57 protein-coding genes and 2 pseudogenes (2 of these 59 only partly in view) are annotated in these 56,265 nt (G+C 72.0%); 28 read left to right on the top strand and 31 right to left on the bottom strand.

All coding sequences use genetic code 11. The features are described from left to right. From FB453_RS09935 to FB453_RS09900, 8 genes are all read right to left on the bottom strand, one after another. A protein-coding gene (locus FB453_RS09935) for a BON domain-containing protein (protein ID WP_167457766.1) crosses the window boundary here: on the bottom strand, positions 1-511 show its 5' portion. It extends 161 nt beyond the left edge of the window; only the first 511 of its 672 coding nucleotides appear in the window; the start codon lies at positions 509-511; the stop codon falls past the left edge of the window. A 177-nt stretch (positions 512-688) separates the two neighbouring features. Next, the gene (locus FB453_RS09930) at positions 689-2,305 is read right to left on the bottom strand and encodes a trypsin-like peptidase domain-containing protein (RefSeq protein WP_145789332.1); all 1,617 of its coding nucleotides are present in this window, start codon (positions 2,303-2,305) and stop codon (positions 689-691) included. Positions 2,306-2,367: 62 nt separating this feature from the next. Then, positions 2,368-3,927, bottom strand: coding sequence for a sensor histidine kinase (locus FB453_RS09925; protein ID WP_145789329.1), 1,560 nt, complete (start codon positions 3,925-3,927; stop codon positions 2,368-2,370). Next, entirely contained in the window at positions 3,924-4,625 is a 702-nt protein-coding gene (locus tag FB453_RS09920; RefSeq protein WP_030336721.1) for a response regulator transcription factor, read from the bottom strand. Before FB453_RS09920 ends, FB453_RS09925 begins: the two co-directional genes overlap by 4 nt. Before the next feature lie 86 nt (positions 4,626-4,711). Then, positions 4,712-5,323 (bottom strand): PadR family transcriptional regulator, encoded by a 612-nt coding sequence (locus FB453_RS09915; RefSeq protein ID WP_145789327.1) that lies wholly within the window; start codon positions 5,321-5,323, stop codon positions 4,712-4,714. Continuing rightward, positions 5,320-6,144, bottom strand: a complete 825-nt coding sequence (locus FB453_RS09910) for a DUF4097 family beta strand repeat-containing protein (RefSeq protein ID WP_145789325.1) — start codon at positions 6,142-6,144, stop codon at positions 5,320-5,322. Before FB453_RS09910 ends, FB453_RS09915 begins: the two co-directional genes overlap by 4 nt. A gap of 122 nt (positions 6,145-6,266) precedes the next feature. Continuing rightward, positions 6,267-7,205, bottom strand: a complete 939-nt coding sequence (locus FB453_RS09905) for a lysophospholipid acyltransferase family protein (protein WP_145789323.1) — start codon at positions 7,203-7,205, stop codon at positions 6,267-6,269. Beyond that, entirely contained in the window at positions 7,202-7,975 is a 774-nt protein-coding gene (locus FB453_RS09900; protein ID WP_145789321.1) for a GNAT family N-acyltransferase, read from the bottom strand. The genes FB453_RS09905 and FB453_RS09900 overlap by 4 nt, the downstream gene beginning before the upstream one ends. Before the next feature lie 159 nt (positions 7,976-8,134). On the opposite strand from FB453_RS09900, the gene FB453_RS09895 reads away from it, so the two are divergent. From FB453_RS09895 to FB453_RS09865, 7 genes are all read left to right on the top strand, one after another. Beyond that, the gene (locus tag FB453_RS09895) at positions 8,135-8,782 is read left to right on the top strand and encodes a hypothetical protein (protein WP_145789319.1); all 648 of its coding nucleotides are present in this window, start codon (positions 8,135-8,137) and stop codon (positions 8,780-8,782) included. Positions 8,783-8,924: 142 nt separating this feature from the next. Beyond that, positions 8,925-9,860: an ABC transporter ATP-binding protein gene (locus FB453_RS09890; RefSeq protein WP_112737578.1), complete on the top strand. Its 936-nt coding sequence runs from the start codon at positions 8,925-8,927 to the stop codon at positions 9,858-9,860. Beyond that, positions 9,857-10,669, top strand: a complete 813-nt coding sequence (locus FB453_RS09885) for an ABC transporter permease (protein WP_145789317.1) — start codon at positions 9,857-9,859, stop codon at positions 10,667-10,669. Before FB453_RS09890 ends, FB453_RS09885 begins: the two co-directional genes overlap by 4 nt. Positions 10,670-10,953: 284 nt before the next feature. Continuing rightward, complete coding sequence (locus tag FB453_RS09880; protein WP_145789315.1) at positions 10,954-14,706, top strand: multifunctional oxoglutarate decarboxylase/oxoglutarate dehydrogenase thiamine pyrophosphate-binding subunit/dihydrolipoyllysine-residue succinyltransferase subunit; 3,753 nt, start codon at positions 10,954-10,956, stop codon at positions 14,704-14,706. A gap of 148 nt (positions 14,707-14,854) precedes the next feature. Beyond that, positions 14,855-15,040 carry a DUF6104 family protein gene (locus FB453_RS09875; protein WP_030490374.1) on the top strand — a complete coding sequence of 62 codons (186 nt, stop codon included), beginning with the start codon at positions 14,855-14,857 and terminating at the stop codon, positions 15,038-15,040. Between the two features lie 218 nt (positions 15,041-15,258). After that, entirely contained in the window at positions 15,259-17,328 is a 2,070-nt protein-coding gene (gene pta, locus FB453_RS09870) for a phosphate acetyltransferase (protein WP_145789312.1), read from the top strand. Further along, the gene (locus tag FB453_RS09865; protein ID WP_145789309.1) at positions 17,325-18,449 is read left to right on the top strand and encodes an acetate kinase; all 1,125 of its coding nucleotides are present in this window, start codon (positions 17,325-17,327) and stop codon (positions 18,447-18,449) included. Before pta ends, FB453_RS09865 begins: the two co-directional genes overlap by 4 nt. Before the next feature lie 107 nt (positions 18,450-18,556). On the opposite strand, the gene FB453_RS34135 is transcribed toward FB453_RS09865, so the two are convergent. Then, entirely contained in the window at positions 18,557-18,730 is a 174-nt protein-coding gene (locus FB453_RS34135; RefSeq protein WP_167362491.1) for a hypothetical protein, read from the bottom strand. Positions 18,731-18,887: 157 nt separating this feature from the next. On the opposite strand from FB453_RS34135, the gene FB453_RS09860 reads away from it, so the two are divergent. Both FB453_RS09860 and FB453_RS09855 read left to right on the top strand, forming a co-directional pair. After that, positions 18,888-19,784, top strand: a complete 897-nt coding sequence (locus tag FB453_RS09860; protein WP_145789307.1) for an alpha/beta hydrolase — start codon at positions 18,888-18,890, stop codon at positions 19,782-19,784. A 27-nt stretch (positions 19,785-19,811) separates the two neighbouring features. Continuing rightward, a complete protein-coding gene (locus FB453_RS09855; RefSeq protein ID WP_145789305.1) occupies positions 19,812-20,357 on the top strand; it encodes a nucleotidyltransferase domain-containing protein in 546 nt (181 codons plus the stop codon). On the opposite strand, the gene FB453_RS09850 is transcribed toward FB453_RS09855, so the two are convergent. Beyond that, positions 20,239-20,700 (bottom strand): MerR family transcriptional regulator, encoded by a 462-nt coding sequence (locus FB453_RS09850; RefSeq protein WP_112583656.1) that lies wholly within the window; start codon positions 20,698-20,700, stop codon positions 20,239-20,241. The two genes, FB453_RS09855 and FB453_RS09850, sit on opposite strands and share 119 nt — an antisense overlap. Positions 20,701-20,796: 96 nt before the next feature. Between FB453_RS09850 and FB453_RS09845 the strand changes: the two genes are divergently transcribed. Then, positions 20,797-21,846: an aldo/keto reductase gene (locus tag FB453_RS09845; protein ID WP_145789302.1), complete on the top strand. Its 1,050-nt coding sequence runs from the start codon at positions 20,797-20,799 to the stop codon at positions 21,844-21,846. A gap of 91 nt (positions 21,847-21,937) precedes the next feature. Then, on the top strand, positions 21,938-22,903 hold the full coding sequence (locus tag FB453_RS09840; RefSeq protein ID WP_112583658.1) for an alpha/beta hydrolase family protein: 966 nt from the start codon (positions 21,938-21,940) through the stop codon (positions 22,901-22,903). Between the two features lie 187 nt (positions 22,904-23,090). Here FB453_RS09840 and FB453_RS09835 read toward each other — a convergent pair whose 3' ends face one another. The 3 genes from FB453_RS09835 to FB453_RS09825 form a co-directional block, all read right to left on the bottom strand. Then, the gene (locus FB453_RS09835; protein WP_112583659.1) at positions 23,091-24,053 is read right to left on the bottom strand and encodes a zinc-binding dehydrogenase; all 963 of its coding nucleotides are present in this window, start codon (positions 24,051-24,053) and stop codon (positions 23,091-23,093) included. A 124-nt stretch (positions 24,054-24,177) separates the two neighbouring features. Then, positions 24,178-25,356: an NAD(P)-dependent malic enzyme gene (locus FB453_RS09830; protein WP_112583660.1), complete on the bottom strand. Its 1,179-nt coding sequence runs from the start codon at positions 25,354-25,356 to the stop codon at positions 24,178-24,180. Positions 25,357-25,501: 145 nt separating this feature from the next. Next, positions 25,502-25,852, bottom strand: coding sequence for a S24/S26 family peptidase (locus FB453_RS09825; protein WP_222431341.1), 351 nt, complete (start codon positions 25,850-25,852; stop codon positions 25,502-25,504). Positions 25,853-25,936: 84 nt separating this feature from the next. Here FB453_RS09825 and sodN point away from each other — a divergent pair, with 84 nt between their 5' ends. Genes sodN through FB453_RS09810 form a run of 3 tightly spaced genes read left to right on the top strand, consistent with a single transcriptional unit; the run spans position 25,937 to position 27,299 of the window. Beyond that, the gene (gene sodN, locus FB453_RS09820) at positions 25,937-26,341 is read left to right on the top strand and encodes a superoxide dismutase, Ni (RefSeq protein ID WP_145789301.1); all 405 of its coding nucleotides are present in this window, start codon (positions 25,937-25,939) and stop codon (positions 26,339-26,341) included. Beyond that, positions 26,338-26,859 carry a GNAT family N-acetyltransferase gene (locus FB453_RS09815; protein ID WP_145789299.1) on the top strand — a complete coding sequence of 174 codons (522 nt, stop codon included), beginning with the start codon at positions 26,338-26,340 and terminating at the stop codon, positions 26,857-26,859. Before sodN ends, FB453_RS09815 begins: the two co-directional genes overlap by 4 nt. A gap of 32 nt (positions 26,860-26,891) precedes the next feature. Next, complete coding sequence (locus FB453_RS09810) at positions 26,892-27,299, top strand: ATP-binding protein (RefSeq protein WP_145789297.1); 408 nt, start codon at positions 26,892-26,894, stop codon at positions 27,297-27,299. A 22-nt stretch (positions 27,300-27,321) separates the two neighbouring features. Here FB453_RS09810 and FB453_RS09805 read toward each other — a convergent pair whose 3' ends face one another. Beyond that, positions 27,322-27,711, bottom strand: coding sequence for a hypothetical protein (locus tag FB453_RS09805; protein ID WP_112583663.1), 390 nt, complete (start codon positions 27,709-27,711; stop codon positions 27,322-27,324). Between the two features lie 43 nt (positions 27,712-27,754). On the opposite strand from FB453_RS09805, the gene FB453_RS09800 reads away from it, so the two are divergent. Both FB453_RS09800 and FB453_RS09795 read left to right on the top strand, forming a co-directional pair. Then, entirely contained in the window at positions 27,755-28,705 is a 951-nt protein-coding gene (locus FB453_RS09800; protein ID WP_145789295.1) for a diacylglycerol kinase family protein, read from the top strand. A 450-nt stretch (positions 28,706-29,155) separates the two neighbouring features. Next, entirely contained in the window at positions 29,156-29,413 is a 258-nt protein-coding gene (locus FB453_RS09795) for a WhiB family transcriptional regulator (protein ID WP_088950012.1), read from the top strand. 90 nt (positions 29,414-29,503) lie between these two features. Here FB453_RS09795 and FB453_RS09790 read toward each other — a convergent pair whose 3' ends face one another. The 5 genes from FB453_RS09790 to FB453_RS09775 all read right to left on the bottom strand — a co-directional run bounded on the left by FB453_RS09790 (position 29,504) and on the right by FB453_RS09775 (position 34,121). Then, a complete protein-coding gene (locus FB453_RS09790; protein ID WP_486480222.1) occupies positions 29,504-30,307 on the bottom strand; it encodes a sirohydrochlorin chelatase in 804 nt (267 codons plus the stop codon). Beyond that, entirely contained in the window at positions 30,289-31,050 is a 762-nt protein-coding gene (locus FB453_RS09785) for a phosphoadenylyl-sulfate reductase (RefSeq protein ID WP_145789292.1), read from the bottom strand. Before FB453_RS09785 ends, FB453_RS09790 begins: the two co-directional genes overlap by 19 nt. Beyond that, a complete protein-coding gene (locus FB453_RS34130) occupies positions 31,047-31,208 on the bottom strand; it encodes a hypothetical protein (RefSeq protein WP_165435836.1) in 162 nt (53 codons plus the stop codon). The genes FB453_RS09785 and FB453_RS34130 overlap by 4 nt, the downstream gene beginning before the upstream one ends. After that, a complete protein-coding gene (locus FB453_RS09780) occupies positions 31,205-32,917 on the bottom strand; it encodes a nitrite/sulfite reductase (RefSeq protein WP_112583665.1) in 1,713 nt (570 codons plus the stop codon). The genes FB453_RS34130 and FB453_RS09780 overlap by 4 nt, the downstream gene beginning before the upstream one ends. A gap of 292 nt (positions 32,918-33,209) precedes the next feature. Then, the gene (locus FB453_RS09775; RefSeq protein ID WP_145789290.1) at positions 33,210-34,121 is read right to left on the bottom strand and encodes a helix-turn-helix domain-containing protein; all 912 of its coding nucleotides are present in this window, start codon (positions 34,119-34,121) and stop codon (positions 33,210-33,212) included. A gap of 63 nt (positions 34,122-34,184) precedes the next feature. On the opposite strand from FB453_RS09775, the gene FB453_RS09770 reads away from it, so the two are divergent. Both FB453_RS09770 and FB453_RS09765 read left to right on the top strand, forming a co-directional pair. Next, positions 34,185-35,210 carry an aldo/keto reductase family protein gene (locus FB453_RS09770; protein ID WP_145789288.1) on the top strand — a complete coding sequence of 342 codons (1,026 nt, stop codon included), beginning with the start codon at positions 34,185-34,187 and terminating at the stop codon, positions 35,208-35,210. 36 nt (positions 35,211-35,246) lie between these two features. Then, positions 35,247-36,755 (top strand): glycosyltransferase family 39 protein, encoded by a 1,509-nt coding sequence (locus FB453_RS09765; protein ID WP_145789286.1) that lies wholly within the window; start codon positions 35,247-35,249, stop codon positions 36,753-36,755. A 211-nt stretch (positions 36,756-36,966) separates the two neighbouring features. On the opposite strand, the gene FB453_RS09760 is transcribed toward FB453_RS09765, so the two are convergent. Then, positions 36,967-38,559, bottom strand: a complete 1,593-nt coding sequence (locus FB453_RS09760) for a PAS domain-containing sensor histidine kinase (RefSeq protein ID WP_145789284.1) — start codon at positions 38,557-38,559, stop codon at positions 36,967-36,969. A gap of 25 nt (positions 38,560-38,584) precedes the next feature. Further along, positions 38,585-39,616, bottom strand: a complete 1,032-nt coding sequence (locus FB453_RS09755) for an SIS domain-containing protein (RefSeq protein WP_112583670.1) — start codon at positions 39,614-39,616, stop codon at positions 38,585-38,587. A gap of 189 nt (positions 39,617-39,805) precedes the next feature. On the opposite strand from FB453_RS09755, the gene FB453_RS09750 reads away from it, so the two are divergent. Beyond that, positions 39,806-41,647 (top strand): tetratricopeptide repeat protein, encoded by a 1,842-nt coding sequence (locus FB453_RS09750; RefSeq protein WP_145789282.1) that lies wholly within the window; start codon positions 39,806-39,808, stop codon positions 41,645-41,647. Positions 41,648-41,678: 31 nt separating this feature from the next. Here FB453_RS09750 and FB453_RS09745 read toward each other — a convergent pair whose 3' ends face one another. After that, positions 41,679-43,265, bottom strand: coding sequence for an MDR family MFS transporter (locus tag FB453_RS09745; RefSeq protein ID WP_091406083.1), 1,587 nt, complete (start codon positions 43,263-43,265; stop codon positions 41,679-41,681). A 110-nt stretch (positions 43,266-43,375) separates the two neighbouring features. Here FB453_RS09745 and FB453_RS09740 point away from each other — a divergent pair. Next, positions 43,376-44,095: pseudogene (locus tag FB453_RS09740) on the top strand (TetR/AcrR family transcriptional regulator). Here FB453_RS09740 and FB453_RS09735 read toward each other — a convergent pair. After that, the gene (locus tag FB453_RS09735; RefSeq protein WP_145789278.1) at positions 43,996-44,505 is read right to left on the bottom strand and encodes a GNAT family N-acetyltransferase; all 510 of its coding nucleotides are present in this window, start codon (positions 44,503-44,505) and stop codon (positions 43,996-43,998) included. The pseudogene FB453_RS09740 and the gene FB453_RS09735 sit on opposite strands and share 100 nt — an antisense overlap. Then, positions 44,502-44,723 carry a biotin/lipoyl-binding carrier protein gene (locus FB453_RS09730; RefSeq protein ID WP_181518367.1) on the bottom strand — a complete coding sequence of 74 codons (222 nt, stop codon included), beginning with the start codon at positions 44,721-44,723 and terminating at the stop codon, positions 44,502-44,504. The genes FB453_RS09735 and FB453_RS09730 overlap by 4 nt, the downstream gene beginning before the upstream one ends. An 80-nt stretch (positions 44,724-44,803) precedes the next feature. Here FB453_RS09730 and FB453_RS34820 point away from each other — a divergent pair, with 80 nt between their 5' ends. Next, positions 44,804-45,019: a 50S ribosomal protein bL37 gene (locus FB453_RS34820; protein ID WP_444948798.1), complete on the top strand. Its 216-nt coding sequence runs from the start codon at positions 44,804-44,806 to the stop codon at positions 45,017-45,019. On the opposite strand, the gene FB453_RS34125 is transcribed toward FB453_RS34820, so the two are convergent. The 6 genes from FB453_RS34125 to FB453_RS09700 all read right to left on the bottom strand — a co-directional run bounded on the left by FB453_RS34125 (position 44,929) and on the right by FB453_RS09700 (position 48,478). Beyond that, complete coding sequence (locus tag FB453_RS34125; RefSeq protein ID WP_186718177.1) at positions 44,929-45,177, bottom strand: hypothetical protein; 249 nt, start codon at positions 45,175-45,177, stop codon at positions 44,929-44,931. The two genes, FB453_RS34820 and FB453_RS34125, sit on opposite strands and share 91 nt — an antisense overlap. Further along, a complete protein-coding gene (gene rsrA, locus FB453_RS09720; RefSeq protein WP_030490399.1) occupies positions 45,161-45,448 on the bottom strand; it encodes a mycothiol system anti-sigma-R factor in 288 nt (95 codons plus the stop codon). The genes FB453_RS34125 and rsrA overlap by 17 nt, the downstream gene beginning before the upstream one ends. A 1-nt stretch (position 45,449) precedes the next feature. After that, positions 45,450-46,274: a sigma-70 family RNA polymerase sigma factor gene (locus FB453_RS09715; RefSeq protein ID WP_112583674.1), complete on the bottom strand. Its 825-nt coding sequence runs from the start codon at positions 46,272-46,274 to the stop codon at positions 45,450-45,452. A gap of 235 nt (positions 46,275-46,509) precedes the next feature. Next, on the bottom strand, positions 46,510-47,127 hold the full coding sequence (locus FB453_RS09710; RefSeq protein WP_112583675.1) for an alpha/beta hydrolase family protein: 618 nt from the start codon (positions 47,125-47,127) through the stop codon (positions 46,510-46,512). 51 nt (positions 47,128-47,178) lie between these two features. Next, on the bottom strand, positions 47,179-47,571 hold the full coding sequence (locus FB453_RS09705; RefSeq protein WP_091406097.1) for a WhiB family transcriptional regulator: 393 nt from the start codon (positions 47,569-47,571) through the stop codon (positions 47,179-47,181). A gap of 196 nt (positions 47,572-47,767) precedes the next feature. Beyond that, entirely contained in the window at positions 47,768-48,478 is a 711-nt protein-coding gene (locus FB453_RS09700) for an SOS response-associated peptidase (protein WP_145789275.1), read from the bottom strand. Between the two features lie 103 nt (positions 48,479-48,581). Between FB453_RS09700 and aroA the strand changes: the two genes are divergently transcribed. The 4 genes and pseudogenes from aroA (at position 48,582) to FB453_RS09680 (ending at position 52,864) form a co-directional block, all read left to right on the top strand. Beyond that, positions 48,582-49,883, top strand: coding sequence for a 3-phosphoshikimate 1-carboxyvinyltransferase (gene aroA, locus FB453_RS09695; RefSeq protein WP_145789273.1), 1,302 nt, complete (start codon positions 48,582-48,584; stop codon positions 49,881-49,883). A 55-nt stretch (positions 49,884-49,938) separates the two neighbouring features. Continuing rightward, positions 49,939-51,015 carry a ribosome small subunit-dependent GTPase A gene (gene rsgA, locus FB453_RS09690; protein WP_145789271.1) on the top strand — a complete coding sequence of 359 codons (1,077 nt, stop codon included), beginning with the start codon at positions 49,939-49,941 and terminating at the stop codon, positions 51,013-51,015. 28 nt (positions 51,016-51,043) lie between these two features. Beyond that, a complete protein-coding gene (hisN, locus tag FB453_RS09685) occupies positions 51,044-51,862 on the top strand; it encodes a histidinol-phosphatase (protein ID WP_145789268.1) in 819 nt (272 codons plus the stop codon). Between the two features lie 59 nt (positions 51,863-51,921). After that, positions 51,922-52,864, top strand: a pseudogene (locus tag FB453_RS09680) (hypothetical protein). Here the strand turns inward: FB453_RS09680 and FB453_RS09675 are convergent. Beyond that, positions 52,822-54,021, bottom strand: coding sequence for a glycosyltransferase (locus tag FB453_RS09675; RefSeq protein WP_112583680.1), 1,200 nt, complete (start codon positions 54,019-54,021; stop codon positions 52,822-52,824). The pseudogene FB453_RS09680 and the gene FB453_RS09675 sit on opposite strands and share 43 nt — an antisense overlap. A 224-nt stretch (positions 54,022-54,245) precedes the next feature. Here FB453_RS09675 and FB453_RS09670 point away from each other — a divergent pair, with 224 nt between their 5' ends. From FB453_RS09670 to FB453_RS09660, 3 genes are all read left to right on the top strand, one after another. Then, positions 54,246-55,244, top strand: coding sequence for an SDR family oxidoreductase (locus FB453_RS09670; RefSeq protein WP_112583791.1), 999 nt, complete (start codon positions 54,246-54,248; stop codon positions 55,242-55,244). Then, positions 55,244-56,035 (top strand): ATP-binding protein, encoded by a 792-nt coding sequence (locus FB453_RS09665; protein WP_145789266.1) that lies wholly within the window; start codon positions 55,244-55,246, stop codon positions 56,033-56,035. Before FB453_RS09670 ends, FB453_RS09665 begins: the two co-directional genes overlap by 1 nt. An 88-nt stretch (positions 56,036-56,123) precedes the next feature. Further along, on the top strand, positions 56,124-56,265 hold the start of the coding sequence (locus tag FB453_RS09660) for a DUF5709 domain-containing protein (protein WP_112583682.1). 431 nt of this gene lie beyond the right edge of the window; only the first 142 of its 573 coding nucleotides appear in the window; its start codon is at positions 56,124-56,126; its stop codon lies beyond the right edge, outside the window.

Below are 56,265 nucleotides of genomic sequence, written 5' to 3'. Positions count from 1 at the left end.
GCAGCAGCGCCCGCTGGACGTCCCGCCGCAACCGCTCGGCAGCCGGTGGCGCCGCGGGTCGTACCTCGATCAGGTTGGTGATCCCCCGTACGCCGTCGAGCCGGCGCACCTCGCCCTCGGCGGCCCGCCGCTGCCACCCGAACTCGACCTCACCGCGCAGCATCAGCCAGCCGTTGGCCACTGTCACGTCCAGCCGTTCGGCGGGCACGAAGCTGTCCCACTCCAAGGCGCGGGTGGCGGCGTTGGCGACCTCGGCGTCGGTACGCCCCGGGGTGCCGGGAAGCCGCACCTCCATCTCGTCGGCCACCGCCCGTACGCCGCGAACCCGCTGTGCGCACCGCGTCGCGGCCCAGCCGCGGGCGGCACCGTCCACGAATCCGGTCAGGGTGACCACGCCCTGGTCGACTGTCACCCCGATCTCGTTCGGTTGCAGCCGGGCGTCCCAGGCCAGCTCGGCCAGAACGTCGCGTTGGATCCGCTGGTCGTCGCGGACACCCACCATCTCGGTCATGGCACCCCACCCCCGGTTCCGGTCGTCGCCCTCCGAACCTGCCGGGCGGACGGGTGACGGCGGTTCACCCGATCCGGGTGAACCGCCGTCCGGGCGGAAAGAAGCGGCGGGTGACGGAGCCGACCCCCTCGGCCCGCCACCCGCCGCCGGAGGGAGGAAGCAGGTTCAGATAACTGGTCAGGACGTTTCGGCGAGCGTCACGGTCGCCGACTTCTCGACACCGTTGCGCTTGAACTGCACCTCGACCCGGTCGCCGACCTTGCCGGCCTGCACCGCGCCAACCAGGTCGTCCGAGTCGTTGACGGGCTTGTCGCCGAACCGGGTGACTACGTCGCCGCGCTGGAGGCCGGCCTTCTCCGCCGGGCTGCCCGGGGTGACCGACGCGACGAGGGCGCCGCCGCCCTCGGCCTGGTTGACGCCGACTCCGAGGGACGGGTGGCTGACCTTCTCGCCCCGCTGGAGCTTGCCCGCGACGTCCTTGGCCTTGTTGCTGGGGATGGCGAACCCGACACCGATGTTGCCGGTGCTCTGCCCGGAGGTCGCGATGGCGGTGTTGACGCCGATCACCTCACCCCGGGTGTTGACCAGCGCACCACCGGAGTTGCCGGGGTTGATCGGCGCGTCCGTCTGGAGCAGGCCGGAGATGGAGCTGACCGGCTGGCTCTGCTGCTGGGTCGGGTCCTGCGGCTGCCCCTCACCGGCCCGGATGGTGCGGTCCCGGGCGCTGAGGATGCCCGAGGTCACCGAACCCTGCAGACCGAGCGGGCTGCCCAGGGCGAGCACCTGGTCGCCGACCTGCATGGCGTCGCTGTCGCCGAACTTGGCCGGCTTGAGGTCGCTCACCCCGTTGGCCTTCACGACGGCCAGGTCGGTCTTCGGGTCGGTGCCGATGATCTTCGCGTCGGCGGTCTTGCCGTCGGCGAAGACCACCCGCACGGCGTCGCCCGCGGCGGACGCGACCACGTGGTTGTTGGTCAGCACGTACCCGTCGGCGCTGAGCACCACTCCGGAGCCCTCACCGCTGTCGGTGGTGATCGAGACGACGCTGTCCTGCACCGACGCGGCGATCTTCGGCAGGTCGGCGCCATTGATCACGGGAGCCGCGGAGTAGGTGCGGGTGATGCCACCGCCGTCGCCGTCGAGGGCGAGCGCGAGCGCCCCACCGGCAACACCGGAACCGAGCATCAGGGCGAACACCGCGACACCGGCACCGGCGAACTTGGCGATCCGACCCGGCCGAGGGCCGCTGCCGGGCGGCGCGACCTGCGGGCCCCACGGCGGGACCGGCTGGCCCGGGTGCTGTCCGGGGTGCTGGGCGTGCTGCCCGGGGTGCTGCTGGTGCTGGGCGTACGGCATCCCCGGCTGGCCCCCGCCGGCCCAGCCGGACTGCTGGCCCGGGTACCAGGGAGCACCTGGGTAGTGGCCGGCGGCCGGCTGTGGGTAGCCGGGCTGGCCGGGCGCCGGGTGACCGGAGACCGGGTACGGCGGCGCGGAAGGGGTGGCGGCCGGGCGCTCGTAGCCGGTCGACGGCTCGTACCCGGTCGGCTGAGCGGCGGCCGGCGGGCCGGCGGGCGCGGAGGAGCCGGTGTACCCGGCCGGGGTGACGGCGGTGGCCTCGGCGTCACCGGTGGGGGCGGCGACCGTTGGGTCGCCGCCGGTCGAGACGACCGGTACGGGAGTGGTCGGGGAGTCGGACTGCACGCGCTCGTCGCGCGGCAGCTCGGCGGTGGGGTGCGACGGCTCGGCGTCGGTGGGGGCCGGCCGGCGCTGCGGGTCGGACTCGAACTCGGTCATGGCACTACCTTCTCCCCCGGCACTGCAATCAACCTGGAACCGTCCTGGAAGTTGGCTGAAAGTCACTCGCCCGCTCCGTCGACCTGCGGCAGCAGCGGCAGCCGAACCCGGAAGGTGGCCCCGCCGCCGGGCGTCTCGGCCACCTCGACCGAGCCGTGGTGGGCGGCGACCAGCGCCGCCACGATGGCCAGGCCGAGGCCGGTGCCGGTGTTTCCGTCAGCCCGTCGGGTACGGGCCGCGTCGGCCCGGTAGAACCGCTCGAAAACGCGTTCCGCCTGCGCGGCCGAGAGGCCGGGGCCGGTGTCGGCCACCTCCACGACGGCGAAACCACCCGGTTCGGCGCGCAGCCGTACCCGAACTTCGGCCTCTGGTGGGGTGTGAGTGAGCGCGTTGGTGACCAGGTTGCCGATCACCTGCCGCAGCCGCGCGTCGTCGGCGGAGACGACGAGTGGGCCGGATTCGGGCGCGATCTCCAGCTCGATCCGCCGGTCCGGTGCCATTGCCCGCGCCGCCTGCACCGCGTCGGAGGCGAGCACCGGCAGCTCCACCGGGGTCAGCGAGAGCGGCCGTTCCATGTCCAACCGGGCAAGCAGCAGCAGGTCCTCCACCAGCAGCCCCATCCGGGCGGCCTCGTCCTCGATCCGGCGCAACAGGCCGGCGGTCTGCTCCGGCGCACTTGCCGCACCCTGCCGGTACAGCTCGGCGAAGCCACGAATGGTGGTGAGCGGAGTCCGCAGCTCGTGCGAGGCGTCGGCGACGAACTGCCGCATCCGCTCCTCGGAGCGGATGGCCCGCGCCTCGGACGCCTGAGCGGCGGCGGCGGCATCCCGGGCGGCGCTCTCCGCCCACCGGGCCGAGGTCTCCGACGCGGCTCGGGCGGTGAACGCCGCCTCGATCTGGGTGAGCATCGCGTTCAGCGCACGGGAGAGCCGGCCCAGCTCCGAGGTCGGCTCGGCCTGGCCCTCCTCCGGGTCGGGCACCCGGCGGGTCAGGTCACCGCCGGCGATCGCGGCGGCGGTCTGTTCGATCTCGACGAGGGGCTTGAGGCTGGTCCGGACGATCGCCGCGCCGACCGAGGCCAGCATGATCAGCACTGCGCCACCGACCAGGAGGTCTATCCAGACGAGCTGCTTCACCGCCCGGTCCACCTCGGTCAGCGGCTGACCCACGGCCAGCACCGAGCCGTCCGGTTGAGCCGCGTAGTAGACCCGCCACCGGGTGAGTCGATCGTGTGAGACGACAGTGTGTGGCTCGCCCTCCGCCGCCTCGAAGTCCTTACGGCTGGCAGGAAACGTGGGCAGCTGCTCAGGGTTGAAGTTGCGCTTGTCGTACTGGGGGTCGTACACCCGCCGCTCGTCGGCCACGATCACGACGTAGTCGCTGGGCAGCACCGCGCCGACCTCACCGCTGCGCAGCTTCAGAAGAAGCACCTGGCCGAGGCCCTGGGCGGTCGACCGGACCTGCCCGTCGACCTGGCCCTCGAGGTAGTTGCGAAGGAAGTACGCGGTCAGCGAGCTGATCACCAGAAGCGCGACGGCGACCAGCGCGAGCACCGAGGTGACCAGCTTCACCCGCAACGGAACGCTGCGGACCCGCCCTTTCGCCTGCTGGACCGCGTTCACGCCGCCGGCTTGCGCAGGACGTAGCCGACGCCGCGAAGAGTGTGGATCAGCCGGGGTTGGGTGGTGTCGACCTTGCGCCGCAGGTACGAGATGTAGGACTCGACGATGTTGTCGTCGCCCCGGAAGTCGTAGTTCCAGACGTGGTCGAGGATCTGCGCCTTGGACAGCACCCGGTTGGCGTTGAGCATCAGGTACCGCAGCAGCTTGAACTCGGTCGGCGAGAGCTGCACCCGCTGGCCGGCACGGTGCACCTCGTGGGTCTCCTCGTCCAACTCCAGGTCGGCGAAGGTGAGCCGGGACGGGGCCTGCTCGCCGGTAGTGGTGCGGCGCAGCACGGCGCGGATCCGGGCGGTCAGCTCCTCCAGGCTGAACGGCTTCGTGACGTAGTCGTCGCCGCCCAGGGTCAGCCCGCGGATCTTGTCGTCGGTGGCGTCCCGGGCGGTCAGGAACACCACCGGGGTACGCGTGCCGCCCTCGCGGAGCATCCGGATGACCTCGAAGCCGTCCAGGTCGGGGAGCATCACGTCGAGCACCACCAGGTCGGGCCGGTGGTCCTTGGCGGCGTTGAGCGCCGCGCTTCCACTTGTCGCGGTGGCCACGTCGAAGCCCGCGAACCGCAGGCTCGCGGAGAGCAGTTCGAGGATGTTGGGGTCGTCCTCGACGACGAGCAGTCGCGCCTCGGTCTGGGTAGCGGGCATGCGCCCATCATCGGTGACTTCACTGCGCCAGCGCTGGACGCTTCCTGGAAAAAGGCTGTGAGTCGCCGGCCGTCCGGCGACGCCGGTCAGCGCAGCAGGCGACGCAGCCCGTCGAGGGCGCCGTCGAGCAGCCGGATCGCGGTGCGCAACTGGGTGTCGCTGAACTGTCGGGCGCGCATCAGCCGGCCCACCTCGGCGGTGAACGCGGCCAGCCGCTGGTCCAACTCGTCGAGCAGCTCGGCCTGCGGCCCTCCGGTCGCCGCCGGGCGGGGCGGCGGCGCGGGCGCCTCCCACCGGGCCCGCCGGGTCTGCCGGGTGGCCTCGCTCAGCTCCCGCTTGAGGTCGCGTGCCGACCCGCGTACCTCGCTGCGGATCTCGCCGGCCAGGCTGGAGAGGTCCGCCACGGAGGCCGCGATGTCCGTTTCCAACGCGGTCAACTCGCCGGCCCGCTGGCGCAGCTCCGCCCGACCGGCATCGGTGATGTCGTACGTCTTGCGGCCGCCGGCCGCGGTGTGGCTGACCAGACCCTCGACCTCCAGCCGTTGCAGGCGGGGGTAGATGGTGCCGGCGCTGGGCGCGTACAGCCCGAGGAAGCGGTCCTCCAGCAGGCGGATCAGCTCGTAGCCGTGCTTCGGGCCGTCGTCGAGGAGCTTGAGCAGGTAGAGCCGGAGCCGCCCGTGGCTGAACACGGCGGTCACGGCAGCTCCTCTGCATCGTCGTCGACGGCTCGGGCGAGCAGGGCGATGCTCCCCGAGGTCGCGGAAGCCCAGAGCTTACCGTCGCCGGCGCCGAGCACCCCCTCGCTGCTGGGCAGTGGGAACGTCGAGGTGCGCAGCTGCGGAAAGCCGCTGGTGATCCGGCCGGAGGCGGTGTTCAGCTGGACGGCGAGGTCGCTGTCCGCGCGGACCCGGACGGTGATGCTGCCCGAGATGGTGGTCAACCGGATCTCGCTGCGCCGGGGGTTGTCCAAATCGCAGGTAATCGCGCCCGAGACGGTCTGTGCCCGCACCCGGTCGGCGGCGCTGTCGGCGAGGATCACCTCCCCGGAGACCGTCTCCACTGTGAGGTCGCCGCGGACGCCGAGCGCCTCCACCGGCCCCGAGGTGAGCTTCGCGGAGGTGCTGCCGCGCAGCCCCATCAGGGTGATCTGGCCGGCGACGACATTGGCGGTGGTCTGCCGGCGCAGGCCGGAGGCGACCAGCGAGCCCGCGACCAGGCCCAGATCGGCGAGGACGTCGGCGGGCACTGCGATGGAGACGTCCACCCGGGGATAGCGGTGGATCATCCGGAACCAGCGCAGGACGTCCGACCAGCCCCGACCGCGCTCCTGACGGATGCTGAGCCGACCGTCGGTGTGGTCGATCAGGACCGGCCGGCGGCCGACCTGGGTCACGTCGATCCGGGTCGGCCCGTCGGTGGCGACCACGTTGAGCCGCCCACTGATCAGTCGAACGTCCAGGCGGACGACCGGAGCGTCCAGTGTGAGCCGTTGTGGGCTCTCGACCGTCCATCCGGCCATGGCGTCCCCCTCTCGACGACGCGCGGGAGGCACGCCGAACAGGAGGAGACTGTAACGCGATACATCGCGACACCACAAGGCAGGTCGTGAGTTGGTCGCCGGCTCGGCTCGGCGTGCTCCCCTCAGGCCGCCAGGTCCAGCTCCCGATCGGCAAGTGGAGCCGGCACGGGAACGGCCTTGGTCACCGTCGGCACCGACAGCAGCCGGGCCCGCGCCACGGCACCCGCCGTCGGCACCAGGTGTACGGCCGACTCGGCGGCTCGGGCCAGCAACCGCCGGTCGGCGTCACGGGCCGGATGCAGCGCAGCGGCGATCGTCACCGATACCACCAGCTCCCGCGCCGCGACCACCCGCGCCACCGAACGCAACAGGGTGTCCGCACCGAGGAAGGCGGCTGCCGTGGTGGTCGACCCAGTGGTCGCACAGCTGTAGGTGATCCGCAGCGGAACCACCGGGCTGCCCGTGTCGATGGCCGCCTGGAACGTCGCGGGCCGGAACCCACCGCCGGGGCGGCAGTCGGTGGCACCGTTCCCGGCACACCACGTCGTACCCTCCGGAAAGATCGCCACCGACCGCCCGGCGCGCAGCGCGTCGGCGACCCGGGCGACGGCCCTCGGCAGCGCCAACGGCCGGGCGCGGTCCACGAAGACAGTGCCCGCCGCCGCAGCCAGCAGACCGACCACCGGCCAGGAGCGGATCTCCCGTTTCGCCACCATCCGGGTGGGCGCGACCGCCAGCACCGCGAGGATGTCCAGCCAGGAGACATGGTTCGCGACCAGCAGCGCGCGCCGCCGGGGCAACCGACCCCGGACCAGGAGGCGGACGCCGAAGGCGCGCGCGGTGGCCCGCGCCCAGCCGCTGACCAGCGCCTGCCGTTCCCGAGTGGGAAGCACAGGCAGAAGCGCCACCACCGGGACCCCGGCCAGCAGCATGCCGAGCGCGGCGACCAGCCGGAGCACCCGGCGGGCCACCGGCACCGTCGGCACCTCGCCGGTCGCCGGCAGGCAGTTGTCGTCGCAGCCCGAATAGGGCCGCCACAGGTCGCGCGGCACGGCGGTCACCGCTGCTCACCGCCGAGGAAATGCCGCAGGTAGCGCGGGTTCATCCGGTCCAGGGAGAAGAGGACGTAGAAGTCCGCGCACCCGAAGTCGCTGTCGTACGACGGCTCGCCGCAGATCCACGCGCCGAGCCGGAGGTAACCACGCAACAACGGTGGAACCGCCACCCGACCGGCCGGGGCGGCGGCGACCGGGCCGGCGGCAGCCGCCTCGGTGAACCAGGGCCGCAACGGGCGGACCCGCAGCGGCGGCGGCGACAGGTGCCGGGCCCGAGCCTGGGTCCAGACCTCGGCCACCGTCCGCCCGCCGTCAGCCACCGGCACCGACGCGCAGCCGCCGAGCCAGCGGGAGCCGCGCAGGTGCAGGTACCGGATGATGCCGGCCCACATCAGGTTGATCACCGCGCCGGAGCGGTGGTCCGGGTGCACGCAGGACCGACCCGCCTCGACCAGGTCGTCGCGGAGCGGGTCGAGCGGCCTCAGGTCGAACTCGTCCTCGGCGTAGCGCCGGGTGGTGCGCCCCGGCGGCAGCAGCCGGTACGTGCCGACCACCTCGCCGGTGCTGTCCTCGCGGACGATCAGGTGGTCGCAGTACGCGTCGAAGGGGTCCACGTCCAACCCGGCCTCACCGGGAAGGAGGGTGGCGCCGAGCTCGGTGGCGAACACCTCGTGGCGCAGGCGTTGCGCGGCCGCGACCTGGGTGGGGTCGTCGGCGATCAGCAGGGTGTATCCGCTGGTCTTCAGGGGTGCGCCAGCGGCATGCAGAACGGCCATGGGATCTGTGTAGGTGCCCGGGTTGCCATCCACGGGGACCACCGGTGTCGATCGGATGAACGCCGGCAGGCGAGACCGCTAGCGACGCCCGACGCGGACCGTGCGAGGCTGCCGGACCAGGCCGGCGACGGCGCCGACACGCACCACCGGAGGTCGACGATGCGCATCGAAACCCGCTACAACGGGCCCGCCGGTTCCGGCAACGGCGGCTGGAGCGCGGGGACCTTCGCCGCCGAGGCGGGCGGCAGCGGGCCGGTCGAGGTGACACTGCGTCGGCCACCACCGCTGGAGACCGAGCTGACGCTGGTAGACGGCGAGGTCCGGGACCCGGCCGGCGAACTGGTGGCCGAGGTGCGCCCGGCCGGGGTGATCGATGCCGTCGTACCCCCGGTCGACCTGGAGACGGCGGTGGCCGCCGCGACCCGCTACCCCGGCCTGGTCGAGCATCCGTTCCCCAGCTGTTACGTCTGCGGGCCGCAGCGGGCCGACGGGCTGCGGATCTTCCCCGGCCAGCTGCCCGACGGCCGGACCGCCGCGCCGTTCCGCGCGCCCACTCAGGTCAGCGCGGCCACGATCTGGGCCGCGCTGGACTGCCCCGGCGGTTGGGCGGTGCTCGCGCCGGGCCGCCCGTACCTGCTGGGTCGGATCGCCGCAGTGGTCGCGGCGCTGCCCGGGCCGGGCGACGAGTGCGTGGTGACCGGGGAGTTGCTGCGCGTCGATGGGCGCAAGGCGCTCGTGCACACCAGCCTGTACGGCCCGGACGGGTCGTTGCTCGGCGCGGCGGGGGCAACCTGGATCGCCCGCTGACCCCCTGCCGTAGTCCGCAGGGATGAGTCGCGTCCGCCCCGCGACGGAGGCAAACGTACCGACCGCGCCTGATTGACCTTGTTGCCACGGGCCGTCACGCTGTGCCACGGCGTACCTCGACGCCACACACGGGAGGAGAACGATGACTGACGGGCAGCGAAGCCCCACCAGCGACGGTCAGATCGTGGTGTCCGGTCTGACGAAGCAGTACAAGAACGTCCGGGCGGTGAACAACCTGTCCTTCACAGTGGCGCCGGGACGGGTGACCGGCTTCCTCGGCCCGAACGGCGCAGGCAAGACCACCACGCTGCGCATGCTGCTGAATCTGGTCACGCCGACCGCCGGCACGGCCACCATCAGCGGCCAGCGGTACGCCGACCTCGCCAACCCGCTGCGGCAGGTCGGCGCGGTGCTGGAGGCGTCCAGCGCGCACAAGGGCCGCACCGGCATCAACCACCTCCGGGTCATCTGCGCGGCGGCCGGGCTGCCCAAGCAGCGGGCCGACGAGGCGCTGGCCCTGGTCGGGCTGACCCCGGCGGCGAAGCGCAAGTTCAAGGGTTACTCGCTGGGCATGAAGCAGCGGCTCGGCATCGCCGCCGCGATGCTCGGTGACCCCCGTGTGCTGATCCTCGACGAGCCGGCCAACGGGCTGGACCCGGAGGGCATCCGGTGGATGCGTGGGTTCCTCAAGAACCTCGCCCACGAGGGTCGTACGGTGCTGGTCTCCAGCCACCTGCTGTCGGAGATGCAGCTGCTCGCCGACGACGTGGTGATCATCGCGGCCGGGCAGTTGGTCCGGCAGGGTCCGGTCGACCAGGTGCTCGGGTCGATGGCCCAGGGCGCCCGCGTCCGGGTCCGCACCCCGCAGGCCGAGGCGTTGACCGCCGCCCTCAAGGCGCAGTCGGCGACCATCGAGACCGACGAGCAGGGTGTGCTGCTGGTCGGCGGGGTGGACGCCCCGACGATCGGCCGGTCCGCCCTCGCGGCCGGGGTCGAGCTGCACGAACTGACCACCGAACGGCCCGATCTGGAACGGGTCTTCCTGGAGCTGACGGCCGGAAAGGCGGGCATCCGATGAACCTGGTCCGATCCGAGCTACTCAAGATCCGTACCACCAGCACCTGGTGGTGGCTGGCCCTCGGCGCGTTCCTCTCGATCGCCCTGGCGTTCGCGATCAACGCGTGGTTGGCCGTCACGACGCTCGGCGGCGACGCCGAAGAGATCGGCGTCAGCGCCGAGCAGGCGACCGCGCCGGCGCAGGCGGCGAACCTCTACACCTCGGGCCAGTACCTCGGGCTGATGTTCGTGATGCTCATCGGCATCCTGATGGTCACCAACGAGTTCTTCCACCAGACCGCGACCACGACGTTCCTGACGACTCCCCGGCGAACGTCGGTCATCGTCAGCAAGCTCGTCGCGGCCAGCCTGCTCGGCTTCATGTTCTGGCTGGCGACCACGCTCATCGACCTGGCCGCCGGCGCGATCTTCCTGTCCGCGAACGACTACGGCACTCAGCTCGGTGAGTGGCCGGTGCAGCGGGCGCTGTTGTTCAACCTGCTGGCCTACGCCATCTGGACGATCCTCGGGGTGGGCATCGGCACGCTGATCACCAACCAGCTCGGTGCGGTGATCACGGCGGCGGTGCTCTATCTGATCGGCACCCAGGTCGTGGGTCTGCTGTTCCTGCTCCTGTCGAACGTGCTCGACAGCCAGGCGGTGCTCAAGTGGCAGGTGGTCTGGCCCGCTGTGGCGTCCCAGGTCATGATCACGGAGGGCACCTCGGAGTTCACACCGTCCTGGTGGGTCGGGGCCCTGGTGCTGATCGGCTACGCGCTGGTCAGCGGAATCGCCGGAATCCTGCTCACCCGGCGGCGCGACATCGCCTGATGGCGTCCGCGACCCCGGGGCGACGACAAGCTGGCCGCCCCGGGGTCGGGCGTCACCCTCGGCGACCGGCCGTGCGAGGGTCGGGTGTTACCAGTTCGACACGGTGCGCGCAGGCGTTGCTGAACTTCTGGCATCTTCTGTGAAACCGGCCACGGGACCGAGGCGGAAATGCCTGCGGGATCGGTACGGCGTAGCCTGGGAGCCGTCTAGTCCGTGCTCCTAATCGGGCGCGACGGACCCACCGCGTGCCACACAAACCCGCGTGAAAGAGGCGATTACCGGCCGTGTCGACCCAGCAGACTTCGCAGGAGAACCCACTGGCGGGTTTCGGCCCGAATGAGTGGATCGTCGAGGAGATGTACCAGCGCTACCTCGCCGACCCATCGAGCGTCGATTCGGCCTGGCACGACTTCTTCGCCGACTACCGACCGGCACCGGGCGCGGGCACTCCGCGCGGCGCCGAATCGTCGGACAAGCCGGCCGCCGCCCCGGAGCCGGACGGTCAGCCGGAGGCAGCCGCCACCGTCGCCCAGCCGAGCGCCCCGGCCAAGCCGGCGACCGCTAGCAAGCCGGCCGCCGCCCCGCCGGCGCCGGCCAGGCCCGCCGGTCCGGCCACGAAGGCCGCGCCGGAGAAGACCGCTCCGGCCAAGCCGGCCGCCAAGGCCGCCGCGCCGAGCGCCGACGGCCCGCAGACCACGCCGTTGCGGGGCGTCGCGGCGAAGATCGTCCAGAACATGGACGCCTCGCTGAGCGTGCCCACCGCGACCAGCGTGCGCGCGGTCCCGGCCAAGCTGCTGGTGGACAACCGCATCGTGATCAACAACCACCTCGCCCGTGGGCGGGGCGGCAAGGTCAGCTTCACCCACCTGGTCGGCTACGCGATGGTGCGCGCGCTGGTCCAGCACCCCGAGATGAACAACTCCTTCGCCGAGGCCAACGGCAAGCCGGCGGTGCTCCGCCCGGCACACGTCAACCTCGGCATCGCGATCGACCTCGCCAAGCCGGACGGCAGCCGCAACCTGGTGGTCCCCTCCATCAAGGGCTGCGAGACGATGGACTTCCGGCAGTTCTGGCAGGCGTACGAGGACGTGGTCCGACGGGCGCGGCGCAACGAGCTGACCATGGAGGACTACTCCGGCACCACGATCTCGCTGACCAACCCGGGCGGCATCGGCACCGTGCACTCGATGCCGCGGCTCATGCAGGGGCAGAGCGCGATCATCGGCGTCGGCGCGATGGAGTACCCGGCCCCCTACCAGGGGATGTCCGAGGCCACCCTGGCCGAGCTGGCGGTCAGCAAGATCATCACGCTGACCAGCACCTACGACCACCGGATCATCCAGGGCGCGCAGTCGGGCGAGTTCCTCAAGGTGATGCACGAGCTGATCCTGGGCGAGCACGGCTTCTACGACCAGATCTTCACCGCGCTGCGCATCCCGTACGAGCCGGTGCGCTGGATGCGCGATGTCGCTGTCAACTCCGAGGGTCAGATCAACAAGACCGCCCGGGTGCACGAGCTGATCCACGCGTACCGGGTGCGCGGTCACCTGATGGCCGACACCGACCCGCTGGAATTCAAGATCCGCAAGCACCCCGACCTGGACGTCCTCCAGCACGGGCTCACCCTGTGGGACCTGGACCGCGAGTTCCCGGTCAACGGCTTCGCCGGCCGGCAGCGAATGAAGCTGCGCGAGATCCTCGGCGTGCTGCGCGACTCGTACTGCCGCCGCGTCGGCATCGAGTACATGCACATCCAGGACCCGGAGGAGCGGCGCTGGGTCCAGGAACGGATCGAGCGCAAGTACGAGAAGCCGTCCGCCGACGAGCAGAAGCACGTGCTCAACCGGCTCAACGCCGCCGAGGCGTTCGAGACCTTCCTGCAGACGAAGTACGTCGGCCAGAAGCGCTTCTCGCTGGAGGGCGGCGAGTCGCTGATCCCGCTGCTCGGCGAGGTGCTGGAGTCCTCCGCCGAGAACGGGCTGGACGAGGTCGTCATCGGCATGGCCCACCGGGGTCGGCTCAACGTGCTGGCGAACATCGTCGGCAAGCCGTACGAGAAGATCTTCTCGGAGTTCGAGGGTCACCTGGACCCGCGCTCGACGCAGGGCTCCGGCGACGTGAAGTACCACCTGGGTCAGAACGGCAAGTTCACCACCCCCGACGGCGAGCACGCGGTCAAGGTGTCGGTGGTGGCCAACCCGTCGCACCTGGAGGCCGTCGACCCGGTGCTGGAGGGCATCGTCCGGGCCAAGCAGGACCGGATCGACCTCAAGCTGGAGGGCTACACCGTGCTGCCGCTGGCGGTGCACGGTGACGCCGCGTTCGCCGGGCAGGGCGTGGTCGCCGAGACGCTCAACCTGTCGCAGCTGCGCGGCTACCGCACCGGCGGCACCGTGCACGTGGTGGTGAACAACCAGGTCGGCTTCACCACCGCGCCGGAGTACAGCCGGTCCAGCCTCTACAGCACCGACGTGGCCCGGATGATCCAGGCGCCGATCTTCCACGTCAACGGCGACGACCCGGAGGCCGTGGTCCGGGTGGCCCGGCTGGCGTTCGAATACCGGCAGACGTTCAACAAGGACGTCGTGATCGACATGGTCTGCTACCGCCGGCGCGGGCACAACGAGGGCGACGACCCGTCGATGTCCAACCCCCAGATGTACAAGATCATTGACTCGAAGCGCTCGGTCCGCAAGCTCTACACCGAGGAGCTGATCGGTCGCGGTGACATCACCGTGGAGGACGCGGAGGAGCTGCTGCGCGACTACCAGGCGCAGCTGGAGAAGGTCTTCAAGGCCACCCGGGACGCCGCCTCGGCACCGCGCCAGCTCAACCGGCCGCGCCGCGAGGAGGAGCCGGAGCCGCAGGTCGACACCGCTACCGACGCGTCAGTGGTCAAGGCCATCGGCGAGGCGCACATCAACCTGCCGGAGGGCTTCACCCCGCACAAGCGGATCCAGCAGCTGCTGGACCGGCGGGCCAAGATGTCCGTCGAGGGCAACATCGACTGGGGCTTCGGCGAGATCATCGCGCTCGGGGCGTTGCTGCACGACGGGGTCACCGTCCGGCTCGCCGGGCAGGACTCTCGTCGCGGCACGTTCGTCCAGCGGCACGCCTCGGTGGTCGACTCCCGCACCGGCGACGACTACCTGCCGCTGAAGTCGCTCACCGGCGACGGCGACCGCTCCCGGTTCTTCGTGCACGACTCGCTGCTCAGCGAGTACGCGGCGATGGGCTTCGAGTACGGCTACTCGGTGGAGAACATCAACGCCCTCGTCGCCTGGGAGGCCCAGTTCGGCGACTTCGTCAACGGCGCCCAGTCGGTGATCGACGAGTTCATCTCGTCCGGTGAGGTGAAGTGGGGCCAGCGCTCCGCCATCACCCTGCTGCTGCCGCACGGCCACGAGGGTCAGGGCCCGGACCACACCTCCGGTCGGCCGGAGCGGTTCCTGCAGATGTGCGCCGAGGACAACATGCGGGTGTCCATCCCGACGACCCCGGCGAACTACTTCCACCTGCTGCGCCGCCAGGCCCTGTCGTCCAAGCGCAAGCCGCTGGTGGTGTTCACACCGAAGTCGCTGCTGCGGCACAAGCTCTGCGTCTCGTCGGTGGAGGACTTCACCACCGGCACCTTCCAGCCGGTGCTGCGCGACACGGCCGCCCCGGCGCCGGAGGCGGTGAAGCGGGTGCTGCTCTGCTCCGGCAAGGTCTACTACGACCTGTTCCAGGCCCGGCAGGAGCGCGGCGTCACCGACACCGCGATCCTCCGGCTGGAGCAGCTGTACCCGCTGCCGGTGGAGGAGATCCGGGCCGCCCTCGCGCAGTTCCCGAACGCCGAGGACTTCGCCTGGGTGCAGGAGGAGCCGGCCAACCAGGGTGGCTGGTCATTCGTCGCGCTCAACCTGCTGGAGCACCTCACGGACGTTCGGCTGCGGCGGATCTCCCGCCCGGCCGCGGCCGCCCCGGCGGTCGGCTCGGCCAAGACCCACGAGGTCGAGCAGAACGCGCTGATCGAGGCGGCTCTCCCCCGCCCGTGACCTGACCTGAGCACGGAAACCGGGGCAGGGCCGTTTCACCACGGTCCTGCCCCGGCTCTCGTAGGTCCGCTGGTCCACCCACCGGCCGGTTGACCATCCACCCACCACCCGCCCGGCCCGAGCCGGGCCGAGCACGAGGACGTACCCCATGTACTTCACCGACCGTGGCATCGAGGAGCTGGTCGAGCGCCGGGGCGAGGAGCAGGTGACCCTGGAGTGGCTCGGCGAGCGCCTGCGCGACTTCGTCGACCTCAACCCCGACTTCGAAACCCCCATCGAGCGCCTGGCCACCTACCTGGCCCGCCTAGACGATCCCGACGACGAAGACGCCTAACCCCCTACCCCCCCACCCCCACCCCCACCCCCACCCCCACCCCTACCCCACCCCCGCGCGTTGATCATGAAGTTGTCCGCGCGTGTCGTCGGCGTGTCGGGCGATAACTCCATGATCACCGGGGTGGGGGTCGGGGCCGCAGGACCGCGGGGGCCGGGGCCGGGGGGCAGGGTCGGACGGCCCGGGTGGGGGGCCTCGCGATCTTCTAGGGTGGGTACGTGGCTCGCAGCGTGTATCTGACCAGCGTCGGTTCGGGCGGAGGCAAGTCGACGATCGCCCTCGGGCTCGCCGAGTTGCTGTCCCGCCAGGTCGGGCGGATCGGCGTGTTCCGGCCGTTGGTGGCTGACACCGGCCAGGACCCGATCCTCGCCCTGCTGAGCGAGCGTTACCGGGTCGAGGTGCCGCTGTCCGAACTGGCCGGGGCGAGCTACGCCGAGGCTTCGGCGCTGGTCGCCGACGGCCGACGGGAGCAGCTCATCTCCGCCATCGTCGGGCGCTACCGGGCGGTGGAGCGGCAGTGCCCGGCGGTGGTCGTGGTGGGCAGTGACTTCGAGGAGCCGGGCGACCCGGCCCACCCCCGGGAACTTGCCTTCAACGCCCGGCTGGCCACCGAGTTCGGCAGCGTGGTGGTGCCGGTGGTGGACGGCTTCGGGCAGGAGCCGGCGGCGGTCGCGTCGGCGATGCGGGGGGCGTACCACGATCTGGCCGACCTCGGCGCGACGGTGCTCGCGGTGATCGCCAACCGGGTGACCGAGCCGATGACGCTGCCCGACCTGCCGGTCCCCGCGTACGCCATCCCGGAGGTGCCGAGCGTGTCCGCGCCGACGGTGGCCGAGGTGGCGGCGGCGCTCGGCGCCACCCTGCTGGCCGGGGACGACGCCGCGCTCGGTCGCGACGTGCTGGACTTCGTGGTTGGCGCGGCGCACGTGCCGACTCTGCTGGGCCACCTCACCGAGGGCGCCCTGGTGATCACCCCTGGGGACCGGGCCGACCTGCTCGTCGCCGCGAGCGCCGCGCACGTGGCCGGGCAGGTGTCGGTGGCCGGGCTGGTGCTCACCCTCGGCGAGCAGCCCGACCCCAGGGTGATGCGGCTGGTGGAGGGCCTCAACACCGGGTTGGCGGTGCTCTCCGTGCGTCTCGACAGCTACGACACGGTGGCCGCGTCCAGTCGCATCGAGGGCCGGCCCAGCGCGTCCAATCCCCGCAAGGTGGAGGCCGCGCTCGGCGCGTTCGAGCGCTGTGTGGACACCGACGACCTGGCCCGTCGGCTGCGGGTCAGCCGGTCGGCGCGCGTCACCCCACTGATGTTCGAGAACGAGCTGATCGACCGTGCCCGCTCGAAGCCCCGGCACCTGGTGTTGCCGGAGGGCACCGACGAGCGGATCCTGCGCGCGGCGGAGATCCTGCTACGGCGTGGAGTGGCCGAGCTGACGGTGCTCGGCCGGCCGGACGACATCGCCCGGCGCACCCGGGAGCTGGGCATCGACCTCGGCGACATGCGGGTGGTCGACCCGGGCACCAGCGAGTGGCGCGACGACTTCGCCGCCGAGTACGCCAGGCTGCGCGCCCACCGGGGCGTCACCGCCGAGTTGGCGCACGACATCGTTGCGCAGCCCAACTACTTCGGCACGCTGATGGTGGCCACCGGCCGAGCCGACGGCATGGTCTCCGGCGCCACGCACACCACCGCCGCGACCATCCGGCCGGCGTTCGAGATCATCCGTACGCTGCCGGACGTCTCGGTGGCCTCCAGCGTCTTCTTCATGCTGCTCGCCGACCGGGTGCTGGTCTACGGCGACTGCGCGGTCAACCGCGACCCGGACGCGGCCCAGCTCGCCGACATCGCGATCTCGTCGGCCGACACCGCCGCCCGGTTCGGCATCGAACCCCGGGTGGCCATGCTGTCGTACTCGACCGGCAGCTCCGGCGCGGGCGCCGACGTGGAGAAGGTCGCCGCGGCCAGCGCGCTGGTCCGGGAGCGCCGGCCCGACCTGCTTGTCGAGGGGCCCATCCAGTACGACGCGGCGATCGACCCGGCGGTGGCGGCCACGAAGCTGCCCGACAGCCCCGTCGCCGGGCACGCCACGGTCTTCATCTTCCCGGACCTGAACACCGGCAACAACACGTACAAGGCGGTGCAGCGCTCCGCCGGGGCGGTCGCCGTCGGCCCGGTCATGCAGGGCCTGCGGCGGCCGGTGAACGACCTGTCGCGGGGCGCCACGGTGCCGGACATCGTCAACACGGTGGCGATCACCGCCATCCAGGCGGCCACCGAGGAGGCGTCGTGAGTCAGGTGCTGGTGCTCAACTGCGGGTCGTCGTCGGTGAAGTGGCGCCGCTACGACGGTGACCGGGCACTCGACCACGGCACCGTCGAGCGGATCGGTGAGCCCGGTGGCGGCCCGGCGGACCACACCGAGGCGGTCCGGCAGATCCTGGACGGGCTCGACCTGACCGGGCTGGCGGCGGTCGGACACCGGGTGGTGCACGGTGGCCGGACGTTCAGCGCACCGGTACTGGTCGACGACGCGGTGCTGGCCGCGATCAAGGATCTGGTGCCGCTCGCCCCACTGCACAACCCGGCCAACCTGGCCGGCATCGAGGTGGCCCGCGCGGCGCTGCCGGACGTCCCGCAGGTCGCCGTCTTCGACACCGCGTTCCACCACACCCTGCCGGAGGCCGCCGCGACGTACGCGATCGACCGGGACACCGCCGAGCGGTACGACATCCGCCGGTACGGCTTTCACGGCACCTCACACGCGTACGTGTCCCGGCGCACCGCCGAGCTGCTGGGCCGCCCGTACGAACAGGTCAACACGATCACCCTGCACCTGGGCAACGGGGCCAGCGCCTGCGCGGTGGCGAACGGTCGCAGCGTCGCCACCTCGATGGGCATGTCCCCGTTGCAGGGGCTGGTGATGGGCACCCGCAGCGGCGACGTGGACCCGACCGTGATCTTCCACCTGCGCCGCGAGGGCGGGCTGTCGGTGGACGACATCGACGACCTGCTCAACCACCGCAGTGGCCTGCTCGGGCTGACCGGGGTCAACGACATGCGCGAGGTGCTCGAACGCCGGGCCGCCGGTGACCGGGCGGCGGCACTGGCCTTCGACGTGTACTGCCGGCGGATCACCGAGTACGTCGGGGCGTACTACGCGCTGCTCGGCCGGGTCGACGCGATCACCTTCACCGCCGGGGTCGGCGAGCACGCCGCGCCGGTGCGGGCCGCCGCGCTGGCCGGGCTGGGCCGGCTCGGCATCGCCGTGGACGAAGCCCGCAACAACGGCGAGGGCGACCGGATGATCTCCCCCGATGGCGCCGAGGTGAGCGTCTGCGTCATCCGCACCGACGAGGAGCGGGAAATCGCCAGGCAGACCCGGGACGTGGTCGCGGCGGCCCGACGCCACTGAGGCGCGCACCCCCGGGAGGCCCGAGGGTGCGCGCGAGTCGGTGAAGCCCGTTCAGTACGGCCGCAGCCAGGCGACCTGACCGGTGCGGCGCCAGCCAGGCGACTCGGTCAGCCGGTCGCCAGCCAGGCGACGAGTGCCACCAGCACCACGACGACCACTGCCGCACCGATGATGAGCGGCAGGCGGGACGGGGCTTCCGTCGGCGCCGCAGTCTCCGGCGTCTGGTTGAAGGCGCGGAACGCCTCGGTGTTGCCGCTGGGGTCCGTGTAGTTCTCAGGCATGCCGGTGACCCTAGCGAAGCTAATCACGCGGCACCGTCCCCGGCCGGCGGCGTCCCAGGGGTGGACCCGGCCGGCGGAGGTGACCCGACCGGGTGGCGGATGCACCCGAGCCGGACGGCGGGGCCGCTACGCCCGCCCGGGCACCTACCGTGGAACGATGGGGGCGGGCCGGCTGATGGCCGTACTGGTGACAGCGCTGCTTGCCGGTTGTGCGCCGGCCACGGCCACGGCCGGCGGAGCCACCGGGCCGGTGTCGGCGCGTCGGGCGCCCGAGGGGTCGTACGCCGTCGGCGTGCGTACGCTCACCCTCGATCCGCGCTCGGCGCGCCCCCTGCCGGTGACGATCTGGTACCCGGCGTCGACCGATCAGGTGGCGGCCGGACGGTTCCCGGTGGTGATCTACAGCCACGGGCTGGGCAGCCTGCCCGAGCTGCACGCCGGCCTAACCACCCGCTGGGCGGGGGCCGGTTTCGTGGTGGCCGCACCGGCGTACCCGCACACCCGGCAGGGTGCCGCGAACTTCACCCGGGCCGACGTACGCCACCAGCCGGCCGACGCCTGGCGACTGATCCGATTTCTGGGCGACCTCGACCGGAGCCCTGTCGATCCCCTCGCCGGGCACCTCGACCTGACCTCGGTCGCCGCCGCCGGCCACTCGGCGGGCGGCTTCACCACCTCCGGCATGTTCAGCGAGGGCCACCCGGCCCGGCTACGCGCCGGCATCGTGATCGCCGGCGGTGGGCTGCCGGGCAGCTTCGCCGGGCCGGCCGCGCCGGTGCTCTTCGTGCACGGCACGGCCGACCCGGTGGTGCCGGTGACGGTCGGCCGGGCCGCGTACGCGCGCACCCCCGGGCCGGCCGCGTTCCTCAGCCTGCTCGGCCAGGACCACGGCGCGTACCTCACACCGGGCCATCCGGGCTTCGCCCCGGTCCTCGCCACCACCACCGACTTCCTGCGCTGGACCCTCTACGGTGACCGGGCCGCCGGTGCCCGCCTCCCGGCCGACGCCCACTCCCCCACAGTGACCCGTTACGAGTCCCGCCCGTCCCACTGATCCGGCCGACACCGGTACGGTCTTGCGGTGGACGAGCTTGCGCGCCGGCAGTTGGCGAGCATCGCCGAGGTGCTCGCGGTGGCAGGGGCGGTCGGCGTCCCGGTGTGGTTGCGCGGCGGCTGGGCGATGGACTTCCAGCTCGGTACGGTGACCCGCCCGCACCTCGACGTCGACTGGTACTGCTGGCGCGACGACGCGGACCGGCTGGCTGACCTGCTGCTGGCCCGGGGCTGGCTTCCCGATTCGCGAATGCCGGTGGAGTCGCAGCTCGACCTCTTCGCCGCCGACGTGGAGGTCAGCTTCGCGTACCTGGGTCGCGACGCCGCCGGCCGACCGACGGTCGGTGCCGGATCCTGGGCCGGCACCCCGCTGCCGGCCGGGATGCTGGACGCCCCACCCGGCCGGATCGGCCCGCTCACCGCGCCGACCATCTCGGTGGCGGCCCAGATCGAGTTCAAGCAGATGTACCCGGTCTGGATGCCGGAACGTCCCCGCCGCCCGAAGGACGCCGACGACCTGGCCCGGCTGCGCGCCGGTCCTGCTCAAGCAGATCCTCGTAGAGCCCGACCTTGAAGGTGATCAGATCCAGGCTCTGGGTGAGCCTGTCGATCTGGGAGGTGACGCGACCGTGGTGCTCACGCAGGAGCGCGAGCCGTTCCTCCTCGTTGCCGGTGCCTTCCCGGACGAGGTCGGTGTACCGGCGGAGCGCGGGCAGGGGCATGCCGGAGGCGCGGAGGATGATGCAGACGGTCAGCCAGTCCACGTCGTCCTGGGTGTAGCTGCGACGCCCGCCCGGCCCCCGGCGTACGGGACTGACGAAGAGGCCCTCCTGCTCGTAGAAGCGGAGGGTGTGCACGCTCAAGCCGGTGCGTTCGGCGATCTGCCCGATGCTCAGACTCGCGGTGACCTCAGCCATGCCGAGCAGGGTAACGAGGGGTTGACCTAGAGCCGACTCAAGCTCCTAGGGTGCGTGCCAGCTGATCATTACTGAATCACCCAAGGGAGCATCGGCATGCGCTATCGCACGCTCGGCGGCACCGGCATCGAGGTCAGCACCCACTGCCTCGGGACCATGATGTTCGGTGCCGTCGGCAACCCCGACCACGACGACTGCGTCCGCATCATCCACACCGCCCTCGACCAGGGCATCAACGTCGTCGACACCGCCGACATGTACGGCCGGGGTGAGTCCGAGGAGATCGTGGGCAAGGCGCTGCGGGGGCGCCGGGACGACGTCGTGCTGGCCACCAAGGTGCACTTTCCGATGGGCGAGGGGCCCAATCAGGGTGGCAACTCGCGGCGGTGGATCCTCAAGGCCGTCGAGGGCAGCCTGCGACGGTTGAACACCGACTGGATCGACCTCTACCAGATCCACCGTCCCGACCCCTCGACCGACATCGAGGAGACCCTCTCGGTGCTCACCGACCTCGTCCGCGACGGAAAGATCCGCGCCTTCGGCTGCTCGACCTTTCCGGCCGAGGAGATCGTCGAGGCGCACCAGGTGTCCGAGCGTCGTGGCCTCGGACGCCTGCGCACCGAGCAGCCGCCGTACTCGATCCTGGCCCGCGGCGTCGAGGCGTCGACCCTCCCGGTCTGCCAGCGCTACGGCATGGGGGTGCTGGTCTGGAGCCCGCTCGCCTTCGGGTTCCTCAGCGGCAAGTACCGCAGGGACCGGCCCATCGACCTGTCGACCGGGCGGGCCGTGCTCCGGCCGGCGCAGTTCGACCCCACGATCGCCGAGAACGCCGCCAAGCTCGACATCGTGGAACAGCTCGTCGACCTCGCGGCGAGCATCGGCTGCACGCTCCCGCAGCTCGCCATCGCCTTCACCGTGGCCCATCCGGCCGTCAGCTCGGCGATCATCGGACCGCGAACCATGCCGCAACTGGAGGACCTACTCAAGGGCGCCACGCTCACCCTGGACGACGCGACCCTCGACCGGATCGACGAGATCGTTCCGCCCGGAACGAACCGGTACAACCCCAACGCCGCCTTTCCTCTGCGCGCGCTGACCGACACCGCACGACGGCGACGCCCGCTCGCCGAACGTGCTGCGGCCTGATACCGGCCGCCGGGCAGCGCTAGGTGAGTCGACGGGCACACCGCGTCGAAGTCCACCGGGCACGTCAGCGGGGCAGGGCACAATTGGATTCATGCCACGTCGCGTCACCCCCGCCCTGCTGGCCAGCGCCGTGCTCATGGCCGGTCTGGTCGGCTGCTCGGCGGACGCCAGAAAGACCGAGGGCCAGCAGGCGCCCGTCGAACCACCACCCGCAGCCACACCGACACCGCAGGTGCCCGCCGGCAAGGCCCCGCAGCGCGCCTTCGCGGTCGGCGTACGCCAGCTCAAGCTGAACCGGGACGGCCGCGCGCTGCCGACGACGCTCTGGTACCCGGCGGCCGGGCAGTCCGGCGGCGCGGCCAAGCGGTCGGCGACCGCGGCGGAGGGCCGGTTTCCGGTGGTGATGTTCAGTCACGGCCTGGGTGGGCGGCCGGACGACTACGCCACGCTGCTGACCCGCTGGGCGGCGGCGGGTTTCGTGGTGGCCGCGCCGACGTTCCCGCACACCTCGCGGGGCGCTGACAACAACGTCCTCGACGTGCTCAACCAGCCCGCCGACGTGTCGTACGCGTTGGACCAGGTGCTGGCGTTGAACGGCAAGGCCGACGACGCGTTGCGCGGCCGGTTGGACGGCGAGCGGGTGGCTGCGGCCGGCCACTCGGCGGGCGGGGTGACCACCATCGGCCTGTTCACCGCGAGCCGGGACGAGCGGCTGGACGCGGGTGTGGTGTTCGCGGGCACGGCGCTCGGCGTGGGCACCGCGTTCGCCGGCGCTGCCGCACCGCAACTGTTCGTGCACGGCGAGTTGGACGAGGTGGTCGAGTACGCGGCGGGCAGGGCCGCGTACGACAAGGTGCCCTGGCCGAAGGCGATGCTGAGCCTGCCCAAGGGCGACCACGGGCGGGCGCTGCTCAGCGACGGCGCGACGCTGCGGGTCGTCTCGGACACGTCTGTCGAGTTCCTGCGCTGGTCGCTCTACGGCGACGCGGACGCCAGGAAGCGCATCCCCACCGACGCGACGCGCGGCGACATCGCCACCTTTGACGACCACCTCTGAGGCCCGCCCGCGCCGTGCGCCATAGCCGCTCCGGCCGCCACAAGATCGTGCAGTAACCAGGAAATAGTGGCCTCCCACGACGCGGAGGCCACTATTTCCATGATGTTGCGCGATCTTGCGGCGGGGCCAGGCCGCGCCAGGTCAGGCAAGGCCGGGCGGCAGCAGCGCGGCGGCGATGCGGTGCGCGTCAGGCGGTGTGGTCGATGACGACCTTGCCGAAGGCGTCGCCGGAGTGCAGTCGGGCGAAGGCGTCCTCGACCCGGCTGAACGGGATCACGCTGTCCACCACCGGGCGCACCTCGTTGTCGGAGCAGAACGCCAGCAGCTCGTACAGCTCGCCGGGCGTGCCCATCGAGGTGCCCAGGATCTCCAGCTGCATGGCGAAGACCCGGCGCAGGTTGACCGACGGCTCGTGCCCGGCGGTCGCGCCGGAGACCACGATCCGGGCCATCGGCGCGGCTGACTTCAGTGAGTGGTCGAAGGTGGCCGCGCCGACCGTCTCGATCACCACGTCCACCCGCTCCGGCAGCCGGGCACCGGGCTCCACGGCGATGGCGCCGAGGGCCGAGATCCGGTCCCGCTTTACGGCGTCGCGGCTGGTCGCGTACACCCGCTTGCCCATCGCGACGGCGAGCGCGACGGCCGCGGTGGCCACGCCACCGCCCGCGCCCTGGACCAGCACGCTGTCGGCGTCCGCGACGCGGCCCTTGGTGGTCAACATCCGCCACGCGGTCAGCCAGGCCGTGGGCAGGCACGCCGCGTCGGTCGCCGCCATGCCGTCGGGCAGCGGGATCAGATTCGAGCGGGGTACGGCCACCCGCTCGGCGAGCGTCCCGGCAAAGTGCTCGGAGAGGATGGACACCCCGCGCGGGTCACCCGGCGTGACGACCACCGGGTACACGACCACCGGGCGCCCCTCCGGGTCCAGCCCGACCGCGTCGCAGCCGAGGATCATCGGCAGCTGGGCCTCGGTGAGACCCACCCCGCGCAGCGACCAGAGGTCGTGGTGGTTGAGCGAGGTGGCCCGCAACTGCACGGTCACCCAGTCGTCGGCCGGAGGGGTCGGCTCGGGCCGCTCGCCGACGGTGAGCGCGGCGAGCGGATCGGCGTCGTCGAAACGGGAGGCAAAGGCAGCACGCATGATCGGCACGGTAACAAGCTGAGGGCTCGTTAAGAAGCCTGCGCGCAGGCCGGCGGCGCATGCTGCGCCGGAGCGCCCCCGGCCCACGCGTGCGCACAGGCCGGCGGCGCAGAGCGCCCCCGGTCAAGTGCGCTTACCGGCGGGCGACGCCGTCGCGGCGGGCGGCTTCGGCGACCGCCTCGGCCACGGCCGGCGCGACGCGCGGGTCGAGCGGGGACGGAACGATCGCGTCGGCGGTCAGGGAATCGGCCACCACGCCGGCGATGGCGTCCGCGGCGGCGACCTTCATCGCCTCGGTGATCCGCGTGGCACCGGCATCGAGCGCACCGCGGAACACACCGGGGAAGGCCAGCACGTTGTTGATCTGGTTGGGGTAGTCGCTGCGCCCGGTGGCGACCACCGCGACGTGCCGGGCGGCCACCTCGGGGTGCACCTCGGGGGTCGGGTTCGCCAGCGCGAACACGATTCCGCCGGGCGCCATCCCGGCCACCGCCGCTTCGGGGATCTGCCCGCCGGAGACCCCGACCAGCACGTCCGCGCCGCGCAACGCCTCGGTGATGTCGCCTTGGCGGCCGTCGGCGTTGGTGCTCGCCGCCAGCTCGGCCTTGGTGCCGGTCAGCTCGGTGCGGTGCCGGCCGATGATCCCCTTGGAGTCACAGACCACCACCTGGTCGGGGTTGACGCCCCCGGCGATCAGCATCTTCGTCACGGCCACGCCGGCCGCGCCCGCGCCGCTCACCGCCACCCGCAGGTCACCGAGCTTGCGGTCGAGCAACGTCGCGGCGTTGCGCAGCGCGGCGAGCACCACGATGGCGGTGCCGTGCTGGTCGTCGTGGAAGACCGGGATGTCCAGCGCCTCGTCGAGCCGACGCTCGATCTCGAAGCAGCGCGGCGCGCTGATGTCCTCCAGGTTGATCCCACCGAACGAGGGCGCCAGCGCCCGCACCACCGCGACGATCTCGTCCACGTCCTGGGTGTCCAGGCACACCGGCACTGCGTCCACCCCGGCGAACTGCTTGAACAGCACCGCCTTGCCCTCCATCACCGGCAGCGCGGCCCGGGGACCGATGTTGCCCAGCCCGAGCACCGCCGAGCCGTCGGTGACCACCGCGACCGTGTGCGACACCCAGGTGTAGTCGTCCACCAGGGCGGGGTCGGCGGCGATCGCCTCACACACCCGGGCCACCCCCGGGGTGTACGCCAGGGAGAGGTCCTCCCGGCTGGTGAGCGGCACGGTCGAGGTGACGGCCATCTTGCCGCCCCGGTGCAGCAGGAAGACGGGATCAGCGGGGTCCACGGTGGACGAAGACATGGTGGTGACTCCAGGATCTGTCGAGCAGATGTGAGGCGGCCGGCCCCGCCGCGAGGTGGGCGGCGAGCGGTGGCACGCGGTGCGGGGGGTCACCCGGGCACTTTCCGAGCATAGTGTCGACACCACCCCTCGGATGTGAGCAGGGTCATAACTGACGACGGGGTACCCGCCCGGGGCGCGGCCAGTAGCGGGCCACCACGCGTCCTCGTACGTCGGCCACCCCGTACGCCCGGGAGTCGTCGGTGATCAGGTCGTTGTCGCCGCGCAGCCACCAGCCGCCGTCCTGCGGCCGGACCGCACGCTTCACCACCAGCAGATCGGGGCGGGTCCGGAAGACCGCGACCACCACGTCGCCGGCTCGGATCGGGCGGCCACCGGGACGAACCAGTACCGCGTCACCGTGCCGCAGGGTCGGGGCCATGGACGGGCCGGTCACCAGAACGGCGGTCAGCGGCTTCCGCAGCCGGGGCACCTCAGCCGGGTGATCGACGGCCACTGGTTTCACCTCCACCCGGTTCGGGGAGCATTCCCAGGAGTAATGTCGCCTTTGATCATCGCAAACTTCCCATGGAGGATCCCGATGCGACTTCCGCGCATCCTTGCGCCCCGCGTCACCGCGAGCGCTCACTGCGACCTGCCGTGCGGTGTCTACGACCCGGCTCAGGCCCGGATCGAGGCCGAATCGGTCAAAATGATCTGCGAGAAGTACCAGGCGAACACCGACCCGGAGTTCCGCACCCGCGCCATCATCATCAAGGAGCAGCGCGCCGAGCTGGTCAAGCACCACCTCTGGGTGCTGTGGACCGACTACTTCAAGGCCACGCACTTCGAGAAGTACCCGCAGCTCCACCAGCTGTTCAACGAGGCCACCAAGCTCGCCGGCGCCGGTGGCGTCAAGGGCAGCCTCGACCCGGCCACCGCCGACAAGCTGCTCGCGAAGATCGACGAGATCTCGAAGATCTTCTGGGAGACCAAGAAGGCGTGACCTCCCCGGTCATCCCGACGATCCGGCCGGCACGTCCCAAGGACGTGCCGGCCGTCGTCGCCATGGTGCACGAGTTGGCCGAGTACGAGCGCGCCGCGGAGCAGTGCCACCTCACCACCGAGCAACTGACCTCGGCGCTGTTCACGACTGCTCCGGCGCTCTTCGGTCACGTCGCGGTGGACGAGCGCGACGAGCCGGTCGGCTTCGCGTTGTGGTTCCTCAACTTCTCCACCTGGGCCGGCGTGCACGGCATCCACCTGGAGGACCTCTATGTCCGGCCGGCCGCCCGCGGCACCGGAGCCGGTCGACTTCTGCTCGCCGCGCTGGCCGACATCTGCGTCCGGCGCGGCTACCAGCGGCTGGAGTGGTGGATGATCGACTGGAATCCGGCCGCCGGCTTCTACGCCTCGATCGGCGCCGAGCAGATGAGCGAGTGGGTTCCCTACCGACTCAGCGGCGCCGCGCTCCGCGAGCTGGCCGGGCACGCCACCACCGCCGGCACGCGTATGGACGGCTGACCGGGTAGAGTCCCCGACCGGGGGGATGAGGCGTGACTCAACTGACTGGCCAGCCAGCGATCGACGACGACGTGGTGCACCTCACGGTGCCTGCCGACGGCGGTTACCTCGGCGTGCTCCGCACCGCCACCGCCGGTCTCGCGGCCCGGTTGCAGTTCGCGCTCGACGAGATCGAGGATCTGCGGATCGCGGTCGACGAGGCGTGCGCCATGCTGCTCGCCATCGCCACCCGCGACGCCGAGTTGGAGTGCCGCTTCGCGGTCACCGAGGACGCGCTGACAGTCGAGGTGACAGTGCCGACCGTGCGCGGTGCCACCCTGCCCGCCGAGTCGTCCTTCGCCTGGAAGGTGCTCACCGCGCTGACCACCTCGGCGTCCGCCACCTCCGCCGGCGATCGAGCCACGATCGCGCTGCTCACCCGCCGCTCCGGCGGCTACTGACCGGTCCGACGCACCGGCGCGGTCACTCGAAGCCGAGGGCGCGGGTCGTCGGAGGGCAGATCAGCAGCCAGGCCACGCCCAGGCCGAGCGCCATCAGCGGCACGCCCAGCCAGCCCAGGCCAGCCTGGATCATGAACCACCCGATCGGCAGCAGCATCAGCTGAAGCACGATCGCGGGAGCTCGTGCGCCCGCCTGACGGCGCAGCAGCGCGCGACCCAGGGCCCAGAGCACGACGGCCGCCCCGATGGCGAACGCGGTCACCAGCAACGCCGCCAGCAGGTCGGTACGGGTGGCCGTGAGGTCGGCCCAGACCAACCAGACGGCGATCAGCCCGACGACGGCCGCCTCCGCCCACAGCAGCCGGACCGCCCAGCGGAGCGTGACGGGGATCGGGTCCGAGTCGATGGTCACGCGCGCCACGATACCCGGGCTGCCGGAAGGTACAGTGCCGCCCATGCGGGCCGTCCTGGTGGTCAATCCGAAGGCCACCACCACCAGCGAACGCAGCCGGGACGTGCTCGTCCGGGCGCTGCGCAGCGAAGTCGATCTCAGCGTGCGCTACACCCGTCGGCGTGGGCACGCCGTGGCGTTGGCCCGGGAGGCAGCCGCTGAGGGCGTCGACCTGGTCGTCACCCTGGGTGGCGATGGCACGGTGAACGAGGTGGTGAACGGCCTGATGACGGCCGAACCGCCGACTCGCGCCGGCGACGCGCCGATGGCCGAGCGACTGCCCGCGCTGGCGACCGTCCCCGGTGGCTCGACAAACGTGTTCGCCCGTGCGGTGGGTCTGCCCCGGGAGTGGCCGGAGGCGACCAGCATGATCCTGGAAGGACTGCGGCTGGGCCGGAGCCGGACGGTGGGTCTGGGCCTCGCCGACGACCGCTACTTCACCTTCTGCGCCGGCTTCGGCCTGGACGCCGCTGTGATCCACCGGGTGGAGCAGGCCCGGCGGAAGGGGCGGGTCTCCACACCGTCGCTCTATCTGCGTTCGATCATGAATCAGTACTTCTTCGCCTCGGACCGGCGGCACCCGGCGATCGTGCTGGAGCGTCCGGGAGAGCCAGCGGAGGCTGAGCTGGCCACCGTCATCATCCAGAACACGGCCCCCTGGACGTACCTGGGCGACCGGGAGGTCAACCCGAACCCGGCGGCGTCGTTCGATCTCGGGCTGGATGTGCTGGCGTTGCGTCAGCTCCGGGTGGCTAGCACAACACGGACAGTGACGCAGTTCCTGTCCCGGCAACCGGATCCGCACGGTCGGCAGGTGTTACGACTCCATGACACGGCGAAGTTCACGCTGGTCTCCAGCCGTCCGCAGGCCTTCCAGCTGGACGGGGACTATCTCGGCGAGCGGGAGAAAGTCAGATTCACCTCCGTTCCGGCCGCACTGAGAGTAATCTGCTAGGTCTCGGGTACTGCCCTTGGTCGACACGGTGGCCACAACCGATCGACCTGGTCGCCGCCACACCGAGGGGCGGGTGCCGGAAATGTCAGCAATGTCACGCGGACTGTACTATATTGATCCTCGGCTGTGGCACGGCGGGTAACCAGGAAAGCACTGGAACCCGGACAAAGGGGTTGTGGGCTTGCTCACCGACCGGAGTTTTTCCGAGCGTCACCCTTGACATCGCGACTGTTCGTGAAAGTATTCACAAGCGAACTTGAGTTACCGGGACATTGCCTGGATATGCTCGTCAGGTTGAGCTGTTCCAGCAGGTCCCCGGCGCTGAACGCCTGCTCACGCACTGCCGAATGGACGGATGCTAACTGTCACCATCGGCACTGCGGATGCATATAGGAAAAGCACGACCAAGCAATTGTTCGCCACCCATCCAGAATGAGGAGTGTTGCCGCCATGGACTGGCGTCACCATAGTGTCTGCCGCGACGAAGACCCGGAGCTGTTCTTCCCGATCGGGACGTCCGGACCGGCTCTGCTGCAGGTCGAGCAGGCCAAGGCCGTCTGCAGGCGCTGCTCCGTGACCGACCAGTGCCTTCAGTGGGCACTCGAGTCTGGTCAGGACGCCGGCGTCTGGGGCGGAATGAGCGAGGAGGAGCGGCGCGCCGTCAAGCGGCGTGGCGGTCTCCGGGTGCTGCGCGCTCACTCTGCCTGATCCCCAACACACAGCTGTACGCCCCGGTGGGTTCGCCCACCGGGGCGTTCTGCTGTCCGGCACCGGATCACACAGTGCCAGCACGGGTTATCAGCCCGTAGACGCCAGCACTGGCAGGTCGTCGACCCGACGCAGCACCAGCTCGACCAACTCCGGTGCGTCGGTCAGCGGCGCGGCGACCGCCACCGCACCCGCCGCCCCGGCCGCCTCGGTCACCGCGTCGTGGAACAGCCCCGGCGCCAGGAAGTAGGCGGCCACCGCGACCCGGCGCGCGCCGGATGCCCGCAGCCGGGACACCGCCACACCGGTCGCCGGTGGAGCCGCCGAGGCGTACGCCACCCGGCAGGGCACCCCGAACTCCACGCCGAGCGCGTCGGCGACCCGGCCCACCGATCGTCGCGCCCGCGCGTCCCGGGTGCCCGCCGCGGCCAGCACCAACGCGTCGAAGCGGCCCGGACGCGTCTCACCCAGCCGCCGGCACAACCCGGCCAGCAGCGCAGGATCGGGCGTGTCGTCCGCCGGGCCGAGCACATCGGTCACCCGTACCGACAGTGGTGGCCCGGACCGTGCCGCTGCGGCAACCGCCGCCGGAATGTCCACCCGATGGTGGTACGCGGCGGTCAGCAGCAGAGGCACCAGCACCGCCCGGCGATGACCGGCCACGGCCAGGTCGCGCAGCACCTCGGTCGGCCCCGGCTCGGTGTGGTCCAGCCAACTCGCCCACACCGGTGTGCCCGGCCGGGCCGCCGACACCGCCCGAGCCAGCGCCCGGGTGGCATCGGCCGCCCGCGGGTCACGGCTGCCGTGCGCGACCAGCACCACCGGGTCCGCCCCGCCAGCCGCACCGGGGCCGGTCAGGGTCGCCGCCGGGGAGGTCAGACGTGCAGCCCGCACTCGGTCTTCTCGAACATGGCCCACCGGCCGGCCCGCGCGTCCTCGCCGGCCTTGGTACGGCGGGTGCACGGCCAGCAGCCGATCGACCCGTAACCCTGCTTGAACAGCTCGTTGACCGGCACGTTGAAGCGGGCGATGTAGGAGTCCACATCCTTCTGCGACCAGGCCGCGATCGGGTTGACCTTGACCTTGCCCCGACGCGCGTCGAAGGTCACCACCGGTGTGTTGGCCCGGCTCGGCGACTCGTCCCGACGCAGACCGGCAGCCCAGGCGTCGTACCCGGTCAGCGCCCGTTCCAGCGGCTCCACCTTGCGCAACTGGCAGCAGTCGTCCGGCGACTTGTTGAACAGCCGGGGCCCGTACTGGCCGTCCTGCTGGCCGACGGTGAGCCGGGGCCGGATCGACCTGACGTTCACCGGCAGCGTCCGGGCGACCTCGTCGCGTACCCGCAGCGTCTCGGGGAAGTGCAGGCCGGTGTCGAGGAAGACCACGTCCACCCCGGGGGCCACCCGGGAGACCAGGTGCGCCAGCACGGCGTCGGCCATCGAGCTGGTCACGCAGAACCGCTCACCGAAGGTCTGCGCCGCCCAGCGGGCGATCTCCAGTGCCGGGGCGCCCTCCAGGTCCCGAGCGGCCTGCTCGGCCAGGGACCGCAGCTCGTCCGGGTCGCGCCGGGTCGGGTCGGCCGGCGTCGAGCCGCCCGGGCCCACCAGTCGCAGGCTCGCGGCCGAGACGAGACTCATGAGGTCACCGCCCGACTCAGCAACCCGGTGAACTTCACCGAGAAGACCCGGGTGCAGGCGTGGCACTCCCAGGCGCCGTGACCCGCCTCGTGCGGCCGCAGGTCCTCCTCGCCGCAGTACGGGCAGTACAGAGGTGCCGCTCGGTTCTCGCTGCTCACCGCAGTTCCTCCTCGTCGACTCTGATCACCCAGTTGGCGAACGTCTCGCCCTCGCTCCGACCGGCCAGGTAGCGACGGGCCAGCCGTTCCACGTACTCCGGAAGTTCGTCGGCGGTGGTCTTCAGGCCGCGGAGCTTGCGGCCGAAACCGGCGGTCTGCCCCTGGGCCATGCCCAGCCCGCCGCCCAGGTGCACCTGGAAACCCTCGACCTGCCGGCCGTCCGGGCCGACCACCAGTTGACCCTTGAGCCCGATGTCGGCCACCTGGGTGCGTGCGCACGCGTTCGGGCAGCCGTTGATGTGGATCGAAATATCCGCGTCGAAGTCGCGCAGCCGCTGCTCCAACCGGGCCACCAACTCCTCGCCGCGGGCCTTCGTCTCGACGATGGCGAGCTTGCAGTACTCGATGCCGGTGCACGCCATCGTGCCGCGCCGCCAGGCCGACGGCCGGGCCTCCAGACCGATCCCGCGCAGCGCGTCGATCAGTGACTCCGTCCGCTCCGACGGCACGTCGAGCACCAGCAGCTTCTGGTACGGGGTGAGCCGCACCCGATCGCTGCCGTGCGCCTCGACCACGTCGGCCAGCTGGCTGAGCTGCGCGCCGGAGACCCGCCCCACCACGGGAGCGGCGCCCACGTAGTGCCGCCCGTCGGACTGCTCGTGCACGCCCACGTGGTCGACCGGCTTCGACGGCAGGACCGGCGGCGGGCCGTCGAGCAGCGTACGACCGAGGTAGTCCTTCTCCAGGACCTCGCGGAAGCGCTCCACGCCCCAGTCGGCCACCAGGAACTTCAACCGGGCCCGGTTGCGCAGTCGGCGGTAGCCGTAGTCGCGGAAGATCCCGACCACTCCGGCCCACACGTCCGGCACCTCGGCCAGCGGCACCCAGACGCCGAGCCGCTTGGCGAGCATCGGGTTCGTGGAGAGGCCCCCACCGACCCAGACGTCGAAGCCGGGCCCGTGCTCCGGGTGGTCGACACCGAGGAAGGCGATGTCGTTCGACTCGTACGGGGTGTCCACCAGCCAGGAGATCGACGTCTTGAACTTGCGGGGCAGGTTGGAGAACTGCTTGTCGCCGACGTACCGGGAGACGATCTCGTCGATCGCCGGAGTCGGGTCGAGCAGCTCGTCGCGGGCCACCCCGGCGACCGGGCTGCCCAGCACGATCCGCGGGCAGTCGCCGCACGCCTCGGTGGTCTGCAAACCGACCGACTCCAGCCGACGCCAGATCTCCGGCATGTCCTCGACCCGGATCCAGTGGTACTGGATGTTCTGCCGGTCGGTGATGTCGGCGGTGTCCCGCGCGAACTCCCGGGAGATGTCCGCGATCACGCGCAGCTGGGCAAGGCTGAGCTGCCCGCCGTCGATGCGGACCCGGAGCATGAAGAACTCGTCCTCCAGCTCGTGCGGCTCCAGCACGGCGGTACGCCCGCCGTCGATGCCCGCCTTGCGCTGGGTGTAGAGGCCCCACCAGCGGAACCGGCCCCGCAGGTCCTGCGGGTCGATCGAGGCGAAGCCGCGGTGCGCGTAGATGGTCTCGATGCGGGCCCGGACGTTGAGCGGGTCGTCGTCCTTCTTGATCCGCTCGTTGGGGTTGAGCGGCTCGCGGTGGCCGAGCGCCCACTGACCCTCACCCCGTGGCCGGCGCGGCGCTCGGGTCGGGCGAGCCGTCGGGTCCTCGGAACGGGCCGGGATGCTGCTGACCGCCATCGCGGCGTCCTCCGTTGTCTGCTGTGCCTCGGGATACGCGGGGCGCGGCGGCCGGCCCGGCGAAGCGGGCGGGACAACGGTGTCTTCAGACAGCCGGCGCGGAGCGCGCCCGAGACAGAATGGTCGGGCGTCGTCAGTAGGCCGGACAGATCGCGCTGCGCACGCGGCCGTAATCGACGTGGCGACGTGCCACGAAGCGGCGGACGACTGCGGCGGTCATGGGCCCATGCTGCCACACCCCAAGGGGGCCGGCCAATGTCCACGTGCTGGATCCCACATCACGGGCCGCGGCTCAGCCGACCAGCTGGTCACCAAGGACAGTTCGGGCATAACGCACCACCCGCCCCTGTCGTACGCCGACGATCAGGCCGTTGTCCCGCAGCGTGGTGAGGTGGTGCGACGCCGTCGCCGGCGCGAGACCCAGCATCGCGGCCAGCTCCCCGGTGCTCAGCGGCGAGTCGAGCAGGGAGAGCGCCGCCGCCCGGGTACCGCCGAGCAGGGCGCCGAGCGCCGCGCTGGGCGCCGGCGAATCCCACAGCCCGCCCAGCCCGGTCGGTGGATAGCAGAGGGCGGGCCCGGCGTCGCCCTCCATGATCGCGTGCACCGTCGGCCCGGAGAACGCGGTGGGCAGCAGCGTCCACGGGCGTCCGTCCAGGCCGGCCGGCACTGTCGTGCCGACGGCGACCCGCAGCGCCGCGCCGTCCCACCGAATCAACGGGTGCACCTCGCGAAGCAGGGTCCGCCCGCCCTGCTCGGCGGCGAGCAGCGTCCGCCGCCGGATGTCGGCCAGCGCGAGCGCCCGCAACCGGGGCCAGTCCGGTGCGATCAACAGGGTGAAGTACCTGTGGAGTTGCGCGACCAACTCGTCCGGGGACAGCCGGGGTGCGCCGGCCCGCTCCAGTTGCCGGCGCATCCGGGACGGGTCGGTGCCGGCGACCGCCCGCAGCTCGGCGGCCAGGTTCGGTGCCACTCCGATCGGGGTGAGGAAATCCGGCACGTAACCGTTGGACGACCTGAGCACCGCCAACAGCGGTTCCAGGCCGGCATCCGGCAGCAACCGCTCCGCACGCTCCCGCCATGGCCGGTGCATCCAGTACTTCGCCGGCTTGCGTAACGCCCAGGAGCTGGCCACCAACTCGGCCAGGGGCGAGTGCACGAACCTGACCCGGCTCAGGTCGTCGGGCGAGAACCGGACCTCGATCACCCACCGATTCGACCACGTTCGAACGGTTCGGCGACAGCGCCGGGCGGCCCGACGATTCTCGCCATGGAGTACAGGCAACTGGGCCGGTCGGGCCTGCGCGTCAGCGCGGTCGCGTACGGCAACTGGGTCACCCACGGCAACCAGCTCGACGACGACGCGGCGGCCGCGTGCGTGACCGCCGCCCTGGACGCGGGCATCACCACGTTCGACACCGCCGACCGGTACGCCCAGGGGCGGGCCGAGGAGGCGTTGGGCAAGGCGCTGAGCGGTGTCCGGCGCAGCTCGGTCGAGCTGTGCACGAAGGTGTGCCTGCCGGTCGGGCCGGGGGCCAACGACGCCGGGCTGTCCCGCAAGCACATCATCGAGGGCTGTCACGCCTCGCTGAGCCGGCTGGGCACCGACTACCTCGACCTCTATCAGGCGCACCGGTACGACGACAGCGTGCCGCTGGCGGAGACGATGCTCGCCTTCGCCGACCTGGTCCGCCAGGGCAAGGTGCTCTACGTCGGCGCCTCCGAGTGGACCGCCCCGCAGCTGCGCGCGGGCCTCCGGCTCGCCGCCGAGCTGCACATCCCGTTCATCGCCAACCAGCCGCAGTACTCCATGCTGTGGCGGGTGGTGGAGGCCGAGGTGTCGCCCGCCTGCGCCGACCTCGGCCTGGGCCAGCTCGCCTGGTCGCCGCTCGCGATGGGCGTGCTGACCGGTCGGTACGAACCTGGCCGACGCCCGCCCGCCGGCTCCCGGGCCACCGACGGTTTCGGTGGCCCGTTCATCGCCCGCTACTCGTCGGATCTGCTGCTCTCCCGGGTACGCCAGCTCCGGCCGATCGCCCAGGCCGCCGGCTGCACGATGGCCCAGTTGGCGGTGGCGTGGGTGCTGCGCCGGCCGACCGTGGCGGGCGCGATCGTCGGCGCGTCACGGCCCGAACAGCTCGCCGAGACGGCCAAGGCCGCCTTGGTACGGCTCGACGACGAGCTGATGGCCGAAATCGACGCCGTTCTCGACGAACTCGTGGAGCGTGATCCGGCGAAGACCGCCCGGCCGAACGACGTGATGCCCGCCTGGCGCCCGCCACCTGCCGCCGGCTGACGCCCACGGAGGGGGTGGCCGTGGCAGGCTCGGACCGTGGGGCAATTGTCCGAGAGGTCGGCCGGAGCGACGTGGGAGCACCTGCGCCGCCTGCCGGTCTGGCTCCCCCCGGCGCTGTTGACCCTGGCGGTGACCCTGACCGGGCTGGGCTCCGCCCAGCTCTGGCGCGACGAGCTGGCGACGTGGAGCGCGGCCACCCGGTCGCCCGGCGACCTGGCCCGACTGGCCGGCACCATCGACGCCGCCACCGGGCCGTACTACCTGCTGATGCACCTCTGGACGAGGGTCTTCGGCGACTCCACGATCGCCCTGCGCGTACCGGCCGTGTTGGCGATGACAGTGGCCGCCGGGTTGCTCGCCGTGCTCGGCGCGCGGCTCGTCGACCGGCGCGGCGGCCTCTTCGCCGGGCTGCTGTTCGCGGTGCTCCCTGGCACCTCCCGCTACGGGCAGGAGGCTCGCCCGTACGCGCTGGCCACCATGCTCGCCGTGCTCGCCACAGTGCTGCTGGTGACCGCGCTGCGTCGACCGAGCTGGTCCCGCTGGGCCGGTTACGCCGCCGCCGTCGCCGCTCTCGGGCTCATTCACCTGATCGCGCTCACAGTGCTCGCCGCCCACGCGCTGGTCGTTCTCATCGCCTGGTGGCGGGGCCCGGCCTCGGCCGGCATCGCCACCCCGTCCCAGCCCGACGCCGGGCGGGACCGGCGAATGTGGCGGTGGCTGGTCGCCGTGGTGCCGGTCGCGCTGCTGACCGGCCCGCTGCTGGTCAAGGCCCGGACCCAGCAGTCCCGGCAGTTGAACTGGGTCCACCTGGCCCGGCTGGACGACCTCACCGCGCTGCCCGGCGGCGTCACCCAGAGCAGTGTGGTCGGTGGACTCCTGGTCGGGGTCGCCGCGCTGGGCGCGGCCCGACTCGGGCGACGCGCCCTGCTGCCGGTCGGCGCGGTGCTGCTGCCCGTACTGCTGCTCTTCGCCGCCGGCACTGTCGTACCGCTGTGGGTGCCCCGGTACCTGGTCTTCGTGGTGCCCTTCGCGTGCCTGCTGGCGGGCGCGGCGCTGGCTGCCGTGGCCGCTCCGGCCGCGCTCGCCGTGGTGGTCCTGGCCGGGCTGCTCGGCCTACCCGACCAGGCCGCGCTGCGACGGACCCACGAGTGGCCGCGCAGCGCGCCGGTGGACTATGCGGGGGCGGCCCGGGTGATCGCCGACGGTCAACGCCCGGGGGACGCGGTGGTCTACTCGCCCCGGCACAGCTGGCTCTTCCTCGATCTCGGCATCAAGTACCACCTCAGCGACCCGCCACGCGACGTGCTGGTCACCGAGGACGAGGTCCGCCGCGGCGATCTGTGGGCCGCTGAGTGCCCACAGCCAGCACAGTGCCTGGCCGGTACGACACGGGTGTGGCTCGTCGTCTCCGGCCGGAACGCCGAGCCGCTGGCCGCCGTGCCCGGCGCCAAGGGCGACGCGCTGCGCAGGGACTTCATCGTCACCCAGGTCTGGCAGCGCCCCGGCCTCACCGTCGCCCTGCTGACCAACCGCGCCGACCGTTGACCCGTTGACACAGCCCCGGGTTGCCGCGTCGGGCCCGTCGCTGCTCGGGCCGTTCCCAGCGCTCACAACGGCGACCGCTCGGCCGGACACGCCACCACGCCGGGCCCGCGAACGCGTCACGCGCTGCCAGCGCTCTGGCTACGGCTAGGCGCGCCTCCGCCGGGCCGGCCGCCGGTCCGCAGCACGCGGAAGGGGGCGAGCGGCGCGGCGGTCAGGCCTGCGAGCGGCCGTCGTGGGTGTTGCGGGCCAGCGGGACGATCAGCATGGCCTCGGTGCCACCGTTGGCGCCGGCGCGCAGTTCGATGGTGCCGCGCAGCTCACCGGTGATCAGGGCTCGGACGATCTGGAGGCCGAGCCGGCTGCCGCGTTCGGCGTCGAAGTCCGGGGGCAGGCCGCGCCCGTTGTCGGTCACCGAGACGTGCAGCATCTTGCGGAACCGGTGCGCGGAGACCACCACCTCGGGCCGCAGCGACGGGTCCACCTCGGGAGCGGCGACCGGCACCATGCCGGAGGCGGCGGCCACCGGCGCCTCCTCCGCCTCGTCGGCCGGCGGGAAGCCGTGCTCGACGGCGTTGAGCAGCAACTCGTTGAGGACCATCACCAGCGAGGTGGCGATCTCCGCCGGCAGTACGCCGAAGCTGCCCCGCCGGCGCATGCCGACGCTCACCTCGGTCGCCGCGACCTCGGTCGCCGCGCTTGCCACCCGGTCGACGATGCCGTCGAACTCCACCGCCTCGTCGCTGGACATCGAGAGCGTCTCGTGCACCAGGGCGATCGAGGCGACCCGACGGACCGATTCCTCAAGCGCGACCCGGGCCTCCGGCATCGCCACCCGGCGGGCCTGCAACCGCAGCAGCGCGGCCACCGTCTGGAGATTGTTCTTCACCCGGTGGTGGATCTCCCGGATGGTGGCGTCCTTGGTGATCAGTGCCCGGTCCCGGCGGCGAACCTCGGTGATGTCCCGGACCAGCACCAACGCTCCGATCGGCACCCCGGCCGGCATCAGCGGCAGCGCCCGGGTGAGCATCGTGGCACCTCGTGCGTCGATCTCCCGGCGGGGTGGCGCCTCACCGCGCAGCGCGGCCAGGATGCCGTTCGAGGCCTCGGTGCCGTCCAGCGGGTCACCGGCCAGCCGACGGTGCAACGCGGCCAGGTCCTCCCCCACCAGGTGCGAGGCGTAGCCCAGTCGGCGGTACGCGGACTGCGCGTTCGGGCTGGCATAGGTGACCTTGCCGCCGGCGTCGAGCCGGACCAGGCCGTCGCCGACCCGGGGTGCCGAGGTGGTCTCGCCCGGATGCCTTGGCGGCGGGAAGGTGCCGTCCGCGATCATCTGCGCCAGGTCGTCGGCCGTGGTGAGGTAGTTGAGCTCCAGCTGGCTGGGCGTACGCGCGGTGGAGAGGTTGGTGTCCCGCCCCACCACGGCGATCACCTCGCCGGCCTCCCCCTCGGCGGTACGCAGCCGAACCGGGATCGCCTCGTGCCGGGCAGGCACGTCGCCGTACCAGACCGGGTCGCCCTCGCGCCAGATCCGGCCCTGGGAGTACGCCACCTCCAGGTGGGCCACCTCCGGCCCGCCGACGATCCGACCTACCTGGTCGTCCTGGTAGGCGGTCGGTGCGGTGGTCGGGCGCACCTGGGCGACGCAGAGGAACGTGCCGTCGGCGTCGACCGGCACCCAGAGCAGCAGGTCAGCGAAGGACAGGTCGGAGAGCAGTTGCCAGTCGCCGGCAATCCGGTGCAGGTGGTCGATGTCGGCCGGACGGAGATGGGTGTGCTCCTCGGCGAGGTCGCGCAGCGTGGACACGGTGACCAGGGTGCCACGCCGCGTCTCACATCGTCGCGGTGACCTTCTTCAAACCGCGCGGCGCGTCCGGGTCCTCGCCTCGGGTGAGTGCCAGTGCCAGCGCCAACCGCTGCATCGGCAGGATGTCCAGCAGCGGGGCGTACCGCTCGTCGACCTCGGGGACGGCCAGCCGGGTGGCACCCGGCACGTCGGCGGAGCCGACCACCACGACGTCGGCGCGGCGTTCGCCGAGGCGGGGCAGCACCTCACCCATCGACCGGCCACCGGGGCCGGAGCCGACCACGGCGAGCACCGGGACCTCCGGGTCGGTCATCGCGAGCGGGCCGTGCAGCAGGTCGGCGCCGGAGAAGGCGAGCGCCGGCAGGTACGAGGTCTCCATCAGCTTCAGCGCGGCCTCCCGCGCGGTGGGGTACGCGTACCCCCGGCCGGTGGTGACCAGCTGACGGGCGAACCGGTAACGCGGGGCGAGCTGGGCCGGGGTGCCGTCGGCCAGGGTGCGGGCGGCCAGCTCGGGCAGTGCGTCAAGCGCCTCCCGTTCGGCCTTCGGGAGCACGCCGTCGCCGGCCCGGATCCCCTCCACCAGCATCAGCAGGGCGAGCAGCTCGGCGGTGTACGTCTTGGTGGCGGCCACCGCCCGCTCGTGCCCGGCGGCGATGTCGACGCTCAGCTCGGCCACGTCGACCAGCGGCGAGTCGGGGGCGTTGGTCACCGCGAGGGTCAGCGCACCGGAGGCTCGGGCGGCGCGCAGCACCTCGGCCAGATCGGGCGAGCCGCCGCTCTGGCTGACCCCGACGACCAGCGCATCGGAGAGGTCGGGGCGAGCCCCGTACAGGGTGACGACGCTGGGCGACGCCAGCCCGGCGGGCAGGCCGAGCCGGATCTCGGTCAGGTACGCCCCGTAGAGCGCCGCGTGATCGGAGGTGCCCCGCGCGGTGAAGACCACGTGCCGTGGCCGACGTTCCGCGATGACCGCCGCCACCCGGGCGATCTCGGCGGCGTTGGCGGCGGAGAGCAGGCGCGCGTAGCCAGCTGGCTGCTCGTCGATGTCGGCGGCCATTCCAGCCCCTGCACGTGTCACGGAAACCCCTCCCCCTGCGCGGTTGCCGCGCGATTCTTGCTCAGTCTTGCACTTTTGAGCGTATCTCAGCAATCGAACGAGCAGGACTGCGCAGGTGATCACCAGTTGATCTCAATATCAACTAGGCTTTACCCGTTGTGCCCGGTCTAACTGCCACGAGAGGACGACGTGCCCGAGGGAACGGACGATCCCGCGCTCTCCGCGACGGAGGAGCTGGCGCTGGCCCGGCTGGCACTCGACGAGGGCGACCTGCACCACGCCGCCGGCCATCTCGCCGGCGCTCTGGCACGGGCCCCCACCCTGCCGGAGGTGCACGAGACGCTGGCCCGGCTCGCCGCGACGAGCGGCGGCGGCCTCGACCTCTTCCCGATCAATCACCACACCTTCGTCGGTGCGGTCGTCGCCCGCGCCCACCTCCTCGCCACCGCCGGGCGCCCCGCCGAAGGGCTGGAGCTGCTGGCCGCGGCAACGTCGTACGCCCCCGGCACCGAGTGGGCCGGCGTGCCCTGGGTCACCGCGCCCGAGCTGGCCGAACGACTGGACCCGGAGCACATCGCCCGCGTCCTCATGCAGGTCTGCGCCGCACTGCCCGACCCGGTGCCACGGATCGGCCGGGCCCCGCTGACCCCGTACCTCACGCTCGCCCGCAACGCCGCCACCGTGCACCCCGAACACGGCCTGCTGCTGGGCGCAGCGTCCGCGCTAGCCCGGCGCCTCGGTGAGGTCGAGCTGGCGGTCCGCTGGGCCACCCGAGGGGTACGCGCACAGCCCTCGAAGATGGGCGAGGTGTGGCTCGGGTACGCGTACCGCAGCTCGGGCCGGACCCGCGACGGCCTCGCGGCCCTCGGTCGGGCCGTCGAGCTCGACCCCGACGACCTGGCGATCTACGCGGACATCGCCGGCACCCTGGCAGAGATCGGCCGGCTGGACGAGGCGTTGGAGTGGACCGAGCGGGCGCTGTCGCGCGATCCGTCGTTCGACTGCGCTGTGCACACCGCCCACCGCCTGCGGCACCTGCGCGACGGTGACCTCGCCCACCTGGTCGCGCTCGCCGACTTCGTGCGGGACCATCCGGACGACAGCCACGAGCACGGCGACCTGGCCCAGTGCTGCCGAGGTCGGCCCTGGCTCGGCCAACTCACCCCGGCCGGTGGGCCCCTGGTCGACGCGATGCGCCAGGCGGTGGCCGATGACGACAACGGTCTCGGCGGTGCCGTACGCCTACCCGCCGCCGCCCCGCCGAGCGCGGTCGGGACGGCGATCTCCACCGCCCCCGGGCTGCGGATCGAGGTCGTCGGCGCGCCGGAGCCCGACCCGCGCGAGCCCCGGCGGGAGTCCGCTGCGCGGTTGTGGCACTACGCGGACGCGGTCCCCACACCCGCGCTGGCGGCGCCATCGGCGACGGCGGTCGAACGGATCGGGCAGATCGCCCACCCGGCGTGGGCACACCCACCGGCGGCGTACGACGCGGCGGTGGGCCTGGCCGGCCTCGACCTGGGCGACCTGCTCGGTCTGCTGGTGCATCCGCCGGCGGCGCCGGCCAACGCGGTGGGTCGGCTGCTGGCGGCCCACGACCCGTCGGTCTGGGTCCGTGGCGTGCAGGTGTGGGCGTGTCTGGGGCTGCTGCACCACCGCACCGACGAGCCGTGGGAGGGCTCGACCCGGCGCCGGGTGCTGCTCGATCTGATCTGGGGCGTCGAGGACTGGGTCACCGAGGCGGCACTGTTCGCCCTGGTCACCGCCGCCTGGGTGGACCCGTCGGTGCGGTCGGACGTGGCCCGGGTTGTGGCGGAGCGGCTGGCCGACGTGGCTGCCGTGGCGCGGAGCCGACCGGTCCCGATCGCCGCTTCGCTGGCTCACCTGGCACTCGCCGCCCCGCAGTTGGATCCGGCGACGGCGGCACTGGCCACCGAACTGCTGGTCGCCCACTCCCCCCGGCTTCCCCGCCCCCGCAACCCTCTGCGCCGCCTCTGGCAACGCCTGAGCAGGCGCGCGCCGCGCCGACCGTGACGGTCGACGCGGCGCGTGTCGCGTGGTTGGGTCAGGCGACCGGCGCCTTGCCGAGGGCGACCTCGGCGTCCTCCTCCGGGGTGGCCTGCGGCGGCGCCTCGTTCGCGGTGCGCAGCGGGATCTCCTTGATGAACCAGGCGAGCACCGGGATCACGATGGTGAAGAGCACCGCCCAGAGGAAGACGTGCGAGATGGCGTCGGAGAGACCACCGAGCACCGCCTCGCGCGCCTGAGCGGGCAGCTCCTTGAGCTTCTCCAGGTCCATCCCGGCGCCGGCCTCGCCGCCACCGAAGGCCCGACCGCCCTCGGAGCTGGCCAGCCGGTTGGCGAAGATCGCGCCGAACAGCGAGATGCCGAACGAGCCGCCGATCGACCGGAAGAAGGTGGCCGCGCCGCTGGCCGCGCCAAGGTCCTTCTGCTCCACGCTGTTCTGGGCGATCAGCATCGACGTCTGCATGAGGAAGCCCATGCCGACGCCGAGCACGATCATGTAGAGCGAGGACATCAGCTTGCTGGTGTCGGTGTCGAGCATGGACAGCAGCGCCATGCCCGCGGTCATCACCACACCACCGATGATCGGGTACGCCCGGTACCTGCCGTTGCGGGTGATCGCCCGGCCGATGACCAGCGAGACGACCAGCATGCCGAACATCAGCGGCAGCAGCAGCAGACCGCTGTTGGTGGCCGACGCCCCCTGCACAGTCTGCTGGTAGAGCGGCAGGAAGTTCATCGCGCCGAACATCGCGAAGCCGAGCAGGAAGCCGATCACCGAGATCAGCGCGAAGTTGCGGTTGGCGAAGAGCGCCAGCGGCAGGATCGGCTCCTGGACCCGGCGTTCCACCAGGCCGAACGCCACCAACGCGACGACGGCCAGCACGGCCAGGCCGAGGATCTGCGGGGACGTCCAGTCGTACTCGTTGCCGCCCCAGGTGGTGATGAGCACGATCGCGGTGATGCCGACCGAGAGCAGCCCGGCGCCGAGCCAGTCGATCCGGTGCTCGGTGCGGTACTTCGGCAGGTGCATGGTGGTGATCAGCACGAGCAGCGCGATTCCGCCCAGCGGCAGGTTCACGTAGAACGCCCAGCGCCAGGAGAGGTGGTCGGTGATGAATCCGCCCGCCAGCGGGCCGGCGACCATGGCGATGGCCATGATGCCGGCGATCATGCCCTGGTAGCGCCCGCGCTCGCGGGGCGGGACCAGGTCACCGATGATCGCCATCACGCCGACCATGAGGCCGCCGGCGCCGAGGCCCTGCACGGCCCGGAAGGCGATGAGCTGGACCATGCCGTCCTCCGGACCGCCGAGCATCCCGGAGCCGGCCATGCCACAGAGGGCGGAGCCGACCAGGAAGACGACGACCGAGGTCAGGAAGACCGACTTGCGGCCGTAGAGGTCACCGAGCTTGCCCCAGATCGGGGTGGAGACGGTGGTGCCCAGGACGTACGCGGTAACCACCCAGGTGAAGTGGTTGAGCCCGCCGAACTCGCCGACGATCCGCGGTAACGCGGTGCTGACGATCATATTGTCGAGCATCGCGAGCATCATCGCGATCATCAGCCCGAACAGCACGACCCGGATGTTGTTGGGTCGAGTGCCGGCCTGGGTTGCCTGAGTCATGGGTAAGCTCCCCCGAAGATTGCCGTACTTACTTGCCGCCCGGCTAGTCACCTTACTAGCCGCACGGTAAGTTGGGTACGAGTAACGGTCAAGCCATTTGGAGGGCGTGCGTGAGCGAGAGCACAGGCGGCGGAACGCGGGAACGGATCAAGGCCGTCGCGCTCGAACTCTTCACCGAGCAGGGGTACGAGAAGACCTCGCTCCGGGAAATCGCCGAGCGCCTCAACGTCACCAAGGCCGCGCTCTACTACCACTTCAAGAGCAAGGACGACATCGTCGCCAGCTTCGTCGAGGACCGGCTGGAGGGGATGGACGCACTGATCGCCTGGGCCGCCACCCAGCCCGCCACCCTGGCCACCCGGCGCGAGCTGATCTCCCGGTACGCCGACACGATGTTCGACGGCACCCAGCCGTCGGTGATGCGCTTCTTCGAGCAGAACCAGACCGCGCTCAAGAGCCTCTCCGCCGGCAAGAAGATGCGCGGTCGGATGTTGGAGCTGGCCGACGCGCTCTGCCGGGGCGATGAATCCCCCGCCGCCCAACTACGCGCCGCGCTGTCAATCTTCGCGGTGCACACCAGCTGGTTCGCAGTCCGCGCGCCGCACATCAGCGACGACGAACGCCGCAAGCTCGCCCTGGAGGTGGCCGACGAACTGCTGGCCGCCATCGGCACGCAGCCCAACGCCTGACCGGGCGTGACCGTGCCGGCCCGGGCTCGTCGGTCGCCGGCTCAGCCGCGCGTCAGCTCCAGCCGAAGGCCGAGCAGGTCCACACCCGGCAGCGGCGACCAGTCCTTCTCCGGCGAACGGACGAAACCGCGCCGCGAGTAGAGCCGGTGCGCCGGATCAGCCATCCCGGCCCGTACGCAGATCACCACCGCCGTGCAACCCAACCCGGTCGCCCGGTCGACACACGCCTCGACCAGCGAGGCACCCACACCCCGCCCCTGAGCGCCCGGGTCGACCGCGAGCATCCGGAACTCCGCCTCGCCCGGCCCGGCCAGCTCGGCGAACGGGGTGCCCGGCAGCACGAACGTGACCGAGCCGAGCACCGCCCCGGTCACCTCGTCGACCGCGAGCAGCACCTCGCCACTGGCGGCTCGGGTCGGCACGTCGGCCAGCACCTCGCCGTACCCGTGTTCGCCCTTGAGCTGGCCGTCCGCCTCGTACGCGGCCACGGTCAGCCGGGCCACCGCCGGGAAGTCGGCCGACTCGGCCGGACGGACCCGCAACCCGGTCAAGCGATCACGGCGATCAGGTCACCGTCCTGCACGACGTCGCCCTCGTTGACGACGAGCTGCTGGAGCACACCATCGGACTCGGCGACGACCGGGATCTCCATCTTCATCGACTCGAGGATCACCAGGGTGTCGCCCTCGGTCACCGTGTCACCCGCCGTGGCGACGACCTTCCAGACGTTGGCCACCATCTCGGCGCGGATCTCCTCGGCCATGTCCAGGCCCTCCCTCTTCGCGACGTGCCTGCCGATGTATCCAATCATGCGGCGACCGGTGGTGGGCGCGCAGCGGCACAGCCGGGATGGCAGGCCCGCCCTGGGGAAGGCGGCGGGTGTCGACAGCACTACCATCAGCGGGTCGGACCCGACGCCGGACCGCCGGTGGCCGCATCCGCGCCGAGGTCGTGCGCAGGACGGATCCGACCCATCACGAGGAGGTCAGCATGGCGAAGAAGTCCCGGAAGAAGAAGGCTCGTAAGAAGAACGCCGCGAACCACGGCAAGCGTCCCAACTCCTGAACGGGTCGACGGGCCGGTTGCCCGTCGCCGCTCAGCTCGACCCGGCCGAAGGGCCGGGCACACCGGTGGCCCGGGTCGACATCGACCCGGGCCACCGGTGTTGCCAGCTCGTGCCGACGCTCGGTCGGCCAGCTCAGACGATCAGTCGGCCAGCTCACGGGAGTCGCTGGTCTCGAAAACCACCAGCTCGGTGAGCTTGACCCGCAGCCGCTCGCGCAGCTGATCCGGCGCGGTCTCGTTGCCACAGCAACGCGCCACCAACGCCCGCACCTCCTGCTCCAGCCCGTACTCGCGCAGGCAGGGCCCGCACTCGTCCAGGTGGTGCCGGATCAGCGAGCGGCGCTCGTCGGCGCACTCCAGATCCAGGTAGAGATACACCTCCGCGAGCACTTCGCGGCAGTCCGTCTCGTGCGGCTCCCCACAGCTCACGTCACACCTCCCGGCCGGCAGCGGCGGTCGAGCCCTTCGCCGAGCGGGCTGCACTGAAGCCCCGCTCCCCCGCGTAACGCTCGAGCAGCTTGCGCAGATTACGACGGCCCCGGTGCAGACGCGACATCACGGTGCCGATCGGCGTGCCCATGATGTCCGCGACCTCCTTGTAGGAGAAGCCCTCGACATCGGTGAGGTAGACGGCCAGGCGGAACTCCTCCGGCAACTGCTGGAGGGCCTCCTTGACGTCACTGTCCGGCAGCCGGTCCAGTGCCTCCGTCTCGGCCGAGCGCAACCCGCTTGAGGTGTGCGACTCGGCCTCGGCGAGCTGCCAGTCGGTGATCTCCTCGGTGGGCGCCTGGATCGGCTGGCGCTGCCGCTTGCGGTAGGAGTTGATGTAGGTGTTGGTCAGGATCCGGTAGAGCCAGGCCTTGAGGTTCGTGCCCTGCTCAAACTGGTGGAAGGCCGCGTACGCCTTCAGGTACGTCTCCTGGACCAGGTCCTCGGCATCCGCCGGGTTGCGTGTCATTCGCAGCCCAGCAGCGTAGAGCTGATCGACGAATGGCATCGCGTCCCGCTCAAATCGGGCCCTGCGCTCGTCCGTCTTCTCGGTGGTCAACCGCACATCCCCTCGCGTCGGATGCTTTCCCGCCGAGGATACGCGCACGGACCTGCCCGCAGATTCACTTCCGGCCGGTGTGCCCGTGCTCACCGCACCCACCCCGCCCGGTCCCGCCGTCGCGGGCCACTCCGGGCCATCCAGCAGCCGCTTCAGCTGCCGGGCGTCCCGCTCGTCCCGTTCCAGGCTTCGTGTCTCGGTTGGCACCGGTCACCCCCTCACAGAAAAGTCGTCCGGGGGTAGTAACGCGAGATGACCACTGGGGCATTCCGTCCGGCCCCTCCCCGTTCCTGGTCCCGGCCCCGACGGCGGCCGGCGCTGGGACCAGGAAGGGCCTGGGAGGACTGGTGTCACCGGCTCTGCTCGGGCCGGCGGCACCATCGGATGCAACGACCCGTGCCCGCCCCGGAAACGGTCGCCCCGGCGAGCCGGGCGCGACGGGTCAGCTGGCCGCCCAGCCCTGGGCGGACAGCCAGTCGCGAACGGCGGCGGCGGTGCCGGCCGGATCCCGGCGCAGGTCGTGCGTCTCACCGGGACGGCTCACCACCTGCACGGCCGGTCCCGGCTCCGGCGTCCCGAACGGATCCCGGTCGCCGTTGACGACCAACGTCGGCAGGCCGGTGCCCAGTTCAGCGGCGCGCGATCGTTCCGGCCGGCCGGGCGGGTGCAGTGGAAAGGCCAACGCGACCACGCCCACCGCGCCCACCGCACGGGCCGTCCGACAGGCCACCCGTGCGCCGCTTGAACGCCCACCGACCACCACCGTCGGCACGTCGGCGTGCCGGTCACGCAGCTCGGCGAGCACCGCCGTCCAGGCCTCGTCGAGGTGACCTGCCGGTGCCGGCGCACGTCGACCGGCGACCCGGTAGGGCTGCGTCACCCGGACCACCGCCAGGCCGGCCGCCACCGACGCGTCCCGGACCGCGAGCAGGTCGGGCGCGTCGACGCTGCCGCCCGCGCCGTGCCCGAGGACGAGCAGGGCGGTGGCCGGGCGGACCGGCAGGTCGGTGTCGATCCGCGCCGGACCGCGCGGGGTGTCGATCTCGTTGCTGGCTGGCACCGGCCTATTCTGCGCCGCCGGACGGGCGTCGGGTGCGAACCGGGCCGCCGATCAGCTCAGCGGGACCAGGGCGAGCAGGCGATCGCGCACCGGCGGGCCGGCATCGTCGATGGCGTCCGGATCGGGTTCGACCTCGCCGCGCCAGGCGACCAGCATCGCCCGTCGTTCCCGCGGCGTGGTGCCGCCCCACACGCCGTGACAGTCACCGACGTCGAGGGCCCAGGCCAGGCAGGACCCCTGCACGTCACAACTGCGACACAGCGCGACGGCGGCGTCCGCCGGCTCGTTCGGTGCCGGAAAGAATGTCTCCGGATCGACGCTCTGGCAGGTTCCTCTGGTGCGCCAAGCGTCGTCCTGTCGCCGTTCCCGCACGGCCCGCAGCAGTCGCGGATCTCGCCGCGCCGCTGCCACCTCGTGCGGGCGCGGCATACGTGCCCGTGTCATCCACCCACCTCCCCCGTGGGACCGGCAAAAGCTGTGGACGTCGTCCGCCCCGTGCGGACCGACAGCCACTACCGGCGCTGTGTTCTATCGCACTTCACAACACCGGGACAAGGGTCTGCCGGGAACATGACTGAACAGCCAGGAGACGAATCGCGCGGAACCCTGGCAAATCGGCGGCCGACGATGCACGGCGGCGTCAGAACAGGGTCAGCTCCTGCGGTGACACCGTCGGCGCCACCGCCACCCGCGCAGTCAGCTGTGGCCCGTCGTTGCGAACGTCTCCCACCGCCGCACCCACCGGGCGGATCTCCAACCCCGCCAACTGCTCCGCCGACGCCGAGGTGAGCAGCCGCCCCGGCTCGTCGGTCGGCGCGAGCCACGACGACCACCGCTCAGGGGGCAGCAGCACCGGCATCCGGTCGTGCACCTCGGCCAGGTCGCCGAGCGCCGCGGTGGTCAGCACGCTGAAGGTGAGCCGGGTCTCGGCGTCGGACTCCCAGACCGACCAGATGCCGGCCAGCGCGAGCACCGAGCCGTCCCGGGGGGTCATGAAGTACGCCTGTCGCCCGCCGTCGGGCAACCGGACCCACTCGTACCAGCCGTCGGCCGGGACCAGGCAACGGCGACGGGAGAAGGAGCCGGCGTACGCCCGGCTGGTGGCCACCGTCTCCGCCCGCGCGTTGATCATCCGAGCGGCTCCCGAGGCGGACCGGGACCAGTGCGGCAGTAGACCCCAGCGGCCGACACAGAGGCTGCGGTGCCCCTCCGGGCTGACCCGGACCAGCGGCACCGGGTCGGTCGGCGCGACGTTGTGGTCCGCTCGGACCAGGCCGTCGGAGTCGTCGGACGACTCGAACAGCGCGCTCAGCTCGCCGGAGCTCCGGGTCGTCGCGTACCTGCCGCACATGGGGCACACGCTAACGCGTCGGAGGCCCCGTCGGCTGTCCCGCCAACCGGGAGTACGAACGCCGGGCGCCGCCGCCCGCCCGCCGACACGGCAGAATGTAACCGTGGGCAACCTGACCGCGACCCGGCCGCCGCAGCCGTGGACCGCACCGACCGCATCCGACCCGGTGGCGGCGACGCTGCGCCTGCCCGGTTCCAAATCGATGACCGCCCGGGCCCTGGTGCTCAGCGCGCTGGCCGCCGGCCCGTCGACGCTGGCCCGGCCACTGCGCGCCCGTGACACCGAGTTGATGGCCGCCGGCCTGCGGGCGATGGGTGCGCACGTCTCGATCAGCGACGACGAGCGCTGGCTGGTCCGACCGCACCCGCTGGCCGGCCCCGCCCACGTCGACGTCGGGCTGGCCGGCACCGTGATGCGGTTCGTGCCGCCGGTGGCGGGCCTGGCCGACGGGCAGGTCACCTTCGACGGTGACCCGTACGTGCGCACCCGGCCACTCGGCCCGCTGGTCGGCGCGCTGCGCTCGCTGGGCGTCCGGATCGACGTCACCGGCACCGGCAGCCTGCCGCTGACAGTGCTCGGCACCGGCCGGATCACCGGTGGCGAGGTCGTGATCGACGCGTCCGCCTCCAGCCAACTCGTCTCCGGGTTGTTGCTGGCCGCCCCGCGCTTCGACCGGGGCGTCGTGGTCCGCCACGTCGGCCCGCCGGTGCCCTCCGCGCCGCACCTTCGGATGACGGTGCAGATGCTGCGGGCCGCCGGCGCGGCTGTCGACGACAGCACCCCCGACGTCTGGGCCATCGAGCCCGGCCCGCTCACCGGGCGCGGCTGGGACATCGAGCCGGACCTCTCCGGTGCCGTGCCGTTCTTCGCCGCCGCCCTGGTCACCGGCGGCGAGGTCACCTTGCAGGGTTGGCCGCACAGCAGCGCGCAGCCGGTCGAGAAACTCCGCTCGCTGCTGCAGCGGATGGGCGGTGAGGTCACCCTCTCCACCAACGGTCTGACCGTCCGTGGCAGCGGCGTGGTGCACGGTCTGACCGCCGACCTGTCCGACGTCGGCGAGCTGACCCTCGTGCTGACCGCGCTGGCCATGCTGGCCGACTCGCCGTCGGTGTTCACCGGCGTCGGGCACATCCGTGGGCACGAAACCGACCGGCTCGCCGCGCTCGCGCGTGAGTTCGGCGGGCTCGGCGCGGACATCACCGAAACACCGGACGGGTTGGAGATCCGGCCCCGACCGCTGCGCGGCGGGGTCTTCCGCACCTACCACGACCACCGGATGGCGCACGCCGCCGCGGTGGCCGGGCTGGCCGTTCCGGGCGTCGAGGTGGACGACGTGGGGTGTACCTCCAAGACCATGCCCGAGTTCCCGGCACTATGGTCAGCGATGGTGACCGGCAAGAGCTGACGCGAGAAGAGGACAGGTCCTGGCGACCAAACGGCGGGAGTACGACGAGGACGACGTGCGGGTCCGACCCGGAAAGTCGTCGCGCCCGCGTACGCGCACCCGCCCGCAGCACGCCGACGCGGTCGACGGGTTCGTCATCGCCGTCGACCGGGGGCGCTACACCTGCGTGCTCTCCGGGGCCGAACGCGGCGTGGTCGGCGCCGAGCTGCCCACTGTGACCGCCATGCGGGCCCGCGAGTTGGGCCGCAAGTCTGTGGTGGTCGGTGACCGGGTCAGCCTGGTCGGTGACACGTCCGGCGCGGAGGGCGCTCTCGCCCGCATCGTCCGGATCGCCGAACGCCGCTCGGTGCTGCGCCGCACCGCAGACGACGACGAGACCACCGCCGAGGGCCGGCTGGAACGGGTCGTGGTGGCCAACGCGGACCAGTTGGTGATCGTCAGCGCGTTGGCCGACCCACCGCCGCGCACCGGGTTCATCGACCGCTGCCTGGTGGCCGCGTACGACGCGGACGTCGAGCCGCTGCTCTGCCTCACGAAGGCCGACCTGGCCGGGCCGGAGGAGGTGCTCGGCTACTACACCGAGCTGGAGCTGCCCTACGTGCTCAACCGCCCCGACTCCGACCTCGACGCGCTCCGTGCGCTGCTGAGCGGCAAGGTGTCGGTGCTCGTCGGGCACTCCGGGGTGGGCAAGTCGACGCTGGTCAACCGCCTCGTTCCGGACGCGCTGCGCGCGGTCGGCGTGGTCAGCGCGATCGGCCGGGGCCGGCACACCTCGACCAGCGCGGTGGCGCTGCGGCTGCCACCGGTGCACGGGATCGACACCGACTCGGGCTGGATCATCGACACCCCCGGGATCCGCAGCTTCGGGTTGGCGCACGTCTCGGCCGACAGCCTGCTGCACGGCTTTCCGGACCTGGTCGAGGGCACCGTCGACTGCCCACCGAACTGCCCCCACACCGCCGACGAGGCCGAGTGTGGGTTGGACGCCTGGGTGGCCGCCGGTAAGGCCGACCCGCGCCGGCTGGCCTCGTACCGTCGGTTGCTCGCCTCCCGTGCCGGCGAGGGTGACTCGCGCGGCGACAGCGACCAGCGCGGCCCCGGCGAGGGTGACCGGCGCGGCCCCGACGAGTGACCCGACGGGTGTGGGCTAGGTTGCCGGCATGACCGGGTACGCCGACGACCTCGCCCTCGCCCATCTGCTCGCCGACCGGGCCGACGCCATCGCCACAGCCCGGTTCCGGGCGCTCGACCTGCGCGTCGAGGCGAAGCCCGACCTGACCCCGGTCTCCGACGCGGACACCGCCGTGGAGCGGGAGATCCGTGTCCTGCTGGCCGAGCACCGACCGGCCGACGGGCTGCTCGGTGAGGAGTACGGCGCTCAGTCGTCCGCCAACCCGAACGGCCGCCGATGGATCATCGATCCGATCGACGGCACCAAGAACTTCGTCCGTGGCGTGCCGATCTGGGCCACCTTGATCGCGCTCTACGACGGCGACAGGCCGGCGGTCGGCGTGGTGTCCGCACCGGCGCTCGGACGACGCTGGTGGGCCAGCGCGGGTGCGGGCGCGTACGCCGGGCCGGGCCCCGCGGCCGGCGAGCGGATCGGTGTGTCCGCGGTGCGTGGGGTCGCGGATGCCAGCTTCTGCTACTCGTCGCTGAACGGGTGGGAGGAGGCCGGGCGGCTCGACGCCGTGCTCGACCTGATGCGGGACAGCTGGCGCAGCCGGGCGTACGGGGACTTCTACGGCTACATGCTGTTGGCCGAGGGGGCACTGGACGTGATGGCCGAGCCGGAGTTGTCACTGTGGGACGTGGCGGCGCTGGTGCCGATCGTCACTGAGGCGGGTGGCACGGTCACGGATCTGGCCGGACAGCCGGCCCCCGCCGGGGTTCCGGGCACCGACAGCAGCGTGGTGGCCACCAACGGTGTGCTGCACGCCGACATCCTCGCCCGCCTCAATCGACCAGCCGAGCGCTGACCCCCGGCAACCTCTATCCTCGCCAGGTGGTCTCCTCCGGTTGGTGCTTTCTCGCGGCGATGATCGTCGCGTACGGCTTCGCCAACCTGCTCCAGTCGGTGGCGGCGGCGCGCACCACGGTCCACCACACCTTCGATCCGGGCCTGCTGCTGCGCCTCGCCGGGCACCGGACGTACCTGATCGGCCTCGGATGTCAGATCGGCGGTTTCGTGCTCGCCTTCCTGGCCCGGCGGGACCTGCCGCTGTTCCTCGTGCAGGCCAGCGTGGCCGCCGGGCTCGGGGTGACCGCCATCCTCGGGGTGCTGGTGCTGAAGTGGCGGCTGCCAGCGGCGGAGGTGGTGCTGTTGGCGCTGCTCTTCGCGGGGATCACCGCGCTGGTGCTGTCCGCCCGGCCGGCACCGTCGAAGCAGCTCGGCACCGCCGGCTCGATCGCCCTGCTGGTGGCGCTGGGCGTGATCGCGGTGCTCGGTTTCTTCGCCGTCCGGCTGCACGGGGCACCGGGTTCGGTGGCCCTCGGCTCACTGGCCGGGCTGGCGTTCAGCTCGGCCGCGGTTGCCGCCCGGCCACTGGCATCCGCGCCGTCCGCCGAGGCGTTCCTCGCCGACCCGCTGTTCTACCTGCTGATCGCCCACTCGATAGTGGGTCAGCTGCTGCTCGGTCTGGCCATGCAGCGCGGCTCGACGACCGCCGCGGTCGCCGCGATGGACGCCGCCGGCGCGGTGCCGGCCGCGATCGTCGGCCTGCTGCTGCTCAACGACAAGATCTGGCCGGGGCGGGAGTGGCTGGCCGCGGTCGGCTTCCTGGTGACCCTGGCCGCGGTGATCGGCCTGACCCGGTACGCCGAACCGCAGCAGCACCGCTCGGTGGCACGCCGTCGGGACCCCGCCATGGTCGGTGCCGGCCGGCCGGGCTGACCGTCCGGCACCGCATCACGGCAGAGGTGTCGCAGCACCGCCGACTCAGGCCTCGACCGGCTTGCGGCGACTGACCACCCGTTCGTAGAGGCGCTCCAACGCACCGGCGGTCCGCTCCCAGGTGTAACTGCTGCGCACCCGGTCCACCGCGGCGTGCCCGTACGCGAACCGACCGGCGTTGTCGGCGAGCAGACGGCGCAGCGACACCCCGAGTGCCCGTACGTCACCGGGGGGCACCAGGCGACCGGTGACCTCGTCGACGACGGCGTCCGCCAGGCCGCCCATCGCGTAGCCGATCACCGGCACCCCGCAGGCCATCGCCTCCAGCGAGACCCGCCCCGCCGAGGAGTAGTGCGGCGTGCAGGCGACCACGTCCGCCGACCGGTACCAGGTGGCCATCTGGTCGTGCGGCACCGCCCCGACGAGCCGTACCTGGTCGACGACGCCGAGCTGTTCGGCCAGCTCGCGCAGGCGTCGTGCCTCAGCATGGTTGGCCAACTGGTCGACCGGCGGCCCACCGGCGATCACCAGCTCGGCGTCACCGACCAGCCGCATCGCCCGGATCAGGTCCTCCTGGCCGTGCCCGGCGGCCAGCGAGCCCACCGAGAGGATGCGGGGCCGCTGTTCGCGCGGTGCTGCCTCGCCGTCGGGATGGAACAGGTCGATGTCGACGCCGGCCGGCACCAACGCGACCGAGCTGCGTTGCAGACCCATCCGGGTCAGCTCGTCGACCTCGTCGTTGGACTGGGCCACGGCGATGTCGACCGCCCTGGTCAATGCGCGCTCCAGCGTGATCCGCTGGCCCGGCCCGTCGTAGTGGCCGCCCAGGTGACGCAGCTGCTCGATGCCGAGCGAATGGAACGTCTGCACCACCGGAATGTCGGTCTCCCGGACGGCGTGCGCGGCGGCCAGGCCACCGACCCAGTAGTGCCCGTGCACCACCTCTGGCCGCCAGGAACCCGACCACTCGTCGGCCAGCCAACGGCCGACCTCCGTCACGTACGGGATCAGCTCGACGGTGGGTAGCGGGGTGGGCGGGCCGGCGGGCACCTGGTGCACCTGGTAGCCGTCGACGTTCATCGTCGCCGGCAGCGTCGGGTCGTCCCGGCGTACGTAGAGCCGGACGTCATGGCCTCGCTCGGCCAGCTCGGCGGCGACCCTCGCGGTGTGCTGTCGGGTGCCGACCGGCGGGCCGTCGGCGTGGCGGTAGGAACTGGCGTGCGCGCAGACGAGGCCGACGCGCATGGGTCACCTCCCTGCGATCTTTCCTCGGCGGTGGTCCTCCCGGTCAGAGCGTCCCATTAACCCCGCGACGCGGAGCCGAAACCTGGCAGATCAGGAACAGTCAGCGCGAGTGCCACCGACACTTGCGCCACGGCAAGCACAGGCGGCACACGACAGCGGGGTTCGACGATGATCCACAAGCCGTGGCCGGTGTGACCAGGGCCGGCCGGGGGTACCGCTCAGGAATGCCGCTGACCCGCAGTCTCGACGATTCGACCGTGGTGATCACCGGCGCGTCCAGCGGGATCGGCACGGCGACCGCGTACGCATTGGCCCGCCGGGGTGCCGCCGTTGTGCTGGCCGCCCGCAGCGAGCCCGCCCTGCAACAGGTCGCGCAGCGCTGCCGGGAGTTGGGCGGCCGGGCGCTGGTCGTACCGACCGACGTCACCGACCTGGAGTCGGTGCGGCGGCTGGCCGAGCAGGCTGCGGCCGAGTTCGGCCGGATCGACGCCTGGGTGAACAACGCCGCGGTGAGCGCCGTGGGGCTGTTCGACGAGATCCCGGTCGCCGAGTTCCGCCGGGTGCTGGAGGTCAACCTGCTCGGGGCGGTGCACGGCATCAAGGCGGCACTGCCCTACCTGGGCGCCGCCGGTGGTGGTGTGCTGGTCAACAACGCCTCGGTGCTGGCCGAGGTGGCCATGCCGTACCAGTCGGCGTACAACGCCTCCAAGCACGGCATCCGCGGGCTGGCCGACACCGTCCGACAGGAGCTGCGGGTCACCGGTCGCGGTCACATCTCCGTCTGCACAGTGCTGCCGGCCACGATCGACACCCCGTTCTTCCGGCACACCGGCAACCACAGCGGCCGGGAACTGGTGGCGCCTCCGCCGATCTACCCGCCGGAGATGGTCGCCGAGACCATCGTCCGGTTGCTGCGCCGGCCCCGCCGCGAGGCGTACGCCGGCGGCGCGGCCCGGCTGATCGGCCTGCAGTGGCGGCTGGCGCCCGCGCTGGTGGAGCGCACCCTCGGCTGGTACGCCCACCGCACCCAGTTCGGCCCGGGCGCCCGGGTGGACAGCAGCGGCAACGTGTTCGACGCCGATGCTCTGGCGCGCCAGGACGGTGGCTGGCACGGTCGGCGGCGGCAGTTGGTGCGGATGACCGCCGCGTTCGGTCTGGCTGCCGCCGGCACCGCTGTCGGCACCCTGGCGGCCATCAACCGCCGCTCCCGGTCGGACCGCTGATGGCCGATGTCGAGCGCCCGAATGCGCTCACCGTCACCGGCGCGCACAATGGGGCGATCATGTCGAGCTGTCTCGTGGAAATCGACGAGTCGTCAGCGGTGGTCCGGCTGACCGGTGTGCTCGATGCCGCTGGTGCCGAGGCGGTACGCGGCGCGCTGCTCGCCCGTCTGCTGGCCCGGCCCGGCCCGGTGGTGGCCGACGTGACCGGCCTGCGGGTCGTCGACCCGGCCGGGCGCGGCGTCTTCGCCGACGTACGCCGGGAGGTCGCCGACTGGCCCGCCGCGGACCTGCTGCTGTGTGACCCGGCGGTCGACGGGCCCGCCCATCCGGACGCCGCGCTCGCCGGGGTGCCGGCCTGGCCGACGCTCGACGGGGCGCTGGCCGCTGTGGCGGCGACACCACTGGCGGCGGTGCTCACCGCCGACCTGGCTCCGGCGGTGGGGGCCGCCCGGCAGGCGCGCGAGCTGGTCACCACAGGTTGCGAGCGCTGGGGCATGCCGACGCTCACCGACCCGGCGTGCATCGCGGTCACCGAAATGGTCAACAACGTGGTGGCGCACGCCCGGACCCCGATGACGGTTCGGCTGGCACCCCAGGACAGCACCCTGCACCTGGCGGTTCGGGACCACTCCCCGCGTCGGCCGACGTTCGCCGGGATATCCCCACCGAACCGGGTGGGCGGCCGGGGCCTGCTGCTGATCGACACGGTGACCCGCCGCTGGGGCAGCAGCGCCGTACCGGACGGCAAGGTCGTCTGGTGCGTGCTGCACCCGGACGACGAGGCCGCCTGACGGCGCTTTCGCCGTCGCCGCCCGGTTCGGCGGCGTACCGCCGAAGGTCGTCCGGTTATGGCGGCAGGGCAGCGGGTAGTGATCAGACATGCGCGACAACGAGTACCCGACCCCCGTGTCCGACACCGAGGCGCAAGGGCTGCCCGACACCGCCGATGACGACTCGACCGCCAACGACGACGTCCTCACCGGGCGCGAGGCGGACGGCCCGGACCCGGCCCAACTGCCCG

The organism is Micromonospora sp. CNZ322 (genome assembly GCF_007827755.1).
The sequence above is the reverse complement of the archived record's forward strand: the minus strand, read 5'-3'. Positions and strand labels throughout refer to the sequence as shown.

Bases quoted from the DNA above. Each gene is read 5' to 3' on its own strand.
- FB453_RS09845 (WP_145789302.1), top strand. From the start codon at position 20,797: ATGCGCTATCGCACGCTCGGCGGCACCGGCATCGAGGTCAGCACCCAC.
- FB453_RS09800 (WP_145789295.1), top strand. From the start codon at position 27,755: ATGCGGGCCGTCCTGGTGGTCAATCCGAAGGCCACCACCACCAGCGAA.
- FB453_RS09830 (WP_112583660.1), bottom strand. From the start codon at position 25,356: ATGTCTTCGTCCACCGTGGACCCCGCTGATCCCGTCTTCCTGCTGCAC.
- FB453_RS09700 (WP_145789275.1), bottom strand. From the start codon at position 48,478: ATGTGCGGCAGGTACGCGACGACCCGGAGCTCCGGCGAGCTGAGCGCG.
- FB453_RS09860 (WP_145789307.1), top strand. From the start codon at position 18,888: ATGGGGGCGGGCCGGCTGATGGCCGTACTGGTGACAGCGCTGCTTGCC.
- sodN (WP_145789301.1), top strand. From the start codon at position 25,937: ATGCGACTTCCGCGCATCCTTGCGCCCCGCGTCACCGCGAGCGCTCAC.
- FB453_RS09795 (WP_088950012.1), top strand. From the start codon at position 29,156: ATGGACTGGCGTCACCATAGTGTCTGCCGCGACGAAGACCCGGAGCTG.
- FB453_RS09875 (WP_030490374.1), top strand. From the start codon at position 14,855: ATGTACTTCACCGACCGTGGCATCGAGGAGCTGGTCGAGCGCCGGGGC.
- FB453_RS09885 (WP_145789317.1), top strand. From the start codon at position 9,857: ATGAACCTGGTCCGATCCGAGCTACTCAAGATCCGTACCACCAGCACC.
- FB453_RS09850 (WP_112583656.1), bottom strand. From the start codon at position 20,700: ATGGCTGAGGTCACCGCGAGTCTGAGCATCGGGCAGATCGCCGAACGC.
- FB453_RS09840 (WP_112583658.1), top strand. From the start codon at position 21,938: ATGCCACGTCGCGTCACCCCCGCCCTGCTGGCCAGCGCCGTGCTCATG.
- FB453_RS34135 (WP_167362491.1), bottom strand. From the start codon at position 18,730: ATGCCTGAGAACTACACGGACCCCAGCGGCAACACCGAGGCGTTCCGC.
- FB453_RS09895 (WP_145789319.1), top strand. From the start codon at position 8,135: ATGCGCATCGAAACCCGCTACAACGGGCCCGCCGGTTCCGGCAACGGC.
- FB453_RS09910 (WP_145789325.1), bottom strand. From the start codon at position 6,144: ATGGCCGGATGGACGGTCGAGAGCCCACAACGGCTCACACTGGACGCT.
- FB453_RS09920 (WP_030336721.1), bottom strand. From the start codon at position 4,625: ATGCCCGCTACCCAGACCGAGGCGCGACTGCTCGTCGTCGAGGACGAC.
- FB453_RS09780 (WP_112583665.1), bottom strand. From the start codon at position 32,917: ATGGCGGTCAGCAGCATCCCGGCCCGTTCCGAGGACCCGACGGCTCGC.
- FB453_RS09745 (WP_091406083.1), bottom strand. From the start codon at position 43,265: ATGACTCAGGCAACCCAGGCCGGCACTCGACCCAACAACATCCGGGTC.
- FB453_RS09755 (WP_112583670.1), bottom strand. From the start codon at position 39,616: ATGGCCGCCGACATCGACGAGCAGCCAGCTGGCTACGCGCGCCTGCTC.
- FB453_RS09890 (WP_112737578.1), top strand. From the start codon at position 8,925: ATGACTGACGGGCAGCGAAGCCCCACCAGCGACGGTCAGATCGTGGTG.
- FB453_RS09930 (WP_145789332.1), bottom strand. From the start codon at position 2,305: ATGACCGAGTTCGAGTCCGACCCGCAGCGCCGGCCGGCCCCCACCGAC.
- FB453_RS09900 (WP_145789321.1), bottom strand. From the start codon at position 7,975: ATGGCCGTTCTGCATGCCGCTGGCGCACCCCTGAAGACCAGCGGATAC.
- hisN (WP_145789268.1), top strand. From the start codon at position 51,044: ATGACCGGGTACGCCGACGACCTCGCCCTCGCCCATCTGCTCGCCGAC.
- FB453_RS09705 (WP_091406097.1), bottom strand. From the start codon at position 47,571: ATGACACGGGCACGTATGCCGCGCCCGCACGAGGTGGCAGCGGCGCGG.
- FB453_RS09675 (WP_112583680.1), bottom strand. From the start codon at position 54,021: ATGCGCGTCGGCCTCGTCTGCGCGCACGCCAGTTCCTACCGCCACGCC.
- FB453_RS09665 (WP_145789266.1), top strand. From the start codon at position 55,244: ATGGCCGATGTCGAGCGCCCGAATGCGCTCACCGTCACCGGCGCGCAC.
- FB453_RS34820 (WP_444948798.1), top strand. From the start codon at position 44,804: ATGGCAGGCCCGCCCTGGGGAAGGCGGCGGGTGTCGACAGCACTACCA.
- FB453_RS09670 (WP_112583791.1), top strand. From the start codon at position 54,246: ATGCCGCTGACCCGCAGTCTCGACGATTCGACCGTGGTGATCACCGGC.
- FB453_RS09770 (WP_145789288.1), top strand. From the start codon at position 34,185: ATGGAGTACAGGCAACTGGGCCGGTCGGGCCTGCGCGTCAGCGCGGTC.
- FB453_RS09785 (WP_145789292.1), bottom strand. From the start codon at position 31,050: ATGAGTCTCGTCTCGGCCGCGAGCCTGCGACTGGTGGGCCCGGGCGGC.